The sequence below is a fragment of the Chryseobacterium sp. R2A-55 genome, assembly GCF_021401085.1.
Lineage (GTDB): Bacteria > Bacteroidota > Bacteroidia > Flavobacteriales > Weeksellaceae > Kaistella.
Genome location: NZ_JACBFP010000011.1, coordinates 54,141 through 99,198, shown reverse-complemented (window position 1 = coordinate 99,198; position 45,058 = coordinate 54,141). Strand labels below are relative to the sequence as shown.

The window sequence follows — 45,058 nt, the reverse complement described above, 5'->3', positions numbered from 1 at the left end:
TTGTCGGTTCCCGCCTTGTTTCTGAAACTAGAGAAAAAGCCAATGCAATTGGGAATAGCGAGGAATATCAAGAACTTTTTAAAACGATGATGGTTTACAACCGACCAGTCGAAAAAGAGTAATAAAAAAGGTTGTGCAGTGTGTTGCTGTAGTTCTTCGTCGGGTGTCAGTTTTTCGTACAACGACTACGATAACTGGAATACGAATTCGAATGTCAGTTCCTGATTGTCAAAAAATATTTAACACTGCAAACCCTGCCACTCGGCAAAAAATAAAAAAAAACTTGTAAAGGCGTTGGTACTTATGGGAAGACGACTTTTTAATGACAAGGCTAAAAATATGAAAAGATTAAACAATTTATTTGAAAAAATCATCAGTATTGAAAATCTAACCCTTGCTGATTTGAAAGCACAAAAGGGAAAGCGTGAAACTTACGGTGTGATTCAGCACAATAAGAATTCCGAAAACAATATTTTGAAACTTCACGATATGCTGATTAGCAAAACTTATAAAACGTCACAATACGATGTATTTAAAGTTTTTGAACCCAAAGAACGCGACGTTTACCGCCTTCCATACTTTCCAGACAGAATTTGCCATCATGCAGTAATGAACGTTTTAGAACCAATTTTCGTAGCAGTTTTTACAGCTGATTCTTACAGCTGCATCAAAGGCCGCGGAATTCACAAAGCTTCATTTAACTTGAGAAAAGCGTTAAAAAACACTGATGAAACCACCTATTGCCTGAAACTCGACATCAAAAAATTCTATCCAAATATTGATCATGATATACTTAAAGCGTTACTCCGGAAGAAATTTAAAGATGCTGATTTACTTTGGTTGCTTGATGAAATTATAGACAGCGCACCAGGTCTTCCGATTGGAAACTACTTAAGTCAATATTTAGCAAATTTCTACCTCACTTATTTTGATCACTGGATCAAGGAGCAGCTCAGAATAAAATATTACTTCAGGTATGCAGATGATGTCGTAATACTTCATAAAGACAAAGAGTATCTGCACGAAGTTTTAAAGCTCATTAAAACGTATTTTAATGTTAATTTAAAACTTGAAGTAAAAGAAAACTGGCAGGTTTTCCCGGTGGAGAAAAGAGGGATTAATTTCGTTGGCTATGTTCATTACCACACCCACGTTTTACTGCGAAAATCAATCAAGAAACGATTTGCCAAAATGTTGAAAAGAAAACCCCGCAAAGAATCGATTGCTTCTTATTGCGGATGGTTAAAACACTGTAATAGCAAACATTTAACTAAAAAACTTCTTGCTGATGTTCAACTTTAAGGATTTTAATATTACACCAAAAGAAAACAAGTTTATTGGAAAGAAAATGGACGTTGATGATGTGATAAATGTTGAGATTGCTGTGCTAAGTTTTGAAATCAAAGATTCCACAAAAAAGCAAGGTACAAAATACCTCACTTTACAAATTGAAATCAACGGAAACAAGCGGATCGTTTTCACTGGATCAAAAAACTTGATAGACTTAATAAGTCAAGTACCTGATAACGGATTTCCATTTAAAACTACAATTAAGAAAAACGATAAAAGATTAGAATTCACATGATATGACCGATGAAATCTTCATATTAATCCTGAAAGCCCGGCTGAAACAATATTACCAGGAAGGTAAATCAGTGGGTTTAGAGCTTCGTGCGCTCGTTGCGCAGTTCCGGCAGGAAATTGAAGATGACATTCTGAAATTTAAGTACAGAGAAAAAAATGAAAGTAACACTAAAAACAGATCCAGAAACGCTGTTTCTCATTCACAAGATCACCAATGATCAGTGCCAAATGATAGCGGCCAATATCGGCAGAAAAGCGGGTAAATCGATGCGGATGGAACTATTTTCCATACTTACGCAAAGATGTTTTTCATACACGCAAAATCCCAACGGTAAAAAACTGCAGCTCACGCTGAAATATCACTTAGCCGCCTTGCTTTATGAGTTGATAACCGACAATAATAAGTTTAACGGGATTTATGAAAGCAATAAAATTGAAATATTTAAAAACGAATTACATCAAAAACTTTTATGAGAACCTTCATAGCAAAACATCAGAAGACCGGTCTTAAAATCACTTTTAAATTTGGTTTAAACGGCGTTTTACAGATTGTGGAATTTGAAGGCGACTGGGAAGCCGAGAAAATTAGGAAAGTAGCGTCAAACATCACTGCTACTGTGGAAGATATGCATGCAAAGATGCGCGCGCACGATCTGAAATCCGGGTGGATCTTCGCAGAGCTGACCGACGTGAGCTTTGCCAACTTTTACAAACAGTACCCGCGCAAAGTGGGACTAAAAGAAGTAACCGAAAAAGCCTGGAACAAATTGGGGAATGTAGATAAGATGGAAGCCATCCTGTTTATCCCGGAACTCGTGAAATTAAAGTCGGACGGAACCGCGTTCCCTTATCCGGCATCATACCTTAACAAAAAATACTGGAAGTAAAATGAAAGAACTAATAATTACAGAGTCTATGGAAACTCAAAGTCGTTTCCGAATACCGAATAAAAATGCTAGATTTTGGTTTTGGAAAGATAATTTGGGAAACAAAGGATATTTACGTGCAATTACTGAAATGGAGGCTATCGATAGATTGGATGAGGCTTTTCCACAAAGAGGTGCATTAACTTGGATTTCACAGCAAGAATATAAAGCAATATGAACATTAAAGCCATCCAGCGCCGGGATTTTATTGACACGTTCCGGAAACCGCAAGATCCCAAAACCGTGGGAAAATTTATTAAAGAATTAAATAGAATACAAAAACTGAATAATGCAAATAAACGGCTTTGAATACAGCAAAGAAGAGGTCTTGGAAGCTTTGGAAAGGAAGGGTTACCGGATAGTGACAGCAACCTTTTACAACGAAGAGCATATCCACGGAAGCACTTTCATTAAGCACCACTACAGTACAGAATGTGCGCTATGCATTGGTGATCAAACGCCCAATGAAGCGAACGAATGGCATCTAATTGCTAAAAAAGAATTTGAAAAAAAACCCGGAAAACCGCCGCTGATTTAGTGTGCGGTTTTTTTTATAACTTTGATCAAAATTACAACAATGAAAAAACTATTACTCATTTTCCTGTTTATCTCCGGGTTCGGATTTGGACAGATCACGGAATATGCAATAAAACTAAACAACCTCTCATCTGCGGAACAGGCAAAGGAAGTTGCCGATGACATTATGAACGGATTCAGCAGTCCGAGAAAATTTGCGGAACAATATGTAAACTATGAAAAATATATTGTTTTCAAATATTACGATACGGCAATCCCAAATGAAGAAATTGAAAAAGACATGAAACTGACTTATTGCAAATTGTGTGATGAAGTCAAGTTTATGAGATTTTTCCGAGGAGCTGATAAGGATTTAGGAATTCAGGGAAATGAAACGTATTCATTAAAATATGTTAGTGGTAAATATTTGGATTTGTTTCCGTGGTGGGAAAAGCATTTTGCAAAAGGAATAGGAAAAGAAGACTTATTGGATAAAGAAAGCAATAAGAGATATATCGAAGACCGGCAGAAAAGAATCAACATCCGTTTTGTAAAAAACGGGGATGATTGGGAAATCAGAAATATACATTAAATAAAAAACCGCTAAAATAAGCGGTTTTTTTGTATAAACTATTGTAAATATGGAATATACTTCCATATCTTTGCGATAGGGATGAATTTTTATGGTTAAACCTTTACAGCGCAATACATTACTTCGATACAAAAATATTCGTGATATCTATCTGCAGCACAAGACGGAAGATATCCCGGACACCCGAATCCTGAAACGCTATATATACCCAAAATACCCTATTTCCCGCACTACACTGAATACCATTCTCAGCACACCGATCGACAAACTGCTGGCAGAGCTTAGCAGTTGTGAACCCCAATAGAATACATCACCCTGATTTCCTGCACACCATCATCCCGGCGCACTTGCGAAATTCCGGTTCTGATCAGTTTGCCCGTTCCGGGAATTGGATTCCATCCGTGTAATTGATTGTGAATTGCTTGTACAATATCCCATACTTCCCAGGACTGAAGTTTCTGTATCATTGGCGCTTTAAAACTACTGTTGGTAAGCTTCAGTTTTGCCACGGTAATTTCGATGTTTGCAGTCGCTTCCTGCCGGTTTACCGGTAACGCTTTCGGATCTGTTCCGATATTAGAGAACACTGCAGAACTCAGCGAGATTAAAGTGCACGGCCATTTCACCGGGATTTCGTTTCCATATAGATCCAGCTGTCCCCAGTTTTCATCAACATACTTTATTTCGGCGTTTTCAGCGATTTTGTTTTGAATTGCTTTCAGTAATGCATCCATGATTATGGTCTTAAATTGTTTAAAATAATGTTATTGAGTTCGGTAAGGTGGTTATCTACCACCCCGGAAATAATTTCTCTAATCCGTGGGTGTGGTCCTATCACACGCCGGGACGGAATCTTTATCTTTTTTCCGATCGGCATTAAAGCCAGTGCTTTGAACTGCGCAGCTTCGATGCTCAGCGCCGTGTTCTTTTTTGTTTTGGCTGCAGCTCTGGATTTCACATTGTAAACGATTCCGCCGGAAGCCTGGTAATACATCGCCCAGAAATAGCGTTTCATTTTCGCGGTTACCGTGATCTCACCGCCTTCATTATGTATGGAAGCATACGGCATCGAGTTGGTAAATGCAATCTTTTCGCCTTGGATCTTCGCTATATAACCACGTCTTAGCTTATTGGTTCTGGCCATCATGGATCCTTTGTTATTGATAAGTGAAACTTTCGGCCACGCCTGGTCAAAAAACGCCTTCCGCTCAAAGTTCCGGTCAAATTCATCCATCAGCTCGGTTTTGACGTCTTTGATGATATTTTGATGAAAAGTTTGTAAATCCATTGTCAATTTAAAATAAGTTGTAACTTTGTTATATGGAAAACGATAAAATAGCTTTAACGTTTGCTGAATCAAAAGGTTTTATTTCTGTTGATTTTCAAGAGAAATGGAACGGCTTTGATGTGTATATTGCTCAACCTGAAGACATGATTATTATTGGCTATCCAACTTTTATTCTAGTAAAGGATGGCGTTGCTCGTGAAAATAAAACTTCAGAAATATACAGTCTTATGCACTTTACCGAAGTATCTCCGGATACCACAGAAAGTTTAGGGTAATTTTTGAACAATACCATCTATTATATCTGTGTTTAACAGTAGATTATCTACTCTTAGCACATTTACGCCATGCAACAGAGATATTTGTTTACTTAATTCAGTCCATCTAACTATTTTACCATTCTGCGGATCATAAAACCTTACTTTTCCATCGCCTATTCGCTCTAATGTTATTATATGTCCGCCGTTAGATTTTTTCCATCCAAAATCAATATGATATCTACCGACGTCTTTTGTAAAATCATTTAATTCCTTTGACAACTGAACAATTGACTTAGATTTTGTTCGTCCTCTTCTATCAGTGCCATCATAACCGCCAACTTTTGTTTTTGCAGGCATTTCCCCTTTTTCATTTAGCCATGCCCAGTTTGTCTTATAAGATAGTTTAAATGGAATGTTATCCTTTTTTTTAGTATTTTCCAATGCTGTAACATCATAGCCTCTTCGACGTAATTCATTTGACACGACACAGGATTGGCAATTTATAGTGTATCCATGACCTTTTCCATAATTAACATTTCCTTTTAATTCGTTTGCTTCTTCAAAAGTCATTTCTTTTCCTTTTGTGATGCTTAATTTTTCTTCAATTATATTTTGATTTACTACAGCTTTCACCTCTTCCGAACCCTTCAATTTATTATACGGATGTTTCGGTGGGAATACCTTTTGTTCCATTCCGGGATTAAACCTGAAGATCTCGCTTCTGTTTTTTCCGTCCGGTCCTATTTTGGTGGTGGCACGGTCACCGGCTGCATTGGCTTTTTCAGAATCAGAAACTGTGTATTTTTCTTTAAGAACTTCCACGGCGGTACATCTGCAGCGCCAACCGTTCGGCGGATAATAGGACATCCAGAACGGATCATCTACCGGAAGTGTAGTATCTTGCAGCACGGCATGATCATCACGAACTCGGCTATCATTCGCCGTTCTATACTGTAAATTATATCTACCGTCCTGGTCAATTGCCGCCCAATTGGCAGCACTCTGTGAGCTCGATACCGCAAACTGCCATTCCGCTTCCAGATAGTTCTGATTGTACTTGGAATTAACTTTATTGAAATCATTGGCAAAAGCATCGAAACTGCGGATCTTCCCATCTTCCATGAGCATGGTTGATGCTTCCAGTAATTGAGCATGTGTTCTTAATCCGGAAAAAACAAAAGTATCATTCTGCAGCTTTGCCAGCATTTCTGGCGGGATGTCGTTATCGGTAACTGCCGAATTAAAAACTTTATTCGTTTCATCGATGAGTTTTTGATACGGTTTATCTTTGAGATCTTCCGGGCTGTACGATCCTTTTTCATGAAGATGTTTAAACGCGTTTTCAGCAGCTTTTAAAACTGATTTAAAAGTAGGTCCGTCTGAGTTCGCAGCAAGATTGAGTTTCTGACAGCTTTCGCAGCTGCAGTCATATAATGAACTTAACCGCAAATGCAGACCGTTAAAATACTGTTGCGGGCTGACAGGCCGATGTCCTTCAGCCCTTAGACGAAAAAACTTTCAGCGACGTTTAAGTTTGAGCCGGGTAATGGAACGGCGTTCTGTTTTATGCCAGTGACCTCGATTCCGAATTTGTCTTTGATCCATTCCGGGTCCACATCAAAGTGCGCGAGCGCCTGAACGGTTCTTTCCCACAAAGTTCCCAGATCTTCCGAAATTTCCCACTGAAAGATGAAATCAGCAGGAATAATGCCGATTCTTGCAAGTGCCGGCATTACCTTGGAATTCATGTACATTTCGACCATCGCCATATCAGCGAGGACCAGTTTGGATAACAGTTTTTGTGACGCCTGTTCTTTGCTGTTGGATCCATGTTTAGTATCCTGGCCAACTACCGCACCGGATATCAGCAGGGAATTCTGATTATCGCAGAAATTGAGCAAATTACCGTAAACGTCGCCATTGGTGTTCACGCCCTTTGCCCACTCGAAAGATTCTTCAGTATCGATGATGAACCAGGCGGCGGAACCCATGTCCTGCATCATCTTTTTTCCCCGTGCGACCGCCTGCGGATCTGAGGCGTCTGTTTTATAAACGCGTGGCGGAATGCCATAGATTTCACATAATTCGGACCAGCAGGATTGAGCGAATTTCTTGAATAAAACGTGAGGAATTGCCTTGTTTAAAAGTCCCATTTGTCCAGGCTTTCCAAATTCTAAAATCCATGTGCCATATTCCGGAACTTCACGGAACTTCACGCCTTTATCTTCATTATAATCGAAAAGCATCACGCCTTTTTTCGCTAAAACATTCTGCCGCGGAATAAGATCTATTTTCAATTGTGGCTCATTCAGCCCGTCTTGTTTCCAGTCGAATTCAATTAAAGAATGACCGTACAGTCTTGAATTGATGATCTGTGTTATAAGGTCGTTAAACAGTTCAGAATTTTGATAAGTTTCCGTAAGTTCAGGGTCAATGTCGCCGCCTTTTTTTCGAAGATTAAACGAGGTTCCTAAACTGTCTTGAATTCTGTTCTCAACTTGTGAAGTCAGCAATGCATCATCCATGATGACGTCGAGTAGATTGTAGAATAGATACGATGATGGACTGTCGGAATTATTGAATGCATTTCTGGCTGCAACCATTTTCGCAATATCCTGACGCGTCTGGGTAACTGTTTTTTCTACGAGTTGAGGAAACAGTTTGTTACCGCCACTTTTCACCTTAGTTTGTGCAGCGAGCTGGTTTCTGTTTTTTTGGGATCTATTATTGAATTTTCTGGTCATGGTTTAATTTTTTGAAAATGCTTTGAAATATTTTGAGTGAACGGCAAAAAGATCAGTCACCCGGTGTACGTGAAACTCCGGAAATCCCAATACATTCACACCGATTTGGAAGGCAATGATTTTAACTGCTTTTCTCATATTACTCATGGTTAAATTTTTCACGGGATCCGTACACAAAAGGTTCAGTTCCGGATGAATCCGGATCTAGTTCAGGCGTTTCGGGCAAAGTGCTTAATTTGATTTCACCACGCGCCAACTGTTTTAACCACGCGATGGCACGGTCGTACCTTTCTTTGGCGGTTTCGTAAATAACATCCGCATTGCATAGCTCAATTACATAGAATTTGGCGATTGTGGCAGTCATGCGGACCAGTAAGGCGTTGCGGTTGGTTCCGGTGGCTCCCAGGATCGCGGGAACATCCAAACGCGGCCGGCCGTCGCTCCATTCGATTGCGCTTAGATAGCTGCGGACTTCTTCCTCAGCTGAGGCCATTGCCTGAAGCAAAATATTTTCGTCACCCTCAGTGATTTGCTCTATTTGATAGCTGTAAATGGTGGTTCCTAAATCTTCTATTTTTAAAAACATAGTTTCGGTTTTTTTTAATATTTTCTACTTTCGACCTGTCCGGAAGCGTAACCCAAATCATCTTTAACCACGCGGGTATCGATCATTGTTTTTGCACCTTCAAAAGCGTCGGGTCCGTCCATTTCTTTGGAATCTTTCGAAACGCCTAACCATTCATCTTCCATCTGCACCATCATAGGGTTTTCCTTTTCTTTTTCGTTGAAAATGATGTTTCCGTCTTCGTTATCATCTGCCATATTTTCGAGCCTTTCAAACTTATCGGCTTTCTTGCGTTTGTCTTCCCGAACCGGAAGTTTTACGCCATGCTCTTTTCTGTACTTTTCAAGTAATGGCTTTACCACCTGCTGGTAATGCGGATCTTGAAGACTATTGTTTTCAATGAACATTTTTTTGGCATCGATCCCGTTTCTTTCGAGATAGTTATAAGCTTGACCAATCCAACCGACCATTTCGGAATTGGTTGCCTTACCCAGCCAAACTTTATAACCATAGTATTTCCCTTCATGCAAACCGACAATTACAACCGCTTTCGAGCTGCTATTTTTCTCTTTGTTGTTTGACGGTGATGGATCCACGTAAGTCACTACCTTTTCGCATTTCTTCAGCGGCGGACATTTGCCGTAAAGGAACTGCTTGAACGTATCACCTTCCGCAGATGGGTTGTTGTAATACTCTTTCTGTTCGGCTTTTTTAGATATCTTGCGTTTGCCTTTGGAATTATAAAACATCGCCCGGATCATGGCGGGCGTATTTTTAGACCACGTCGGTTTCCCGGATTTATCGGTAAGATTCACGATATCCCAACAGTCCGCCAACTCACCCATGATGGTGATGGTGCAATATTTATGGATGATGTTTCCGTTAATGATGACAAGCAACGGAACCGAAACCGAACGCGTGGGAATAACGGCTTCCTGGATCCAGTCGGTATCAGCTTTCACACGGTCTTTATTCCGGCATTTTTCGTCGGTGTCAAAATCATCTATAATAATTGCGTCCGGACGTGCTGCATCGTTTCGCGTTCCCCTTGGAGACTGACCGGCACCGAGCGCACGGAATGAGAAACCAAATTTTGTGGTGAATTCGTGATCTTCCCATTTACCGATTTGTTTCTGAACGCCATAGTCATTAATAATCCGGTTATTTGATTCCAGGATATTTTTATACGGCAAAAGCAAACGTTTGGCATTGTCCTCAGTATTACTGATCATTAACCAAACCTTTTTCTTTTTGGTGAAAGAAAGGTAAAGTGCTTCCATCATGGTGCGCGCGGATTTCGCGAGCTCACGGGACCAGGAACGTACTTCCAGCCATTCAGGATTTTCAACGACCCGTTTTGTGGCTTTTTTATGGAATGGTGCCGGTTCTGCGGTATAATATGATGGGAAATAATAAGCAAACCATTTTTCCGGATCCGCTTCTAAAGCTGCGATCCTTTTTTTCTTCTGGATCTCACTTTCGTTAAGATCTACCGGTGTGCTTTTCGCAATATTATTGCGAAAGATTTCCCAGGTTTCAAGATGTCTTTTATCCGACTGTTTTGCCATTATTTCAGTTGCTGACGGATGAACATATCAAAGAACTCACTTATCATTTGCGACTTTTCAAAATCAATATCGCGCACGTATTCGCAGAAAGCCATTCCGATCTGCACTGTTTCACCGATTGAAACTTCACCCTCCAATTTATGGATGGCGTTGGTTATTTTGGTGATTGAATCTGTCTCTTTGGAATTTGCGTAATTCGATAGAACGATGGGATCGTATTCCGGAGCTTTAAACAATGGCTTACCTTCCTTATCCAGTTTTATTGGCGAAAGCATCGATTTCCGAACGATCGGTCGGTTCTCAATTTCTTCGTTTAATCGCGCGAGCTGATCGTACAGTTTCGTAATCTGCTGCGCTTTGGTAGTCATCAAAGATTTCTTCAATTTCTTCCATTCACCATCGTTGGCATCAATCCACGTTTTGAGTGTTTTTTCGGTGACTCCTACTTTTTCGGCGATCTCCTTCTGAGTAATATTTTTTTCGGTATAAAGGAATTTGGCGTACTCCTTTTGTTCGGTCTTTTTCAGTCCCATGGTTATTAGTTTCACGGACAAAATTGCCATTATCGGGAGCGCTATAAAAAGAAGTGTACAGTTTCTGAGCAATGTTGTACAGCTTCTTTACAACGTTGCTCAGAAACTGTACAACTATTTTTAAAACCAAATTAAGCGGCGGATGTTTGTGCTTTAAATCGACAAAAAACGATGTCAAGACACAAATTTGTTCTGAATGATGAAACAAAAGTAAACCAGTTCGGGTTCCGGGTTTCCAATGCCGGATTAAACCTGGACCGCTTCCGTGCTAATCCAGTGATTCTGGATAATCATAGCATGTCCAATTACTCGGTTCTGGGACGTTGGGAAAATATACAGATCGAAGGAAATCTTTTAACGGCGGAAGCTGTTTTCGATGATGCAGATCCCAATGCCAAAGAAATCGCCCGCAAAGTAGCTGCCGGTTTTATAAAAGGTTCAAGTTTAGGCCTTAATCCTTATTCCATGAGCAATTTTGTGATTGCGCCGGATGACACTTATGATCTGGTAAAATCTGAAGTTCTGGAAGCTTCCATCGTTCCGATTCCCAATAATGCCAATGCCATTAAACTTTATGCGGCCACAGCGGACAGCATCAAAGAACTGCAGGAAACTGATATTTCTGAAATCCTGCTGATGGCTTCTGACCTGTCACAATTCAATATCAATAATTCCATGAAAAAAATCACCCTTACTTTATCCGCAGTGGCCGCACTTGGTCTGCCGGGTAACACTTTAGAGCATGATGAAGCTTTAGTGAACGAAAAGATCATCAATCTAAAATCTGATCTGGATGCTGCGAACCTTAAAATAAAAGGATTCCAGGATCTGGAAAACGACAAAAAAGCGAAACTTTCTGCAGATACGGTAAAAGCCGATATCGCTGCCGGAAAGATTGACGCAACCAAAGAAGCTGATTATATCAAGCTTCACGCTGAATTCCCGGATCTGTACAAATCAACAGTAACCGATGCTCCAGCCAGGAATAAGTTGGGCGCTCAGGTTACCGGTGTTCAGGTAGCCGACGTGAAAACGATGGATGATTTCCAAAAGCTTGATCTTAATGCTCAGTTGGAATTCAAAAACAGTAACCCCGACGCTTACAAAGCACTCTTTTCATAATTCATTTTTAAATTTTTCCCAGCCTTCTCGTGTAGGAGGCCGGGTTTTTAAAGTGAACAAAAAACTAATAACCATTTAAACTTATAAAATAATGCCAGCAAATTTTCCAGAAGTATGGAGCGCGAGAGTTATTCAATTATTGACCACCCAAAACGTGGCTCCGTGGTTGGACGGCATCGCTGAACTTGATACAGAAGTTATAGAGATGGGTTCCGGTACTGCCGGTGAAACCAACATCATCCATTTACCAGTTGAGACTTTTCAGCCGGAAGTTCTTATGAACAACAGCACTTACCCAATCGCAGTACAGGAATTCAGTGATACTGAAGTAATCGTGAAGCTTGATAAATATCAAACACTTGCCACTTCTTTGTCTGATGACCAGATTATGGGTGCATCCTATGCAAGAATTGATTCTGCAACAAAAGGTCACGTAACCCAGATTAATTCAACCAAGTACAGAAAAGCGATCCACGCACAGGCACCGGCGTCTGATTCTGCTAAAACGCCTGTATTGAAAATTACCTTTGCCGGAACTGAAACAGGTCCTGAAAAAGCAGCGATGTTGTATGACAAGATCGTGGAGCTGAAAGGTGAGTTCGACAAACAGGAGGTTCCTGTAGAGGGCAGACGTTTAGTTCTTTCAACAGATCACGAAAACATTCTGTTATTGGACAGAAACCGTTTCGGAAATCTTTTGGCCGATATCAACAGCGGTACTGTTGCCAAGAAAATCGCAGGGTTCGAGATCTTCTCTTATGTGGCTAACCCGAAATATTCCGCTGCAGGTGTGAAAAACGCATTTGGTGCAGTGGGTGTTCCTGCAACTGACCTGGTTGCATCTGTTGCCTTCCACAAGGATAACGTTGCGAAGAAAACAGGATTAACGAAGCAATACTTCAGTAAATCCGGTGATTCGCCAACCACCCAAACCAACCTGTTGAACTACCGCCATTACTTCATCGCAATGCCTGCGAAAAATGAAGCGATCGGCGCAATCATCTAATTCATTGTTGTGAATATAGAGGTAGTACTAACGGCTCTAGTAGGCATCATCACTTCAGTTGTTTCCTGGTTTGCGGCAAGACGGAAAAACCTCGCAGACGTTCAAAGCAATGAGCTGGACAATGTCGAAAAGGCCGTGAAGTTCTACCGGGAACAAATGGAGGATATAGCCAATCGGTGGAAGACCGCTACAGAAGAGGCTAACACCATGAATAAACTGTACAGACAGGCCATTCAAGATCTTCATTCGCTTGAAATTAAATTTAATCTTTTGGCCGATGAGAACCGCGCTCTGATCGAAGAGCTAAAGAAATACAAACAATTAAACGGAAAAATACTTACCAATGAGTAAAGACATTTTTAAAGATAGCCCGGATCTGCATGAATACTTTGAGACATCCGACGGTCAAAGATTCTACAAAGAAGATTTGGCGAAAAATCATGCACGATCCCTGGAAGATAAATCGGTTTCTACTGTTTACAGAGATCAAGAAATTGAAGCTACCAAAGAAACGACAAAAGAAATCATTGCAAAAATTCCTGAAATGGATTTGCAAACTGCAAAGGAATATTTGGAAGCCGAAAACAGTGACGAGCCGCGCAAATCGGTGGTTACAGCTTTGACCAAAAGAATCGCAGAACTTGAAACTCCTCGAGATTAATGAAACCAAAGTTATCAATATCATTTAATAATGGCGTCATCGGAGCGGTGACGCCATTAGATACAGGATGTTTCGGCATCGTAGCATCAGCTGTAGCTGTTGTAGATGGTTTTCAACTCGATACCGCTTACCAGGTTAAGTCCATGAAAGACGTGGCAGATCTGAAGCTTGTAGACAGCATCGATAACCACCGGTTATTCAAAGCCCTGGATGAATTTTACGCTGAAGCCGGCGCAGGTTCTGAAGTTTGGATATACGGAATTGCGAAAGCCAAAAAAGTTTCGGAATGGTTTACCCCGGTTGCAGGAATTGCACCCGTTGAAAACCTTCTGAACTCAGCTAATGGAAAAATCAGAGGACTGTTCACTGTGAACGATTCATCTGCAGAAATCACGGTAACTGCCGGAATGGATGACGACGTGCTGATCGCTGCTGGTAAAGCTCAGACTTTGTTTGAGAACTATACCGCCCAAAAGTACGCGCCTTATTTCACCATCTTGGAAGGTTATGCTTTCAGCGGCGTGAAAACAGCGCTTACCGATCTCGGCACATTAAGTCATAACGCTGTCGGAATCCTGATTGGAGATACCGAACCATTAACCGGAATCACATCCAGTAAAGGTGCAGCGGTTGGCGTTTTAGCGGGTCGCTTGGCGGCTTACCCGGCGAAAGTTAACGCGGGCAAAGTAATCAATGGTGCACTGAAAGCTCCGAAGCTTTTTATTAACGATACGCCGGTCGAAAATTACGACTGTGAAGCACTGTATGACAAAGGTTATATCACTTTCACCACTCACCAAAGCCGTGCAGGATATTTCGTGATGGATGACCCTTTGGCCTGTGATCCGGATGATGATTACCACTACCTGAGCAGACGCAGAACCATTAATGAAGCATTCCGCTTATGTTATGACGCGCTTCTTGATTTCCTACTGGATGAAGTTCCGACCAATGCCAATGGAAGCATTGTCGCGACTTATGCTAAAACCATGGAATCAGCTGTCGAACGGAAGATCTTTAACAATATGGGTAATGATCTCAGCCGTGACGAAAACTCCATCAATGATACCGGTGTGAAATGTTTTGTTGACCCAATGCAGAACATTGTGACCAGTTCACGAATTGAAGTTGTGGTGAAGATCAGACCTTTCGGTTATAATCGCTGGATTGATGTACTGCTTGGATTTGAACTTAATTCTTAATACTGAAATATGGCAATTATAAACGATAGAGAATACGAATGGGCAGATCTTACCCTTATTCTCGCAGGTAGAGACTTAGCCCGATTTCGAGGGTTAAAGTACTCGGAAAAGATCGAAAGAGAGGCGGTATATGCGAAGGGCAGAAACCCGGTAAGCATTCAATCCGGAAATCTTGCCTATGAGGGGGAGATTAAGATGCTACAATCTGAGTATGAAGCTTTGGTGCAAGCCGGAAACGGCTCGATACTTAGTTTGTCATTAGATGCGCTTTGCTGCTATGGTAATCCATTGGATGGAGATGCTATGCTAATCGATAGAATTGAATCTTTGCGCTTCACAGAAGCTCCTAAAGAATTAAACCAGGGCGACAAATTTGCGGAAATCACCTTACCGTTCATCGCTTTGCGAATCAGAAACCAAATTTAATTAAACAAACAGGCAATTCCGGTTGCCTGTTTTTCTAAAAACCAAAAAAAACAATCACAACAATGTCAAAAGAAATTACCCAGAAGCAAATTGATGCCTGGAAAGCAGAACATGGCGAAATCGCCAAAATCACGGTCGGCGGTAAAACGGGATACGTAAAAAAACCAACACGCCAGACACTCGGTTATGCCACTACAGCGGGAGCCAAAGATCCCCTGGCATTTAACGAGATAATTTTAAAACAGTCATGGCTCGGAGGAGATGAAGAAATATTGACCGACATCGGTTTATTTATGTCTGTGTCCTCGCAAATCACCCAACTGATCAACATTCAAGAGTCACAGCTGGTTTTTATCTAAAGCAGGCGGAAGTGGATCCAGACAAAGATTGGATACGTGTGATGAATGCGCAACTTAGGTATTACTTCCATATTCCAGATCCTGACCTGCTGAGTGACCACGAATGGGCAGCGAGAGTTGCCGAACTGAAATACATAAGAAAATTAGAGACCGGAATCTAAAACCATGACCAACGACTTACTATATAATATTATTGTGCAAATGCAGGGACAGAATAAAGTCCTTGCATCTGTCAATAATATTCAGAGGTCAACCACCAACATGGTGCAGTCGATTAATAGGCAACTGAATGCAATTAAGCTGAATGCTGTCATTGATAATATCAACCGGGTAGCGGATGGGATAAATTCCCTAAATGGTCCCGGAATGAATCTTTCCAGCTCCATGCACGATTTGTCCGCGATGACAGGTGTTGCCGGTGATAAATTGAAAGAGATTGAAGGATATGCGCGTGAAGCTGCAAAGACTTTTGGCGGTTCCGCCGCTGATGGTGCAGAATCTTATAAACTGGTCCTTGGCCAATTAAGTCCGGAAATCGCCAAAGTGCCGACCGCGCTGAAAAGCATGGGTGAAACCATCCAGTACACGTCCAAATTAATGGGTGGTGATACCACCGCCGCAGCTGACGTTTTAACCACGGCAATGAACCAGTACGGGATTTCCCTGGAAGATCCCACCGAAGCATCTAAAGTCATGGCAGCCATGATGAATGTGATGGCAGCTGCAGCGGGTGAAGGTGCCGCCGAACTTCCACAGATTAAAGAAGCACTGCAACAGTCCGGTATGGCTGCCAAAGCTGCTAATGTGGCATTTGAGGAAACCAACGCCGCAATTCAGGTTTTGGATAAAGCCGGTAAAAAAGGGAGTGAGGGCGGTGTCGCACTGCGAAACGTGCTTGCAACTTTGGGTCAAGGTAGATTCTTGCCGAAAAAAGTTCAGGAGGAGTTTAAAAAAATGGGTATCAACATCAATAAACTGAATGACCCATCTCTCACATTGACGCAGCGACTTAGCAATTTGAAACCATTGCTTAATGATTCTGCGCTTCTTTCAGCCATGTTTGGCAAAGAAAACGCGAATGCTGCAATGGCACTGATTGGGCAGACTGGAGAGATAGACCGTTTAACCTCTGCGGTAAAAGGCACTACCGAAGCTTATGACCAGGCGGCTATCATCATGGAAAGTCCTGCAGAGAAAAACGCCAGGCTGAAAGCATCAGTGGATGATTTAAAAATTTCCCTGTTTAACGCGTCAAACGGTTGGATGGGTTATGCTTCTGTTGTGGGTGATACCGCACGTGACATGGCCAACTTGGCACCGATATTCACTGCTGCCGGTTCGGCGATATCCTTCCTTACAGACACGCAGAAAGTGTCCGCCGTATGGACAAAAGTAGTCACCGCCGCGCAGTGGGTTTGGAATGAATCGGTTATGGCATTCCCTGTTTTATGGATTGTTGCCGGCATTGTTGCCTTAATTGCCGTGGTCGTTAAATGCTGGAATAAGTTTGAAGGATTCAGGAAAGTGGTTTTCAAAGGCTGGGAAGCGCTAAAGCTTTTCGGCACCGTGATCAAAGATTACGTGATTAACCGATTTAAGGAACTCCTTGCCGGCATCACCGGTATTGGCAGCGCATTGCTGTCATTTTTTAAAGGCGACTGGCAAGAAGCCTGGGACACAGGCAAGCAAGCGGTTTTTGATCTGACCGGTGCCGGATCTGCGAGTTCTGCAATTTCCCAAATAGGAAATGGTTGGAGCGGTGCGATGAATGCCGGACAATCTGCCAGCGACGCCTATACCAAATTGCACGGAAAAAAAGCTGCAGATGTAAATAGCGGTATTGTGGCACCGGTCACAATTCCGGGAACAGATCCTAACGCAAACGGCGGACCAGGTGGCGGAGGAAAAGACGCCAAAGAAAGCGGGAAAAAAACCTCTGAAAGCATCGCTACGGGCGGAACTAAACATAATTACGTGACCTTAAATATCAGAGAACTGATCGGGATTAAAGAATATGCAGGATCTGCAGGTACAGCGGTGAAGAAAGCCGGTGAAGAGATCCTGGACGAAATATTAAGAGCAACGGCGTCAGCCACAACAGCAGCGGGATAATGGCATTAACAGATCAAGACATATTGATTTCTTCCCTGATGGGAAGTAAAGTAGTTGAACAGATTCCACGGTTTGCCGCTGTAGAAAATGAAATCGTAAAGCATGTGCTTCCGCCGATCCGGTTCTTGCCAATAATGAACCAACCGGTAAATGTTGGAGAGGTCAATTATGATGAGGAACTAAATGAAGAACTTTTATGGAAAAATGATAAACAAATATCTGAAGATAATCAGTTTTTTCCTTTCAGTTTCAGTGCAGATGGCAATGATTGGTTTTTACTTCCGTGGGAGCCGATGATCAATATCGAAGGTGGTAATATCATTTCTAAACGAAGGATCGCAAAGGCCGGTAAAAACATGATCGGGAGCATTAAAGAAAGGTGGTCCACCGATGATTATAATATAACCATTACCGGTGCATTTTATGGGGATAAGCTCTTGGGAAAGCACGCGCAGACTTACCCACGCTATGAGATGGAGAAATTAAGGGATTTTTTATTGACTCCTTCAGCTCTTCACGTTTTGTGTGAGCCGCTGCAGATTTTGAATATCAATAAAATAGTGATTGAGTCAGTCAATTTTCCTTTTACAAAAGGTGAAAATGTTCAGGCTTACGAAATAAAGGCAGTGTCAGATTTCCCATATAATCTGATTTATAAGCGCAAAAAAGTAACCTTAGATGTAGGTGAAATCACATCTGAAATAGAAAGATAAATGTATCAACTCAACTGGAATATCAATTTTAAAAACAAGCAGGGAAACTGGAAGCTTGGAATTCTGGCGGAATGTATCATCGAAAAATCGGTTTCAAATCTCGCGGATACAGCAACCGTGGTTCTGCCAGAAGCGGACATGAATAAAGTGCTGAAAGTGCAGGATTCTATTGGCCGCGGTGATGAAATTACGATAGATCTTGGTTACGATGATAATCTGGTAACCGAATTTATCGGCTATGTTAAGGAGATCACCACGAACGACAGCGCTTTACAAATTCTTTGCGAAGATGCTTTGTTTCTTTTCCGCAAAGGAATTGCAGATCGTTTTTTCGGCGTCAAAAAAATGAAGAAAAAGAAATCAAAAGATGACGGCGATGAAGGCGAATCTACCGAAGAACCACCAGCGGTCGGAAAATTAACATCTGTGAAGGAGGTTGCGCAATATGTCATCAGCCAGATTGATAAGAGTTATAAACTCGATTGCAAATATGATATTCCTTACGAGCGATTCACTATATATCAGGCGACCGGTTACGATGTTCTCGCGAAGATCCAGGAGGAAACAGGTGCGGACATTTTCTTTGACATGAAAACGAAGACGCTGTGTATTTATCCGGCATACACCAGAAAAGGCGGGGAAGCTGATTACAGTATGCAGCATAACATCGAAACCAGTTCGCTGGAATACAAATCTGCTGAAGACCGAAAAGTGGAAGTAACTGTGGAAAGTGTTGGAGTTTCCGGTGAAGTAATAAGTAAGACCGTTGGTCAAGCCGGCGGCGAAAAGATCACCAAAAAAGTGGGAAGAATGTCAGCAGCTGCGGTTAAAATAATCGCGGACACTGAGTATAAAAATAAAATGGCACCAGGTTACGAAGGAACGTTCGACGCTTGGTTAATTCCATTCGTGGAGCCATCCTATACAATTGGAATTTACGATGACGATTATCCGTATAAGGATGGTAAATATTATACCGAAAGCGTTACTGTGAATTTCAGTGAAGCCGGTGGAAAACGAACGATTACGCCATCTATAAAATTGAGCAAGTAGTGAAAGATAAATATGCACAATTGAAAGATAATCTACGGAAGATTGTAGCGGCCAACCCTAACTTGCCTATTACGGGAAAGGTGACAGAGGTGGATGATGACACCTGTTCTGTTTTGCTTCCGGGTGGTTTAGAAATTCCCGGGGTTCTGCTGAAAGCGACGCAGGATGGTGAAGATAATTTGTTAATCATGCCGAAAATTGGCAGCACCGTTTTGATGCTGAGCACGGACGGAACCATCGGAAATATGACCGTGATCAAATGTGATGTTGCCGAAAAAATAATCTTCAATGAAAATGGCCTTCAGGTGGAAATCGACAGCACGGACGGTAAAGTGAAAATAGAAAATGAAGAAACGAGCCTTAAAGATCTATTTCAGCAGCTTACGGATATTCTTCAGCAACTGAAAGTTTATACACCAGCCGGACCGAGCGGAACTCCATTACCGGATTCCATCATTCGGATCAACAATTTTGAAAACGATTTTAAAACCATTTTAAAATGAGTTTAGCAAGTGAAAAAGCTGCAGCAAAAACCGCTGTAAAACAAATACTGGAAGACATGCTGACGCGTGAAGAAACTTCCACCGAAGAGTTTGCAAACCGCCTGATCGATGCGATGGAAGTTTGGCTGAAAAAGGCGACCATAAAATATACTAGCGGCTTAATGGCACCAAACGGCGCTGTAACCGGAACATTCACAGGAAACCTGGAATAATGAAAAGAAAAGACACAGGAATACAATTTATCGACAGCACTGATTTGTCGCGCTACGATCTGAAAATTAAGGTGGTAAAAGATGAATTTGGAATGATCGTAAGTGGTTTTGTGATCGGTAAAACTTTAGAACAAAATATGGCTTCAATTCTGATCGCAGAACCGGGCGATTTTAAAGGTGATCTAACTTTAGGGGTTGGTTTGCGTTCCGCTCTACTGGATGAAGATCTATTGAAATATCGGCACGCAATAAAGGAACACTTTGCAATGGATGGAATTAATGTAAAACATTTGGATTTGTATAACCTTCAAAAATTTTCAATCGATGCAGAGTATGAATAAAGTACAGCAGGGGCAAAATTTCATCGATATAGTTTGTCAGCAGACTGGAAGTTATGAAGAAGTGTTGGCAATGGCAATCCTGAACAATCGTAGCATTACCCAAAATGTAAATATCGGTGATGAAATTAAGAGCACGGTAATCCGCAACCAAAACGCGGTAACTGTTTTTGCAAAAAAACAACCGGCGACCGCTTTGGACCAAAACGAAAATGAACCTATTGAAAATTTAGAAGGAATAAGTATTTGGATTATTAACAAAACATTTATCGTACAATAATGGCAAGAACAGTACCTGAAATAAAAAAAAGCATTACCGATCGCTTCATGACTGAAGAAGTTCTTGTTTCAGTTTACGGGCTCGATAGCAGTAAGACGTTTGAAGAACAGTTTTCTATAGTTTCTTTTGAAAATATTCTAGTTAATATTTTCACCTTCATATTATGGACTCTCGAAAAATTATTTGATCAGCACAGATCTGAAGTTTCAGAAATTGTAAAAATTCTAAAACCACATGGTTTGCCGTGGTATAGACAGAAAGCATTGGATTTTCAATATGGATTTGATCTATATCCGGACACTGATGTTTTTAACAATGTTGGATATTCAGCTGAACAGATTCAGAATTCAAAAATTATCAAATATGCGGCAGTTACAGAAGCTGTTAATGAATCCAGACTTATTGTGAAAATTGCAACTGAAGATTCAAATTCAGAGCTATCGCCAATTTCAGAAGGACAAAAAGAAAGCTTTGACGAATATATTGAAGAAATCCGTGACGCGGGTGTAAAAGTGACGGTAATAAATTATTTGCCGGATATTTTGCGACTGCACATTAAGATCTATTACAATCCTTTGGTATTGACTTCTCATGGGGTTTCAATCCTTTCCGGAAAAAAACCTGTAGAAGATTCTTTGAAGGCATTCATGAAGGAACTCCCATTTAATGGACAGTTGATCTTAGCATCATTGGTTGATAAACTTCAAGCGACTGAAGGTGTTGACATACCGCATTTGGTTTCCGCTTCATCTTCATGGGTTTCTGAAAATGGTTACAGTGATTTTGAAAACATTGGAGTAAGGAAAATTCCTGTTTCAGGTTATTTTAAAATAGAAAATTTCGCAAATATCGAATATATACCGAATTAAGATGTGGTTTATTGTTAATTGGAGAATATTAGCTTTATCGCTTTTGCAGCCGTATTTACGGTCGCCGGTTATAAGTTCGTGGGTGTCAATTCTGACTGTTCCGGTAGATTATGTCCATTATCAATGGTTGCAGTACAGAAAAGACAACCTCTACCGACTCGCACACAACTCCCAAAAATGCTATCTGCGTGGAGCTTTAAACGATCGGTTTGATAATGTTCTTAGAAGAATCAGAATCGACGACGGTAACGGATTTAAGAGAAAATACATTTATACCGACGGCGAACTTTCGGGAACGATATTCAGTCCGCAAGTATTCGTAAAACCAACTTATTTAGGAACACTCTTCCTCTACGATGACAGCGACTACGAAGATACCGGCGTTGACTTTATCGTGGTAGTTCCGCAGGATTTGCAGTTTTCGATTTTCGAAATGAACGCCTTAATAGATTTTTACAAACTCGCTTCAAAGCGTTACAAAATAATTAGAGAATAATGAACAGACTCGATTACAACCAAACAGGCGGTTTTCCGCTTTCTACACAGATATTGGATGCAGCACAGGATGCATACAGAACCATGCAGCAATACGGCTATTTGGCAGGTAACAATTACGTGATCGTTTCCGGTTGCGAAGACGGTGCCGGTGGAACGGTGACCGACGGTTTTGTTTCCATCAATGGCGAATTGCTTCCATTCACTGGCAACGTGCAGACCGACAATGTTATTATTGTCGAAACAGCCGATTCACGCGGATTTGAGGATGGCTCTTTGAAGCCGGTAATTTACACGAGATACGCCACGTTTGGCGATGGAGCGGGTGCGGTTGCTTGGAATCTTTTCAGACGGCCGATGAATCTCTTTGCACTTGAAGACCGATTGCTTCAATTAGAAAAAGCCGTTCCAATTGGCCTCGTCGCTATTTGGGGACTTCCTGCAAATGCAATTCCTCCAGGTTGGGTAGAGCACACCGATCTAGCGGGAAAAGTTCCGGCAGGTCATGCACCGGGTGACAGTAATTTTGGTGCGCTTGATAATTCGATAGGTGCGGCACAGATTACATTGGATATATCACAAATTCCGGCACATACGCACAAGCAATATTGGACAATCGGAAGCGGAGGGGCATCCGGGACCGGCGGAACGTTGGTTGACGGACAAAGAGATACATCATCTACCGGTGGCGGTCAACCGCACAGCAACATTCAGCCGACGCGCATCGTGAAATTCATCCGTTTCGTGGGATTTAATTAAGAAAGATGGCAATAGATAAAAACGTACTTCGCGAATGGTTTTCTAACCTCAAAAAACCGCCACAAGAGCAATTTTGGGGATGGCAGGACGCATTTTGGCATAAGTTGGAACAAATACCTATTTCTGCGATTGAATTTCTGCAAAACATTCTCAACAAAAAAGCCGACCTGGTAAACGGCGTTGTACCGGAAGATCAGTTGCCGTTTACTGTTCAAACCAGCGAGGTTTTGGCGATTGGTGAAATTACGGCCACATCTGACCAGGTTACTTTGGCGGTTCATTCTTCCGGGAAAAATAAGGTAAGAATTAAAGGGAAGATATATGAACGGTCTTTTCCTAATACGTGGAGTTTTACATCGGTAATATCGCACACGAAGATATTGATTGTCTATGCGCTCGCTGATCCTGCTATTTTCTTTATGGCGGAAGGATTAGAGGCGGTAGAAGCTGTAGAACCGGAACTGCCGGAAAATGCTTTGGTGATCCGAAGGATTGTGGTTAATGTGGATGGATCCATTCAAGATGAAAACAGTGGCGGTTTCAAATTGGTGGGTGAAGATAACTGGCGTACTATTGAACTGAATTCCGCGGCGGTGAAGATTATCAGTATGGGAATTACTCCTGCGAGTTCGTTTGACTTGATTCCGAACGGTGAAGGTACTAAAATTGGCGGAATCGGTGCTAAGGTGGCTTTGTTCCTTTGGGATGGTAAAGAATTTTGGTTTAGAAATTCGACAAATCATGATGTTACCTGTGAACCGACGGAGATAGAAAACACCGTAAATTTTAAAGGTATTACCTTTTATGAAAGCTATGTATTAAAGTCCAAATCATGGGCGAAATTCAAGATTAAGAATGGCGTTTTGATTTTGGTGGAGTTTGGCGGATCTGCGAACTTTCCCGACGGCGCTGTAAATGGACAGGTATTGGAGGCTGATAATACAGCACCTGGAGGCGTGAAGTGGGGTAATAAGATTAAAGGTGTGGCTGATAAGATGCTTCATTATTGGGATGCTGCCGGAAACTGGGTTTCATCTGGTGTTGAGTTTATTGGGAACGCTTGGTTGCGATTAAAACTAATCCATTTTCAAGGTTACAACATAGCGCAAAAGAATGCAATTGCAAGTCCGAATGAGGGAATGTTGATTTACCAAAACGAATCACCAAAAGGCTTTCAAAAGTATGAAAACGGAGCATGGATAGCGATTGGAAGCAATATTTCTAATACTGATTTGAGTAATGTTTCTGCGCGAACATTTACCCAGGGAAATACTTTTACATGGAATACGGCGGGGTTTGCCTATGAACTTAAGAATTTATTGAATAAATCAACTGATTTAGGGAGTAATAAGTACTTAAGCTATAACCCTACTACTGGAGATGTTGGTTATAGGGAATTTGCAGCAGTTAGAACAGGAACTTTTAACCCACCCACTTTAGCACAATTAACAACTTTAGGAATTATATCTGGGGAATTTTATAAATGCACTACGACAGGGCAAATAAGTGTTTTCAATGGTGAACTACTTGACAATTGGTACTGCACAGTAGCCGAATGGAATTCATTGTCATTAGCGCAAAAAAACGCGGTGAAAAATTTTAATATTATATAATGTCAAGAATTTTAAAAAAATACATTGCAGATAAAAAAGTAATCAGAACGGTAAAGTCTGATGGATTAACTGATATTTTCGGTGAAAGGGATATGATATTCAGATGTGGTTTTAATACCGGATTAACACCCAGATGGGCAAAGTTTGATTTTAAAACGGTGCAAACCAGAGTTTTAATTAGGGTCGATTGGGGTGAAAATTCATATAAAATGTACGAATTTACAAACGTTACATCTGCTACGATTTCCATGATGCCAGGAATTGATGGTAATGGTGGTACCATTGGGATGACAAGTGCTAATTACATGGTTTACATTTACCTGTCAGAGCCTGAGAATATTACTAAATTTGAAACCACAACTAACTCAACTAATAATAGAATCGGATGGGAAACATATTGGATTAATCCGTCAACTTGTTATAATATTTCAGAATTAAAGGCATCCCAAATAGATTCCTGTGATCTTTCGGGTATAGTCGATTTACCATTAGTAAGATTAAACGTTCGATCAGACAATGGAGGAGCATTAACAACCGAGATAGGTAAAATGTCAACATTAAAATATTGTATCTTAAATAGACTTGTTGTTCCGAATTTATCAATATTTCATTCTAATTTGAGATTTTTATCACTCACAGATAATTCAACACCTTTAGATATTGCCAGTTTTTTTAATAGCCCGAATAGAATGGGATTTGAGATTGCTAGGCGGTCTATTGTAAGCGGCGTATTATCTTATGGTGGCGGATCTGTTTTCTCTCCAAATATAACAGAAGACGCCCCATCAGATATATCAGCAATTTTATCAATTAATACTCCAAATTATTGGACGGTAACGCTTACTCCTGATATGGTTTCCAGATTTTTAGTGGATTTTGCAAATCAGGTAAAATCAGTGAGCATAGTTAATAAGATAATAAAATTCAATGGTATGCCCGCGAACACATCTTACGAAGACTTCAGCCAACCGCTATATAAAAATTATACGGACGCTATTAATTATATTAGAAATACATTAGGAGTAACTGTTACATTTTAAAATTATGAAAATAAAAACACCTTTCAATACCGCACCATTCACGCCAAAATCTGACGATATTCAGTATTGCGGACAGATTTCAGATCATCCACTTTTTCCGGGTAAAATCGGAAGATTACTGGTAATTACAAAATATATGGCAGATGGCGATAACCACCGCCTTACCGTGTATGGCTATCTTATTCATGTAGATTTGGATACAGGAGAGAAAGTAACATCCTTTAAGGATTCCCTCGAAGACTGGGTGGTAACAGATGCATACAAAGTTGTGCTGAGAAATGCGAGCGGTTACATGATTGAAAACTCAGAATTTGTTCAGGAAGAGGACAGAATCGAAGGTGAGCAATATTCTGAATCGCAGCTCACACCATACAAGGTGCTGCCGGCTTATGTTCGTTTCGCACGAATGCTTAAAACTTATACCGTTCCCGCTCAGATGCTTTTTCAAAAGATTGTTGATATGGAGGATGAGTTTAATTCAATCTTCGATGTGTATGGTAATATCTACGAGTATATGATCAATAAGCCGGTGGAGTTTAAAAATCCTGAGAATCCGATTAACCGTGAAATACCTTCTAATCTTTAAATAAAACAATTTTAATGAAAAAACTAATAACCATTTTAATGTTGCTTTCATTGGTTGCAGCCTGCACCACACAAAAGCACAAAGCCAAAGAAAAAACGAAAACAGAAATCGATAAAAAGGAAATAAATTCCATTTCTTCCGAGGTTTCCAATGAAACCAAAGCGGTGGTTTCAATTATGGATTCAACCACCAAAAAAACGGATTATAATTCCAGTAAGTTATTTGGATCCATTGCGCAGAATTTAACGCTAAAAAACAACGGCAAATGTGCAGACGGCGGTGATATTCGGTTTCTGAAATTCACGGATGCGCAGGGTAACAAGACTGAGGTACCGGTAAATGATAATACGGAAGTCAATTTTAACACGGCTGCAGAATTGACAGCCGAGAACAAAAGCCTTAAAACGGCATTATTAAGTTTATCCACTGAAAAATCAGATATCGAAACAAAACTGAAGGCGGCACAAAACCAAATCCGGAAGTATCAGGAATCTGAGAAATCGGTATCAACAAACATTAAAACAGAAGTCGAAAGAAGCCAGTTAACGGCATTCATGTGGTGCATCGTGTTGACGATTGTTTTCTGGGAAGCCGGTAAGTTTTTAATTAAAAACCGATTCAAAATATGACATATCAATTAGGCCAGCGAAGCCTGGCGAACCTTCAGGGAGTTCATCCGGATCTGGTGAAGGTGATGAAGGCGGCAATTGTCAACAGTCCTGTAGATTTCACAATTACAGAAGGGTTACGGACTACTAAACGGCAGCAGGAACTGTTTGCACAGGGTAGAACCACACCAGGTGTAAAAGTGACTAACGCAGACGGCGTTAAAAACCTCAGTAATCATCAAGATGAAGCCGATGGGCGCAAAGATGGATTAGGACAAGCTGTGGATCTGTATCCGTTCTTTGAGGGCAAAGTACAGGTAAATCATAAAGATACTATTGCAAGGCTGAAGGATATTGCTGCACATATTAAAAAAACAGCAAAAGATCTGGGTATAAAAATAGTTTGGGGTGGTGATTGGAAATCACCTTATGACCCGCCACATTTTCAACTGGGATAAAACCAGTGGAGGATAAAACATCCTCCAGCTTTTAAAAAGTTACCACACCAATTAAAACGAGAGCCAACGGCTACTGGAGGACTTAAAAGTCTTCTGGAAGCTGTTGGCTTTTTTCGTTTGGTGTGGTTTTGCAAATATAGAACTAATATTAAAAATCATGAATAAGTATCACAAAACATTAGAAAAAATCCTTACAAAAGGTAAGGTGCAGGAAAACAAGAAGGGAAATATCACTTACCTACTTAATGAACATCTGACGTTAAAGCCGGGTGATTTATTGGAAATCTTTGAAGGGCACGGAATTGCCCGAAATAAGCTTAAAACAGAATTGGAGTTGTTCCAGTCCGGTGAACGACTTACTGAGCGTTATCGTGAAGCTGGGATTACCTGGTGGGATTATTGCGGACCTATTCTGGTGAATAGTTATCCAACTTACTTTGAACAACTTCCAGATCTGATTAAGAAAATCAATAAAGAAAAGCGAAACAGTAAGAATTACGTGTTGTTTCTGGGTAAGAATGACACTGAGAGTAATCAACAGCCGTGCTTGTCTTTGATTCAGTTCCAGATCGATCAATGTAAATTGGTTGTTTCTGCATACCAACGGAGCTCTGACGCTAATTTGGGACTGCCTGCCGACATTTATCACTTATATCTGATCAGCCGGCAGATTGATTTGCCACTAAAAAGTATTTCGCTATTCCTGGGCAACGTTCATGTGTATGAAAACAACCGGGAAAGCACATTGAAGCTATTGAATGGCGAGCTGGTTAAATTCGCTTTAAATGTGAATTAAAAGTTATTTAAAAAGCCTTTCGAGTGAAAGGCTTATATTTGTGACTGCAATTTGAATTTGTGTTTTTTCTTTACATTTTGTTTTGAAAAAGCTTACTTTTCGATTTGCCGATTATAAATGGCATTCAGTTTAGGAGTTTTCACTTTCGGATTTTCGCAGTCCGATTATTATAATGACTATCAAAGAAGCATCAATACCATTGATTGGACAGACGTGGTCAACTCTTTGTTTTTGTCTGCAAACCAGCAAAATCAATTAATGACGTTGAACAGTCAATACCCGAATTATGATTCCTGGACCAGGGTTTATGGAAATAATCCTGACCGATGGAGGACAGAGCGATACTCCAGAATGGAACAAATCATGGGTAAAGACAAGTATGTGAAATTCAAAAATAAATACTACAAAGGTCAGAACCCTGTTGCAGTGTATAACAGGAACAAAAACAACTACAAAAAGTACCAGAACTACAAGTATAAAAAATACAAAAACGAAAATGACCAAGGTGAGAATTCTTACAAAATGAAAGAGTACAAAAAAAGAAAGAAAGCTGCCGACGGAAGTCATCTTTGGATTAAGAAAAATAGACTAAAGCAAGAACGGGATTAACTTATCTCCAAGTAAAGGAAGACCAGAAATGATCTTCCTTTTTCGTTTTAAATAATCATTAACTTTCAGTGAATTGTTTTGTTGGCCGCATTTTAATCTTAGTTTTGTTTAATGAAGATTTTGTATTCCATTCAGGGAACCGGGAACGGTCACGTGAGCCGCGCTCGTGAAATCATTCCGCACCTTCAGAATTATGGCGAGCTGGATCTGCTCATCAGTGGCACTGCGGCAGAAGTGGGTTTAGAAGATGAGGTGAAATTCAGATTGAATGGTTTCGGCTTTGTATTTGGTAAAGATGGCGGAGTGGATTTACGGGAAACCTGGCGGAGATTTGATTTTGTTCAGTTTCTGAAGGATATCAAAAACCTTCCTGTGAAAGATTATGATTTGATTATCAATGATTTTGAGCCGGTTGCTGCATGGTCTTGTAAAATAAAGGGAAAAGAATCCGTAGCAATGAGTCATCAGGCGGCTTATCTTTCGCCAAAAACCCCGCAGATCAAAGGTTTTCATTGGGGTAAAATCATTATGGATAGTTATGCACCTGCAAAAAACCATATTGCGTTCCACTTTCAGAAATATGATGATTTCATCAATACTCCTGTAATCAGAAGTGAAATTCGAAATTTGGAGACGAGTAATCTTGGGCATTACACGGTTTACCTTCCGGCTTATTCCGACGAATTTATCTTAGACCGGGTAAAAAACATTCCTAATTCCAAATGGGAGGTTTTTTCAAAACATTCCAGAGAACCTTATGAAAAATTCAATGCTGAGATTTTCCCCGTCAATAATGAAAAATTTCAAAACTCATTGGCCAACTGTGCTGGTTTACTGACGGGAGGCGGTTTTGAAGGTCCCGCAGAAGCGCTCTTTCTGAAAAAGAAAGTGCTCGCTGTTCCCATGAAAAATCAGTATGAGCAGCAATGTAATGCATTGGCGCTAGAAAAATTGGGTGTTCCGGTCATCTGGAAAGAAAGTGAATTTGATGAGAAATTAAAAAGTTGGGTGGAAAACGAGGAAATTATCGCGGTCAACTTTCCGGATGAGACCGCCGAAATTGTAAGAAAAATGGTGAAAAATTACGGTTAATTCGTTTTTAACAAAAATTTATGAATAAACTGTTTAACCAATTGTTGTTTTAGCTATCAAAAAGCCAAATAACAATACTAACAAAATTATTACAAAATGAAAAAATTTGTTTTAACCGCAGCTTTCCTCACTTTAGGAACATTCGCAATGGCACAACAAAATGGTAAAATGATGCAGAAGGATCCAGCACAAATGGAGCAAAAAAGAATGGAAAACCTAAAAAAAATGCAAACAGACCTGAACCTTACTGATGCTCAGGTAAACCAGATTAAGGCTTTGCAGGAAAAAAGAATAGCGGAAAGAAAAGCACAAGCTCCGGAAATGCAGGCGCAGAGAAAGGCAAGAATGGAAGAATGGAAAGCTAAGAATGAGCAGCACATGGCTGAAATGAAGCAAATCCTTACGCCGGAACAGTACCAAAAGTGGGAAGCGCAGAAGAAGGAGCAAATGCAGAATAAGAGAATGAAAATGAAAGATATGCAGATGAATAGAATGAAAAATAACTAATCAAGTTCATAATTTTATTTTTAAGTGGGAGCGGGAATTTTTTCCCGCTTTTTTTATGGTTATTTCAGAAAAAACTGTAAATTTGAATTGCCGGCCAAATGCGCGGTCTTGCTTATAAAAACTCATGAATAAACTTTTCACGTTATTGGTTCTGCTCTTGCCTTTAGTTATTTTTTCTCAAGATTTAAATGTTGCAAATATTCCTGAAAACATAAAGGAAAATGCCAACGCAGTTATTCGGGAGAATCGTGAAGAATATATTTTCAAATCTGTAGATAACCTGACGATCAAAAATTCCAGAGCTACCACCATTATGAATGAAAGTGGTTCTGATTTTGCGTATGTCGTCATTCATTACAATCCTACCACAAGAGTAAGCGACATCAAGGTAGAACTCCTGGATTCCGATGGAAAATCGATAAAATCCTTCGGAAAGAGGGATTTCACCGACATCAGCAACGGCAGTAATTCCCCGCTCTATGTGGACGACCGTGTGCTTTATCTGAAGCCCATCTCCACCAAATATCCGTACACGGTGAAATACTCCTATGAAATCAGCACTTCGAACACGGTGTATATCAGCAGATTCGCGCCTTATAATTCCTTTGATGTGGCATTGCAAAAGAGCGAAATGACCTTAACCAATAATTCGGGAATAAAGATCAGGACAAAAATTTCCGAAACACCTTTGGCAAAGCTAAAGATTTCCGAGAATGGAAACACTTCAACTTATGCCTATGAAAATGTTCCTGCACTGAAAGCCGAAGAACTTGCACCTACTATTGATTATTTGGTTCCGAGGATAGAGTTTTCGCCGGAAAAATTCACGTTAGAAGGAAAGCAGGGTGATCTCAGCGATTGGAATTCCTTCGGGAAGTGGTATTACAACCAGTTGATCAATCCCGTTTCCAAGATAACACCAGAGATTTCAGCGGAAATTTCGGGATTGAATTTGCAGGGATCTACTGCGGATAAGGTAAAAACCATTTATCAGTACATGCAAGGCAAAACACGATATGTATTGATTTCCATGGGAATTGGCGGATGGCAACCAATGCCGGCTTCTGAGGTGAGCAAGAAAGGTTATGGAGACTGTAAAGCTCTGACCAACTACATGCGCACACTCCTCGTCGCGGCGGGGATTCCGTCTTATTATGCGGTGATTTATAGCGACGAATCGGTTCGGAATTTTGACCGGGATTTTCCAAAACTTTCAGGAAATCACGTGGTTTTGATGGTTCCAACCGAAGATGGGGAGATTTGGCTTGAAAACACTTCGCAAAAAATAGCATTTAATCACCTTTCTTATTCTTCATACAACAGAAATGTGCTCGGTGTGAATGAAAATGGAATCAAAATCATCGATACGCCGGTTTACCGCCCGGAACAAAGCAAAGAAAAACTGACTGCCAAAATTATATTGAAAGAAGATGGAGGTTTTGATTCCGAAGCCAAAATGGAATTTACAGGTGGACAATATGATCAAAATCTAAGACTTTTCAGCCTCAAAAACGATGAGGTGCAGGAAGCTATGAAAAACCGACATTATCACCTCAAATTTTCAAGCCTCAATATCAAAAACCTGAATAATGATAAAGACCACGGAAAAATCACCTATGATTTGAACATGGAGGTGAACGGATTTTCGAAAAAAATAGGCAATGACTTGTTTTTCCAAGCGATGCCTTTTTACCAAACCGCCATGTATTCGGGAACAGATGAGCGAAAGCTCCCATTAGAAATTTCATTTCCATTCCAAAATGATTACGAAATTGAATTTGAGATTCCTGCGGGCTATAGATTGTCGGAAGTACCTAAATCTTCTGACTTCAGCTCAGAATTCGGGTCTTACTCCATCAGTTTTGATTTAAAAGATAACAAATTGATGGTGCGCCGGATTTTGACGATAAAGAAGGGAAATTATCCCAAAGAAAAATATAAAGAGTATTTCGCTTTCCGAAAAAAAACTGCCGGAAATGACAATGTTAAAGTCTTAATAACAAAATTATGATCAAGAAATTTATCCTCGTTATTCCAATTCTTTTGAGTGGAATCCTTTTCTCCCAACACAAATTTGTGAATCCCCCGAAACTTTCAGATGCAGATTTAATGAGTGAGAAATCAGAAAAGTATCCGGATGCACCTGCAGAAGTGCTCTATCGCTCGATTCACTTTGTGATTGATTATAATGGATATTTAACGAAAAATGTGGTTGATCGGGTGAAAATCTATAACAAGAATAACGCTTCCAAATATCTGGATCAGAAGATAACGCTTTATGATAACGGGAAAGGACTTTATGAAACCCTGAGCAACCTGAAAGCGAACACCTACAATTTCGAGAATGGAAAAAAAGTGACCACCAAAGTGGAACGCAATGAAAAATACAATTCCACCGAGGATAAAAATTACAAGGTTACCAAATTTGCGTTTTCAGGCGTGAAAGACGGTTCGGTGGTGGAATGCAGTTATTCGGTTTACACTCCTTTTATGGGCTCCACACCGAGGGTTTTGATTGAGGACGAAATTCCGGTTAGATATGTGGAATTTGTTTTTGATACGCCGAAACCTTTTGGCTACACCATTAATTACAAAGGTGATATTAGTCCTCAGCACAGAGTGGTGGAGGAAGCCATCATGTATGGAAACCCATACTTTACCTATCGGTTTGGTTATGATGACGTTCCTGCATTTAAGGATGAAAAATACGTTCAAAACAATGATAATTACAAAACTGGGGTGAAAGCCGAAATCAATTCGGTGATGAACAATGGTGTGTTGAAGCCTTTGGCAATGAGCTGGAAAGACATTAGAAAACGACTTTATGACCATGATGATTTCGGTGGGCAATTAAGTAAAAATCACCTTGCTAAAGATCTTTTGCCTGCAACGGTGACTGATCTGCCATCGAATATGGAGAAAGCAAAGCAAGTCTTGAAATATGTGCAGCAAAACTACACCTGGAACAAGGAAGATGATGTGGTGACCGACAAAGGCATTCGGAATCTGATCACCACCAAAGTGGGAAATTCTGCAGAAATTAACCTGTTGCTTACAATGCTTCTGAGGAATGTCGGAATAAATGCAGATCCTGTAGTTCTTTCCACCATTAAGCGGGGAATGTTGCTTGCATACAATCCTTCGGTCAATCAGTTGAACTATGTTTTAAGCAGTTTTGAGGATAATGGCAAATTGTACCTTTTAGACGGAACCTTAAAGCAGTCTGAAATCAATTTGATTTCGCCGAAAGCACTCAACTATTATGGAATCATCATGACCAAAGATGATGCGAAACAGATCAATATCCTCTATCCGGAAGTAAGTCAGAATACCTATGAGGTAGACGCGAAAATGAATCCGGATGGGACTTTCGAAGGACGTTTCTCTGACCGGGACAACAAATTGTTTGCTCTGGTAGCCAACGAACGGTACCTGGAAGACAAGGAAAAATTTTCCAAAACCTATAGAGAAAACTATAAATTCCCATATTCCAATATCACACATCAACTGCAGGAAAATGGAGACTTTACAACAAGTTTTGATTTCTCAGGCGATACTTTTGCCGATGTTATTGGTAACAAAATAGTCTTTAATCCATTGCTCTTCCTTTATACCCAAAATCACGATTTTAACCAAACTGAACCAAGAAGGGCTCCACTTGAGTTTTATTCTGCCTTTGACCGGGTGAAAAAAGTGACCATCACGTTGCCTGAAAACTATGTTTTCGAAAATATTCCAAAATCCAAGAAATTCAGAACGGAAGACAGCGCTCTCCAGTACAGCTATGTGGTTACGCAAGAAGGAAATAAATTGACGGTGGAAACCACTGTGAAAGTGGATGACCCGGTTTTCCCTAAAGAATATTATCCCGCTTTCACCCAGATTTTTGACAATATCACCAAACAGGAAGCACAGGTAGTGACAGCGGTGAAAAGATAGAAATCAAAGCTTTTTACTTCTTTTTTAATCAACGTTTTTTGCTGACAAAAAATCGAAATCCGCGGTAAATAATTAACAAAACTTTAAGCAAATCAATTGCTTAGTGATTTGCTCAACGTTTAAAATTATTGTACATTTGCAGTCCTTTTGGCGCTAGTAATTGTTCTTAAATTAGTAAAATATTGAAAACCAACTCTTTCATGATGATGAAGGAGGTTTTGTGTTTGATGCTGATTTCGTCTTTTATGGATGTCAAACAGGAACCCAAAAAATATTTTGCACTACTCCGTGAAAAGATATACCGGCGTTGCAGTTAGAGAAGATTTTGAGATAAAAGAACAAGGAAAAAAGACAAAAACTCACTGTTTTCAAAACGTAAGCGCCAACTTAAGTAAGTCTATTCTCTTTTCTTTTTCCTCTATTGGTCTACTCTGATATTTTTGCCCATGTCCGCGAAGGCGGGAAAATATTTTTTAACCCCATTATTCTTAATCTTTTTTATGAGTAAATCTAAAGCAGTCGCAAAAATTCAGCCGAGCGAAAGAATCAATTTTTCCGCAGTGAAAGGAAAAATTGAAACCCCTGACTTTTTGGACATTCAGATCCAGTCATTCAAAGAGTTTTTCCAGTTGGACACCCTTCCGGAAAATAGAGTTAATGAAACACTCTACAAAACCTTTGAAGAAAATTTCCCAATCACCGACTCCAGAAACCAATTCGTTTTGGAATTCCTGGATTACCTGGTTGATTCACCGCGCTACTCGATTGACGAGTGTGTGGAAAGAGGACTGACTTATTCGGTTCCTTTGAAAGCCCGACTTAAATTATACTGTACCGATCCGGAACACGAAGATTTCCAAACCGTGGTGCAGGATGTTTATTTAGGTCCGGTTCCTTACATGACTCCTTCCGGATCATTCATTATTAATGGTGCTGAACGTGTAATCGTGACACAGCTACACCGTTCTCCGGGTGTATTCTTTGGTCAAACTTATCACGCCAATGGAACCAAACTGTATTATTCCAGAATCATCCCTTTCAAAGGATCCTGGATGGAATTTACTACCGACATCAACAACGTAATGTATGCTTACATCGATCGTAAGAAAAAATTACCGTTGACCACTTTGCTTAGAGCAATCGGATACGAATCCGATAAAGATATCCTTCAAATTTTCGACCTTGCTGAAGAAGTGAAAGTTTCTAAGGCAGCATTGAAAAAAGTGGAGGGAAGAACTTTGGCCGCGAGAGTTTTGAACACCTGGTTCGAAGATTTCGTGGATGAAGATACAGGTGAAGTAGTTTCCATTGAAAGAAACGAAATCATCTTGGATAGAGAAACTGTTCTGGAAAAAGAGCATTTGGATTTGATTTTGGAAGCGGGTGTGAAATCCATCCTGATCCACAAAGAAAATTCAAATGAGTTCTCCATCATCCAGAATACTTTGCAAAAAGACCCTACCAACTCTGAAAAAGAGGCCGTAGAATATATTTACCGTCAGTTGAGAAACGCTGATCCGCCAGATGAGGAAACAGCAAGAGGAATTATTGAAAAATTATTCTTCTCTGAGCAGAGATACTCATTAGGTGAAGTAGGACGTTACAGACTGAACAAAAAATTAGGGTTAAATATTCCTGAAAAAACGGAAGTTTTAACCAAGGAAGATATTATCTCCATTGTTCGTCACTTAATCGAATTGGTGAACTCCAAAGCAGAAGTTGACGATATCGACCACTTGTCCAACAGAAGAATCAAGACTGTTGGTGAGCAATTGGCGGGTCAGTTCGGTGTTGGTCTTTCCAGAATTGCCAGAACAATCCGTGAAAGAATGAACGTTAGAGATAACGAAATCTTTACGCCAATCGACTTGGTTAATGCCAAAACTTTGACATCGGTGATCAACTCTTTCTTCGGAACCAACCAGTTGTCACAGTTCATGGACCAAACCAACCCACTTTCGGAAATCACTCACAAGAGGAGACTTTCCGCTTTAGGACCTGGTGGACTTTCCAGAGAAAGAGCAGGTTTTGAGGTGCGTGACGTTCACCACACACACTACGGAAGAATTTGTCCGATTGAAACTCCGGAAGGACCAAACATCGGTTTGATTTCTTCATTGGGTATCTACGCGAAAATCAACAACTTAGGATTCATTGAAACTCCATACAGAAAAGTAAAAGATGGAAAAGTAGATCTAAAGAGCGCACCAATTTTCCTTAATGCCGAAGATGAAGAGGACAAGGTTATCGCTCAGGCAAACGTGGAAATGGAAGACGATGGAACCATCTCTACTGAAAGGGTTATTGCTCGTTTGGATGGGGATTATCCGGTTGTTGAACCCACTGAAGTGAACTTGATCGATGTGGCACCCAACCAGATTTCCGGTATTTCCGCTTCATTGATTACATTCCTTGAACATGACGATGCGAACCGTGCGTTGATGGGATCGAACATGATGCGTCAAGCGGTTCCATTATTGAAGCCACAAGCTCCGATTGTGGGAACAGGTCTTGAAAAACAGGTGGCAAGAGATTCCAGAGTGTTGATCAATGCGGAAGGAAACGGTGTGGTGGAGTATGTGGATGCAGATACCATCACCATTAAATATGAAAGAAGCGAAGATGATGATTTGGTATCATTCGAATCTGCTACGAAATCTTACAAATTGACCAAATTCAGAAAAACCAACCAATCTACCACGATTACTTTGAGACCAAACGTAAGAGTGGGTGACAAAGTGGTGAAAGGTCAGGTTCTATGTGACGGTTATGCAACCGAAAACGGAGAACTGGCTTTGGGTAGAAACTGTGTGGTTGCATTCATGCCTTGGAAAGGGTACAACTTTGAGGACGCCATCGTGATCAGCGAAAAAGTAGTTCGTGAGGACTGGTTTACTTCCATCCACGTGGATGAATATTCTTTGGAAGTCCGCGATACCAAATTGGGTATGGAAGAATTGACCTCAGATATTCCAAACGTTTCTGAAGAAGCTACCAAAGATCTGGACGAAAACGGAATGATCAGAATCGGTGCGGAAGTGAAACCTGGCGACATCATGATTGGTAAAATTACGCCAAAAGGGGAATCCGACCCAACTCCTGAAGAAAAACTGTTGAGAGCGATTTTCGGTGACAAAGCCGGTGATGTGAAAGATGCTTCCCTGAAAGCAGATTCATCATTGAGAGGTGTTGTGATCAACAAAAAATTGTTCTCCAGAAATATTAAAGATAAAAAGAAAAGAACCGAAGAGAAACTGAAACTTGAAGAAATCGAAAACACTTACAAAGCGAAATTCGACGATTTGAGAAACACGCTCCTTGAAAAACTGGGAACTCTGGTAAACGGTAAAACTTCTCAAGGGGTGAATAACGACCTTAACGAAGAAATCATCGGAAAAGGAGTGAAGTTTACAACTAAATTGCTTCAAAGCGTTGAAGATTACGTCAACGTAAGCGGTGCTGATTGGACGGTGGATGCTGATAAAAACGAATTAATCAAGCAATTAATCCACAACTACAAAATCAAGTACAATGACATCATGGGTGTGAAAAACCGTGAGAAATTCGCAATTTCAATCGGGGACGAACTTCCGGCAGGAATCATTAAATTGGCTAAGGTATATATCGCTAAAAAACGTAAACTGAACGTTGGTGATAAAATGGCGGGTCGTCACGGAAACAAAGGTATCGTATCAAGAATCGTTCGCGAGGAAGACATGCCGTTCCTGGAAGATGGGACTCCGGTTGACATTGTGTTGAATCCACTTGGTGTACCTTCACGTATGAACATCGGCCAGATTTATGAAACCGTTCTTGGTTGGGCAGGTCAGAAATTAGGATTGAAATTCGCAACGCCGATTTTTGATGGTGCCGAACTGGAAGAAATCAACGAATACACCGACAAAGCAGGACTTCCAAGATACGGAAGCACCTATCTTTACGATGGTGGAACCGGTGAAAGGTTTTCTCAGCCGGCGACTGTGGGCGTAATCTATATGCTGAAACTCGGTCACATGGTGGATGATAAAATGCACGCACGTTCCATCGGTCCTTATTCATTGATTACGCAGCAACCACTCGGTGGTAAAGCGCAATTCGGTGGACAGCGTTTCGGGGAGATGGAAGTTTGGGCGCTTGAAGCGTTCGGGGCATCAAATATTTTACGAGAAATCTTGACCGTGAAATCTGATGACGTGATTGGAAGAGCGAAAACTTACGAAGCAATTGCAAAAGGTGAAGCAATGCCTGAACCAGGTATTCCGGAATCCTTCAACGTATTGCTTCACGAGTTACAAGGTCTTGGATTAGACGTTCGCTTGGAAGAATAAATTTGTTAAAATGGCTTTAGAAAGTCTTTTGACAGTCTGAGTTTCTTAATTTTTTTAATGAAATATATCCTGTTCATAGTGTTTTTCCTTTTGTATTACTTCACAAGTTTTACAAAGGTTCCTTTTGGAGACTGCATCGGATTTGTCACTGCCTTTGAAAAAGGGGAGTGGGTCACTACCATTACAGCCATTTCGCATTTTCTCTACTACAATTTTGGAATATTGCTTAAAAAAATATTTCCATTTGTGACAAGTATAGAAATTGGAAGGTTCATTTCTGTTTTCACGGCTGCATTATGCATTTCATTAATGTATAATTTGCTTAAGGAAATAGGGGGTTCCAAGAAATGGTCAATTTGGATTACGGTTGCTTTCGGATTGAGTTTCACCTTTTGGAGAAACGCGACTAATCTGGAAATGTACACTTTCAATGCCGTATTTATCATGCTGTTTTACATTTATTTAATTAAAAGTATAAAAACAGGCTTGGTGAAATACTATTGGATTACGGGAATATTATTAGGAATAAGTTTTGGATCGCATATTCAAAATATTATGTTGCTGCCATGTTTAGGTGTATTTGCACTCCTGAAGTTTAAAGAAAACAAATGGGCTGCTTTCATACCGCTGCTTTCTTCATTTTCATTTTTTGTATTGATTTACATTGTTAATCATATACAGACAGTGGGGTCTAATCAGGTTCTTAGAACAGATTCGGTTTGGGTGAAAGATACTTTAAGTAAAAGCATTGCGCAGTATTTTAAAGATATTTTGAAGTCGATAGGATATTTAATATATAACTTTTGGTTTTTAACACCTTTCATCATTTTGGGTATAATCAGAATGTGGAAAGAGGAGCAAAAGTTGCTCATCGTATTAATGGCATCTGTCCTTTTTAATTTGGGGTTTGCCACATTTTACGCAGTAAGTGATAATTATGTATACTTTATCATTTCCTACGTCATTTTGTTCGTTTTCGTATATTATGGAATCATAAAAACTGAAAGCAAATTTAATTCGATGAGATTATTGAAACCATTAATTCTGTTGACGCCACTGTATTATTTCTTAAGTTACAACTTGGTATTTCAAACTGATGCGGGAAAAAGTTTCCATCATCAAAAAGAATACAAAGGCGGCTTAAATTATTACCTGTTACCGTGGATGAATAACAATGTGGGCATCCTAGAATTTGTCATCGAAGGTAAACTTGCGCCAGACAAAATGGATTGGATGACCGAATCTGCAAAGGAATATATTGAATTAGTAAAACATCAATACCTTATAGAGGATATTAAAAAACAATAGAAATTTTTAACTGTCAGAAACTTTAAATTTGAGCTGCATATTACAAGCTTTAAATCATCAACAACCTGAAAATTAATATTATGTCAAATAAAAATAAAACAAGTAATTTCAGTAAAATTACGATCGGTCTGGCTTCTCCCGAATCGATTCTTCAGGAATCAAGAGGTGAGGTGCTAAAACCGGAAACCATCAACTACAGAACGCACAAACCTGAGCGTGACGGTCTTTTCTGCGAAAAAATCTTCGGTCCGGTAAAGGATTACGAATGTGCATGCGGGAAATACAAAAGAATCCGCTACAAAGGGATTGTTTGCGACCGATGCGGGGTTGAAGTTACCGAAAAGAAAGTGCGTAGAGAAAGAATCGGACATATCAATTTGGTGGTCCCAATCGCGCATATCTGGTATTTCCGTTCTTTGCCGAACAAAATCGGTTATCTTCTTGGCCTGCCTTCCAAAAAATTGGATATGATTATCTATTACGAAAGATATGTCGTCATCCAACCCGGAATTGCAAAAAAAGCAGATGGCTCCGATTTCGATGATATGGAATTTTTAACGGAGGAAGAATATCTGGATATTCTCGATACCCTGCCTGTCGAAAACCAATATCTGGACGATTCCGACCCGAATAAATTCGTTGCCAAAATGGGAGCGGAAGCGGTGGAGGAATTATTGAAAAGAATCGACCTGGATGCTTTGTCTTTCGACCTTCGTCACAAAGCGCACAACGAATCTTCAAAACAAAGAAGAACAGAAGCCTTAAAGCGTCTTAATGTTGTTGAGGCATTAAGAGGAGCGAATACAAGAATGATCAACCGTCCCGAATGGATGATTATGAGAGTTCTTCCGGTAATTCCGCCAGAATTGAGACCACTCGTTCCATTGGATGGTGGTCGTTTCGCGACTTCGGATTTGAACGACCTTTACAGAAGGGTAATCATTAGAAACAACCGTTTGAAGAGACTTTTGGAAATCAAAGCTCCGGAAGTAATCTTGAGAAACGAAAAGAGAATGTTGCAGGAATCTGTAGATTCACTATTCGACAACACCAGAAAATCTTCCGCGGTAAAATCCGAATCCAACCGACCATTAAAATCGCTTTCTGATTCATTGAAAGGAAAACAAGGGCGTTTCCGTCAAAACCTATTAGGAAAAAGGGTGGATTATTCCGCACGTTCGGTAATCGTCGTGGGACCAAACCTTCAACTTCATGAATGTGGTATTCCTAAAGATATGGCGGCGGAACTTTACAAACCGTTCATCATCAGAAAACTGATTGAAAGAGGAATCGTTAAAACCGTAAAATCAGCAAAACGTATCATCGACAGGAAAGAACCTGTGGTTTACGATATTTTGGAAAACGTGATGAAAGGTCACCCGGTACTTTTGAACAGGGCACCTACACTTCACAGACTTGGTATTCAGGCGTTCCAGCCAAAAATGATCGAGGGTAAAGCGATCCAACTTCACCCATTGGTAACCACGGCGTTCAACGCTGACTTTGATGGTGACCAAATGGCGGTGCACTTACCTTTAGGGCCGGAAGCGATTCTGGAAGCACAACTCTTGATGCTTGGTTCCCAAAACATTTTGAACCCGGCAAACGGTTCTCCAATTACCGTTCCTTCTCAGGACATGGTTTTGGGGCTTTACTTCATGACCAAACAACTGGATTCTACGGAAACCAAGAAAGTTGTTGGTGAAGGTCTTGCTTTCTACTCTCCAGAAGAAGCGGAAATTGCTTATGCTGAAGGTAAAGCATCTTTAAATGCAAAAGTAAGATGTAAACTTCCGGTAAAAAATGAAGAAGGGGTCATGGAAACCAAACTGATCGAGACTACCGTGGGTAGAATTTTATTCAACCAAATTGTACCAAAAGAGGTTGGTTTCATCAATGAGCTTTTGACTAAAAAATCATTAAGAAACGTCATCGGTAGAATTTTGGCAGATACTGATTTCCCAACCACCGTGAAATTCTTGGATGATATGAAGAATCTTGGTTATTCCAATGCATTCAAAGGGGGACTTTCATTCTCATTAGGAGACATCGTGATTCCTGACGAGAAAAAGAAAATGATTGCCGCTGCGGTGGAAAGCGTAGATGAAATCAAAGCAAACTATAACATGGGTCTGATTACAGACACTGAAAGATACAACCAGGTGATCGACGTTTGGACCAACACCAACGCAGGTTTAACGGAGATGATCATGAGCAGAATGAAAACCGACCAAGGTGGATTCAACTCTGTTTATATGATGCTGGATTCCGGAGCGAGGGGTTCCAAAGAACAGATCCGTCAGTTATCCGGTATGAGAGGTTTGATGGCAAAACCACAAAAAGCTGGTTCCACCGGAGCAGAAATCATTGAAAACCCGATCGTGGCGAACTTTAAGGAGGGTCTTTCCATTTTGGAATACTTTATCTCCACTCACGGTGCCCGTAAAGGTCTTGCAGATACCGCCTTGAAAACGGCAGATGCCGGTTACCTGACCAGAAGATTGGTTGACGTGGCTCAAGACGTAATCATCACCGAAGATGATTGTGGAACTTTGAGAGGAACGGAAATCACTCCATTGAAGAAAAATGACGAAATCGTAGAGAAAATCTCCGAAAGAATTTTGGGTAGGGTTTCACTTCATGATATCTTCCATCCGGAAACCGATGAAATCATTCTCGAAGCAGACAACATCATTAATGAAGCGACTGCAAAACAGATTGAAGAAGCGGGAATCGAAGTGGTTGAAGTTCGTTCGCCATTAACTTGTGAAGCGAAGAAAGGGATCTGTGCAAAATGCTACGGAAGAAACTTGGCAACCGGAAAACCAATCCACATGGGAGAAGCTGTGGGAGTAATCGCTGCACAATCCATTGGTGAACCGGGAACTCAGTTGACGCTGAGAACCTTCCACCAAGGAGGTACCGCAGGAAACATCTCAGAAAATCCTTCCATCGTTGCAAGACGAGACGGTATCGTGGAAATGGATGAAGTAAGAACCGTGACTTCGGAAAACGAAGAAGGCAAAAAAGCTGAAATCGTGGTTTCACGTTCTACAGAATTCCGTTTGGTTGCAGACAATGCGGCTAGAACGCCTTTGATGGTGACCAACTTGCCTTATGGTTCCGAACTTTTGGTGAAATCTGGTGACAAGGTATCCAAAGGTCAAACGATCGCAAAATGGGATCCATACAATGCGGTAATCATCGCGGAAACTGCCGGTAAGGTAGAATACGAAGACATTATCCAGGGAACTTCTTTCCAGCTGGAAATCGACGAACAAACCGGTTTCGAGGAAAAAGTAATTTCTGAATCCAGAAATAAGAAAGCCGTTCCTACTTTGAAAGTGGTGGATTCAAAAGGTGTGGAGCAAAGAGCTTATAACCTACCTGTTGGAGCCCACTTGATGGTTAATGACGGTGAGAAAATCAAGTCTGGAAAAGTCTTGATCAAGATCCCGAGAAAATCTGCAAAAGCTGGGGATATCACAGGTGGTCTTCCGAGGGTTACTGAATTGTTCGAAGCAAGAAATCCATCGAATCCGGCTGTAGTAACCGAAATCGACGGGGTAGTTTCTTACGGGAAAATCAAGAGAGGTAATCGCGAATTGATCGTGGAAGCAAAAACAGGGGAAATCTCCAAATATTTGGTGAAACTTTCCAACCAGATTTTGGTTCAGGAGAACGACTTCGTGAGAGCTGGTTCGCCACTTTCCGACGGTTCCATCACGCCAGACGATATCCTTAAAATCAAAGGCCCAACCGCGGTTCAAGAATATCTGGTGAATGAAATCCAGGAAGTGTACCGACTTCAAGGGGTGAAAATCGACGACAAACATTTCGAAATCATCGTTCGTCAAATGATGACCAAAGTAGAGATCGTGGACGGAGGAGATACTCAATTCCTAGAAGGTGCGCTGGAACACAAATATGATTTCTTGGAAGAAAATAACAGAGTTTTCGGATTGAAAGTGGTAACCGAAGCCGGAGATTCCAAGGAGTTCAAACCGGGACAAATGATCACCGCAAGAGAACTCAGAGACGAAAATTCCAAACTGAAACGTGAAGATTTAGCTTTGGTGGAAGTTCGTGAAGCACTTCCGGCAACAGCAACTCCTGTACTTCAGGGTATCACCAGAGCCGCGTTGCAAACCAAATCCTTTATGTCTGCAGCATCCTTCCAGGAAACTACAAAAGTTCTGAACGAGGCAGCAGTTTCAGGAAAAGTTGATTATCTTGGCGGTCTGAAAGAAAACGTGATCGTGGGACACAGAATTCCTGCAGGAACGGGTCTTAAAGACTATCAAACAATCATCGTGGGTTCAAAGAAAGAATTTGAAGACATCAACTAAATAAATTTGTTTGAAGTTTCAGGTTTGAAGTTTAAAGTTAAATTTGCAAACCTGAAACCTTAAACTTTAAACTTTAAACAAAAAAATTAAAAATGGACAACAATCAAAACCAAGATCCAAACAACATCAACATTGAATTGAACGAAATGGTAGCAGCAGGAGTTTATGCGAACCTTGCTTTGGTCAACCATTCCCCATCAGAATTTGTAGTAGATTTCATCCAATTGATGCCGGGAGTTCAGCAGGCGAAAGTGAGATCAAGAGTAATCTTGGCTCCGCTTCACGCAAAAAGAGTTCTAGCAGCTTTGCAGCAGAACATCGCAAACTACGAGCAACAATTCGGCGAAATCAAAGAAGTTGAGCCATTTGTTTTAGGACAGAACAACGTTCAGGCGTAATAAAACTTCACCAAAGTTTCAAGCTTTGGCCAAGTTTTTAAAATAAAAATCCCGACTGCGAAGTTGGGATTTTTTTGTCGATACCCTTTCAGCGTTTTTGAACTTTTGCTAAAGTCTGGATGTTTTCAAAACGCTGAAAGGTTTTTCCTAGTCTAGATGGATTTTTCAACAAAAGATAAATTTTTTCGTTTTTAGATGAAAAATTCTAAATTTTGACAAAATAATCGTTTGTAATTGAAAGACTCGTTAAATAAGGTAAATTTTCGTTTATAAAAGAAAATTCCCCCTGACCAAAAATTCACATAATTTCCGTAGCTTGCTCTTCCAAGAAAACAAACCATGCAGAAAATACTTTTCCTACTATTCATTTTCCTGAGTAATACATTCATTCCAGGAACTTTTCAGACTTCGCAACAAAACAATGTTACCTTAAAACTAAAAATCATCGGCGTAAAAGATGGCGACACCGTGGAAGGACTATATTACCAATTCCCGATGAACATTCGCTTGGAACATATCGATGCGCCGGAAAAAAGGCAACCGTTTGGAACAAAATCCAAAGAGAAACTGTCTGATTTATGTTTCGGAAAAATGGTAACCATCATCAGCAGAGGAAAGAACGGGAATTTTGATTCCAGGGGAAGAATAATTGCAGAAATTTTCCTGGAAGACGGAACCAACGTGAACAAGGAAATGCTGAAATCCGGATTAGCGTGGCATTTTAAGAAATACTCTTCTGATGCC

General features: G+C 40.5%; 50 protein-coding genes (1 of these 50 running past the window's edge). 43 read left to right on the top strand and 7 right to left on the bottom strand.

Annotation, left to right across the window (positions count from 1 at the left end; all coding sequences use genetic code 11):
- The first annotated feature begins 339 nt into the window (after positions 1-339).
- From L0951_RS11960 to L0951_RS11925, 8 genes are all read left to right on the top strand, one after another.
- Positions 340-1,302 carry a reverse transcriptase/maturase family protein gene (locus L0951_RS11960; protein WP_234111491.1) on the top strand — a complete coding sequence of 321 codons (963 nt, stop codon included), beginning with the start codon at positions 340-342 and terminating at the stop codon, positions 1,300-1,302.
- Positions 1,289-1,585: a hypothetical protein gene (locus L0951_RS11955; RefSeq protein WP_234111490.1), complete on the top strand. Its 297-nt coding sequence runs from the start codon at positions 1,289-1,291 to the stop codon at positions 1,583-1,585. The genes L0951_RS11960 and L0951_RS11955 overlap by 14 nt, the downstream gene beginning before the upstream one ends.
- Position 1,586: 1 nt before the next feature.
- A complete protein-coding gene (locus tag L0951_RS11950; RefSeq protein WP_234111489.1) occupies positions 1,587-1,802 on the top strand; it encodes a hypothetical protein in 216 nt (71 codons plus the stop codon).
- The gene (locus tag L0951_RS11945) at positions 1,741-2,058 is read left to right on the top strand and encodes a hypothetical protein (protein ID WP_234111488.1); all 318 of its coding nucleotides are present in this window, start codon (positions 1,741-1,743) and stop codon (positions 2,056-2,058) included. The genes L0951_RS11950 and L0951_RS11945 overlap by 62 nt, the downstream gene beginning before the upstream one ends.
- The gene (locus L0951_RS11940) at positions 2,055-2,471 is read left to right on the top strand and encodes a hypothetical protein (RefSeq protein ID WP_234111487.1); all 417 of its coding nucleotides are present in this window, start codon (positions 2,055-2,057) and stop codon (positions 2,469-2,471) included. The genes L0951_RS11945 and L0951_RS11940 overlap by 4 nt, the downstream gene beginning before the upstream one ends.
- 1 nt (position 2,472) lies before the next feature.
- Positions 2,473-2,688, top strand: a complete 216-nt coding sequence (locus tag L0951_RS11935; RefSeq protein WP_048500541.1) for a hypothetical protein — start codon at positions 2,473-2,475, stop codon at positions 2,686-2,688.
- A gap of 111 nt (positions 2,689-2,799) precedes the next feature.
- Positions 2,800-3,048, top strand: coding sequence for a hypothetical protein (locus L0951_RS11930; protein ID WP_234111486.1), 249 nt, complete (start codon positions 2,800-2,802; stop codon positions 3,046-3,048).
- A gap of 39 nt (positions 3,049-3,087) precedes the next feature.
- Positions 3,088-3,618, top strand: coding sequence for a hypothetical protein (locus L0951_RS11925; protein WP_234111485.1), 531 nt, complete (start codon positions 3,088-3,090; stop codon positions 3,616-3,618).
- A 281-nt stretch (positions 3,619-3,899) separates the two neighbouring features.
- On the opposite strand, the gene L0951_RS11920 is transcribed toward L0951_RS11925, so the two are convergent.
- On the bottom strand, positions 3,900-4,352 hold the full coding sequence (locus tag L0951_RS11920; RefSeq protein ID WP_234111484.1) for a hypothetical protein: 453 nt from the start codon (positions 4,350-4,352) through the stop codon (positions 3,900-3,902).
- Between the two features lie 2 nt (positions 4,353-4,354).
- The gene (locus tag L0951_RS11915; protein WP_234111483.1) at positions 4,355-4,906 is read right to left on the bottom strand and encodes a phage virion morphogenesis protein; all 552 of its coding nucleotides are present in this window, start codon (positions 4,904-4,906) and stop codon (positions 4,355-4,357) included.
- A 32-nt stretch (positions 4,907-4,938) separates the two neighbouring features.
- On the opposite strand from L0951_RS11915, the gene L0951_RS11910 reads away from it, so the two are divergent.
- The gene (locus L0951_RS11910; RefSeq protein WP_234111482.1) at positions 4,939-5,181 is read left to right on the top strand and encodes a hypothetical protein; all 243 of its coding nucleotides are present in this window, start codon (positions 4,939-4,941) and stop codon (positions 5,179-5,181) included.
- On the opposite strand, the gene L0951_RS11905 is transcribed toward L0951_RS11910, so the two are convergent.
- The 5 genes from L0951_RS11905 to L0951_RS11885 all read right to left on the bottom strand — a co-directional run bounded on the left by L0951_RS11905 (position 5,173) and on the right by L0951_RS11885 (position 10,573).
- Entirely contained in the window at positions 5,173-6,369 is a 1,197-nt protein-coding gene (locus L0951_RS11905; RefSeq protein ID WP_234111481.1) for a phage minor head protein, read from the bottom strand. The genes L0951_RS11910 and L0951_RS11905 overlap by 9 nt on opposite strands.
- A 296-nt stretch (positions 6,370-6,665) precedes the next feature.
- Positions 6,666-7,907 carry a DUF935 family protein gene (locus tag L0951_RS11900; protein WP_234111480.1) on the bottom strand — a complete coding sequence of 414 codons (1,242 nt, stop codon included), beginning with the start codon at positions 7,905-7,907 and terminating at the stop codon, positions 6,666-6,668.
- A gap of 139 nt (positions 7,908-8,046) precedes the next feature.
- Complete coding sequence (locus L0951_RS11895; protein ID WP_234111479.1) at positions 8,047-8,493, bottom strand: phage protein Gp36 family protein; 447 nt, start codon at positions 8,491-8,493, stop codon at positions 8,047-8,049.
- Between the two features lie 14 nt (positions 8,494-8,507).
- Positions 8,508-10,040, bottom strand: coding sequence for a hypothetical protein (locus L0951_RS11890; protein WP_234111478.1), 1,533 nt, complete (start codon positions 10,038-10,040; stop codon positions 8,508-8,510).
- A complete protein-coding gene (locus L0951_RS11885) occupies positions 10,040-10,573 on the bottom strand; it encodes a hypothetical protein (protein ID WP_234111477.1) in 534 nt (177 codons plus the stop codon). The genes L0951_RS11890 and L0951_RS11885 overlap by 1 nt, the downstream gene beginning before the upstream one ends.
- A 171-nt stretch (positions 10,574-10,744) precedes the next feature.
- On the opposite strand from L0951_RS11885, the gene L0951_RS11880 reads away from it, so the two are divergent.
- From L0951_RS11880 to L0951_RS11715, 34 genes are all read left to right on the top strand, one after another.
- Entirely contained in the window at positions 10,745-11,695 is a 951-nt protein-coding gene (locus tag L0951_RS11880; RefSeq protein ID WP_234111476.1) for an HK97 family phage prohead protease, read from the top strand.
- A 91-nt stretch (positions 11,696-11,786) separates the two neighbouring features.
- The gene (locus L0951_RS11875) at positions 11,787-12,701 is read left to right on the top strand and encodes a hypothetical protein (protein WP_234111475.1); all 915 of its coding nucleotides are present in this window, start codon (positions 11,787-11,789) and stop codon (positions 12,699-12,701) included.
- Between the two features lie 9 nt (positions 12,702-12,710).
- Entirely contained in the window at positions 12,711-13,052 is a 342-nt protein-coding gene (locus L0951_RS11870; RefSeq protein ID WP_048500466.1) for a hypothetical protein, read from the top strand.
- A complete protein-coding gene (locus L0951_RS11865) occupies positions 13,045-13,362 on the top strand; it encodes a hypothetical protein (protein WP_234111474.1) in 318 nt (105 codons plus the stop codon). The genes L0951_RS11870 and L0951_RS11865 overlap by 8 nt, the downstream gene beginning before the upstream one ends.
- Positions 13,362-14,564 carry a DUF2586 family protein gene (locus L0951_RS11860; protein WP_234111473.1) on the top strand — a complete coding sequence of 401 codons (1,203 nt, stop codon included), beginning with the start codon at positions 13,362-13,364 and terminating at the stop codon, positions 14,562-14,564. Before L0951_RS11865 ends, L0951_RS11860 begins: the two co-directional genes overlap by 1 nt.
- A gap of 9 nt (positions 14,565-14,573) precedes the next feature.
- Entirely contained in the window at positions 14,574-14,990 is a 417-nt protein-coding gene (locus tag L0951_RS11855; RefSeq protein ID WP_048500463.1) for a hypothetical protein, read from the top strand.
- 62 nt (positions 14,991-15,052) lie between these two features.
- Entirely contained in the window at positions 15,053-15,349 is a 297-nt protein-coding gene (locus tag L0951_RS11850; protein WP_048500462.1) for a hypothetical protein, read from the top strand.
- Positions 15,350-15,360: 11 nt separating this feature from the next.
- Positions 15,361-15,510 (top strand): hypothetical protein, encoded by a 150-nt coding sequence (locus tag L0951_RS11845; protein ID WP_234111472.1) that lies wholly within the window; start codon positions 15,361-15,363, stop codon positions 15,508-15,510.
- Between the two features lie 4 nt (positions 15,511-15,514).
- A complete protein-coding gene (locus L0951_RS11840; protein WP_234111471.1) occupies positions 15,515-17,461 on the top strand; it encodes a phage tail tape measure protein in 1,947 nt (648 codons plus the stop codon).
- Positions 17,461-18,174, top strand: coding sequence for a DUF6046 domain-containing protein (locus L0951_RS11835; RefSeq protein WP_234111470.1), 714 nt, complete (start codon positions 17,461-17,463; stop codon positions 18,172-18,174). Before L0951_RS11840 ends, L0951_RS11835 begins: the two co-directional genes overlap by 1 nt.
- Positions 18,175-19,227, top strand: coding sequence for a hypothetical protein (locus L0951_RS11830; RefSeq protein WP_234111469.1), 1,053 nt, complete (start codon positions 18,175-18,177; stop codon positions 19,225-19,227).
- On the top strand, positions 19,227-19,730 hold the full coding sequence (locus L0951_RS11825) for a hypothetical protein (RefSeq protein WP_234111468.1): 504 nt from the start codon (positions 19,227-19,229) through the stop codon (positions 19,728-19,730). Before L0951_RS11830 ends, L0951_RS11825 begins: the two co-directional genes overlap by 1 nt.
- Entirely contained in the window at positions 19,727-19,942 is a 216-nt protein-coding gene (locus tag L0951_RS11820) for a hypothetical protein (RefSeq protein WP_234111467.1), read from the top strand. Before L0951_RS11825 ends, L0951_RS11820 begins: the two co-directional genes overlap by 4 nt.
- Entirely contained in the window at positions 19,942-20,283 is a 342-nt protein-coding gene (locus L0951_RS11815; RefSeq protein WP_234111466.1) for a hypothetical protein, read from the top strand. Before L0951_RS11820 ends, L0951_RS11815 begins: the two co-directional genes overlap by 1 nt.
- The gene (locus L0951_RS11810) at positions 20,276-20,560 is read left to right on the top strand and encodes a hypothetical protein (RefSeq protein WP_234111465.1); all 285 of its coding nucleotides are present in this window, start codon (positions 20,276-20,278) and stop codon (positions 20,558-20,560) included. The genes L0951_RS11815 and L0951_RS11810 overlap by 8 nt, the downstream gene beginning before the upstream one ends.
- Positions 20,560-21,429, top strand: coding sequence for a nucleotidyltransferase (locus L0951_RS11805; protein WP_234111464.1), 870 nt, complete (start codon positions 20,560-20,562; stop codon positions 21,427-21,429). The genes L0951_RS11810 and L0951_RS11805 overlap by 1 nt, the downstream gene beginning before the upstream one ends.
- An 82-nt stretch (positions 21,430-21,511) precedes the next feature.
- Positions 21,512-21,925, top strand: coding sequence for a hypothetical protein (locus L0951_RS11800; RefSeq protein WP_234111463.1), 414 nt, complete (start codon positions 21,512-21,514; stop codon positions 21,923-21,925).
- Positions 21,925-22,683 (top strand): hypothetical protein, encoded by a 759-nt coding sequence (locus L0951_RS11795; protein ID WP_234111462.1) that lies wholly within the window; start codon positions 21,925-21,927, stop codon positions 22,681-22,683. Before L0951_RS11800 ends, L0951_RS11795 begins: the two co-directional genes overlap by 1 nt.
- A 5-nt stretch (positions 22,684-22,688) precedes the next feature.
- Complete coding sequence (locus L0951_RS11790) at positions 22,689-24,296, top strand: hypothetical protein (protein ID WP_234111461.1); 1,608 nt, start codon at positions 22,689-22,691, stop codon at positions 24,294-24,296.
- Positions 24,296-25,336 (top strand): hypothetical protein, encoded by a 1,041-nt coding sequence (locus L0951_RS11785; protein WP_234111460.1) that lies wholly within the window; start codon positions 24,296-24,298, stop codon positions 25,334-25,336. The genes L0951_RS11790 and L0951_RS11785 overlap by 1 nt, the downstream gene beginning before the upstream one ends.
- 4 nt (positions 25,337-25,340) lie before the next feature.
- The gene (locus L0951_RS11780; protein WP_234111459.1) at positions 25,341-25,922 is read left to right on the top strand and encodes a hypothetical protein; all 582 of its coding nucleotides are present in this window, start codon (positions 25,341-25,343) and stop codon (positions 25,920-25,922) included.
- A gap of 14 nt (positions 25,923-25,936) precedes the next feature.
- Positions 25,937-26,551, top strand: coding sequence for a hypothetical protein (locus tag L0951_RS11775; RefSeq protein WP_234111458.1), 615 nt, complete (start codon positions 25,937-25,939; stop codon positions 26,549-26,551).
- Entirely contained in the window at positions 26,548-26,988 is a 441-nt protein-coding gene (locus tag L0951_RS11770) for a M15 family metallopeptidase (protein WP_234111457.1), read from the top strand. The genes L0951_RS11775 and L0951_RS11770 overlap by 4 nt, the downstream gene beginning before the upstream one ends.
- Before the next feature lie 157 nt (positions 26,989-27,145).
- A complete protein-coding gene (locus L0951_RS11765) occupies positions 27,146-27,784 on the top strand; it encodes a thymidylate synthase (RefSeq protein WP_234111456.1) in 639 nt (212 codons plus the stop codon).
- A 117-nt stretch (positions 27,785-27,901) separates the two neighbouring features.
- Positions 27,902-28,393, top strand: coding sequence for a hypothetical protein (locus tag L0951_RS11760; protein ID WP_234111455.1), 492 nt, complete (start codon positions 27,902-27,904; stop codon positions 28,391-28,393).
- Between the two features lie 111 nt (positions 28,394-28,504).
- On the top strand, positions 28,505-29,485 hold the full coding sequence (locus L0951_RS11755; RefSeq protein ID WP_234111454.1) for a glycosyltransferase family protein: 981 nt from the start codon (positions 28,505-28,507) through the stop codon (positions 29,483-29,485).
- A 96-nt stretch (positions 29,486-29,581) separates the two neighbouring features.
- Complete coding sequence (locus L0951_RS11750) at positions 29,582-29,992, top strand: hypothetical protein (protein ID WP_234111453.1); 411 nt, start codon at positions 29,582-29,584, stop codon at positions 29,990-29,992.
- Positions 29,993-30,116: 124 nt separating this feature from the next.
- Positions 30,117-32,003, top strand: a complete 1,887-nt coding sequence (locus tag L0951_RS11745; RefSeq protein WP_234111452.1) for a DUF3857 domain-containing protein — start codon at positions 30,117-30,119, stop codon at positions 32,001-32,003.
- Positions 32,000-33,931, top strand: a complete 1,932-nt coding sequence (locus L0951_RS11740) for a DUF3857 domain-containing protein (protein WP_234111451.1) — start codon at positions 32,000-32,002, stop codon at positions 33,929-33,931. The genes L0951_RS11745 and L0951_RS11740 overlap by 4 nt, the downstream gene beginning before the upstream one ends.
- Before the next feature lie 500 nt (positions 33,932-34,431).
- Positions 34,432-38,259 carry a DNA-directed RNA polymerase subunit beta gene (gene rpoB, locus L0951_RS11735; protein WP_234111450.1) on the top strand — a complete coding sequence of 1,276 codons (3,828 nt, stop codon included), beginning with the start codon at positions 34,432-34,434 and terminating at the stop codon, positions 38,257-38,259.
- A 57-nt stretch (positions 38,260-38,316) separates the two neighbouring features.
- Positions 38,317-39,567: a glycosyltransferase family 39 protein gene (locus L0951_RS11730; RefSeq protein WP_234111449.1), complete on the top strand. Its 1,251-nt coding sequence runs from the start codon at positions 38,317-38,319 to the stop codon at positions 39,565-39,567.
- A gap of 80 nt (positions 39,568-39,647) precedes the next feature.
- On the top strand, positions 39,648-43,916 hold the full coding sequence (gene rpoC, locus L0951_RS11725) for a DNA-directed RNA polymerase subunit beta' (protein ID WP_234111448.1): 4,269 nt from the start codon (positions 39,648-39,650) through the stop codon (positions 43,914-43,916).
- Positions 43,917-44,008: 92 nt separating this feature from the next.
- Positions 44,009-44,314, top strand: a complete 306-nt coding sequence (locus tag L0951_RS11720; RefSeq protein WP_048499106.1) for a DUF3467 domain-containing protein — start codon at positions 44,009-44,011, stop codon at positions 44,312-44,314.
- Between the two features lie 339 nt (positions 44,315-44,653).
- Positions 44,654-45,058: the 5' portion of a thermonuclease family protein gene (locus tag L0951_RS11715; RefSeq protein WP_234111447.1), read on the top strand. The gene runs 96 nt beyond the window's last position; the window shows 405 of its 501 coding nt (coding positions 1-405); it begins with the start codon at positions 44,654-44,656; its stop codon lies beyond the right edge, outside the window.

What these genes read in the sequence shown, in the direction of transcription:
- L0951_RS11960 (WP_234111491.1), top strand. Translation starts at nt 340, where the DNA reads ATGAAAAGATTAAACAATTTATTTGAAAAAATCATCAGTATTGAAAAT.
- L0951_RS11955 (WP_234111490.1), top strand. Translation starts at nt 1,289, where the DNA reads ATGTTCAACTTTAAGGATTTTAATATTACACCAAAAGAAAACAAGTTT.
- L0951_RS11950 (WP_234111489.1), top strand. Translation starts at nt 1,587, where the DNA reads ATGACCGATGAAATCTTCATATTAATCCTGAAAGCCCGGCTGAAACAA.
- L0951_RS11945 (WP_234111488.1), top strand. Translation starts at nt 1,741, where the DNA reads ATGAAAGTAACACTAAAAACAGATCCAGAAACGCTGTTTCTCATTCAC.
- L0951_RS11940 (WP_234111487.1), top strand. Translation starts at nt 2,055, where the DNA reads ATGAGAACCTTCATAGCAAAACATCAGAAGACCGGTCTTAAAATCACT.
- L0951_RS11935 (WP_048500541.1), top strand. Translation starts at nt 2,473, where the DNA reads ATGAAAGAACTAATAATTACAGAGTCTATGGAAACTCAAAGTCGTTTC.
- L0951_RS11930 (WP_234111486.1), top strand. Translation starts at nt 2,800, where the DNA reads ATGCAAATAAACGGCTTTGAATACAGCAAAGAAGAGGTCTTGGAAGCT.
- L0951_RS11925 (WP_234111485.1), top strand. Translation starts at nt 3,088, where the DNA reads ATGAAAAAACTATTACTCATTTTCCTGTTTATCTCCGGGTTCGGATTT.
- L0951_RS11920 (WP_234111484.1), bottom strand. Translation starts at nt 4,352, where the DNA reads ATGGATGCATTACTGAAAGCAATTCAAAACAAAATCGCTGAAAACGCC.
- L0951_RS11915 (WP_234111483.1), bottom strand. Translation starts at nt 4,906, where the DNA reads ATGGATTTACAAACTTTTCATCAAAATATCATCAAAGACGTCAAAACC.
- L0951_RS11910 (WP_234111482.1), top strand. Translation starts at nt 4,939, where the DNA reads ATGGAAAACGATAAAATAGCTTTAACGTTTGCTGAATCAAAAGGTTTT.
- L0951_RS11905 (WP_234111481.1), bottom strand. Translation starts at nt 6,369, where the DNA reads ATGCTGGCAAAGCTGCAGAATGATACTTTTGTTTTTTCCGGATTAAGA.
- L0951_RS11900 (WP_234111480.1), bottom strand. Translation starts at nt 7,907, where the DNA reads ATGACCAGAAAATTCAATAATAGATCCCAAAAAAACAGAAACCAGCTC.
- L0951_RS11895 (WP_234111479.1), bottom strand. Translation starts at nt 8,493, where the DNA reads ATGTTTTTAAAAATAGAAGATTTAGGAACCACCATTTACAGCTATCAA.
- L0951_RS11890 (WP_234111478.1), bottom strand. Translation starts at nt 10,040, where the DNA reads ATGGCAAAACAGTCGGATAAAAGACATCTTGAAACCTGGGAAATCTTT.
- L0951_RS11885 (WP_234111477.1), bottom strand. Translation starts at nt 10,573, where the DNA reads ATGGGACTGAAAAAGACCGAACAAAAGGAGTACGCCAAATTCCTTTAT.
- L0951_RS11880 (WP_234111476.1), top strand. Translation starts at nt 10,745, where the DNA reads ATGTCAAGACACAAATTTGTTCTGAATGATGAAACAAAAGTAAACCAG.
- L0951_RS11875 (WP_234111475.1), top strand. Translation starts at nt 11,787, where the DNA reads ATGCCAGCAAATTTTCCAGAAGTATGGAGCGCGAGAGTTATTCAATTA.
- L0951_RS11865 (WP_234111474.1), top strand. Translation starts at nt 13,045, where the DNA reads ATGAGTAAAGACATTTTTAAAGATAGCCCGGATCTGCATGAATACTTT.
- L0951_RS11860 (WP_234111473.1), top strand. Translation starts at nt 13,362, where the DNA reads ATGAAACCAAAGTTATCAATATCATTTAATAATGGCGTCATCGGAGCG.
- L0951_RS11855 (WP_048500463.1), top strand. Translation starts at nt 14,574, where the DNA reads ATGGCAATTATAAACGATAGAGAATACGAATGGGCAGATCTTACCCTT.
- L0951_RS11850 (WP_048500462.1), top strand. Translation starts at nt 15,053, where the DNA reads ATGTCAAAAGAAATTACCCAGAAGCAAATTGATGCCTGGAAAGCAGAA.
- L0951_RS11840 (WP_234111471.1), top strand. Translation starts at nt 15,515, where the DNA reads ATGACCAACGACTTACTATATAATATTATTGTGCAAATGCAGGGACAG.
- L0951_RS11835 (WP_234111470.1), top strand. Translation starts at nt 17,461, where the DNA reads ATGGCATTAACAGATCAAGACATATTGATTTCTTCCCTGATGGGAAGT.
- L0951_RS11830 (WP_234111469.1), top strand. Translation starts at nt 18,175, where the DNA reads ATGTATCAACTCAACTGGAATATCAATTTTAAAAACAAGCAGGGAAAC.
- L0951_RS11820 (WP_234111467.1), top strand. Translation starts at nt 19,727, where the DNA reads ATGAGTTTAGCAAGTGAAAAAGCTGCAGCAAAAACCGCTGTAAAACAA.
- L0951_RS11815 (WP_234111466.1), top strand. Translation starts at nt 19,942, where the DNA reads ATGAAAAGAAAAGACACAGGAATACAATTTATCGACAGCACTGATTTG.
- L0951_RS11810 (WP_234111465.1), top strand. Translation starts at nt 20,276, where the DNA reads ATGAATAAAGTACAGCAGGGGCAAAATTTCATCGATATAGTTTGTCAG.
- L0951_RS11805 (WP_234111464.1), top strand. Translation starts at nt 20,560, where the DNA reads ATGGCAAGAACAGTACCTGAAATAAAAAAAAGCATTACCGATCGCTTC.
- L0951_RS11795 (WP_234111462.1), top strand. Translation starts at nt 21,925, where the DNA reads ATGAACAGACTCGATTACAACCAAACAGGCGGTTTTCCGCTTTCTACA.
- L0951_RS11790 (WP_234111461.1), top strand. Translation starts at nt 22,689, where the DNA reads ATGGCAATAGATAAAAACGTACTTCGCGAATGGTTTTCTAACCTCAAA.
- L0951_RS11785 (WP_234111460.1), top strand. Translation starts at nt 24,296, where the DNA reads ATGTCAAGAATTTTAAAAAAATACATTGCAGATAAAAAAGTAATCAGA.
- L0951_RS11780 (WP_234111459.1), top strand. Translation starts at nt 25,341, where the DNA reads ATGAAAATAAAAACACCTTTCAATACCGCACCATTCACGCCAAAATCT.
- L0951_RS11775 (WP_234111458.1), top strand. Translation starts at nt 25,937, where the DNA reads ATGAAAAAACTAATAACCATTTTAATGTTGCTTTCATTGGTTGCAGCC.
- L0951_RS11770 (WP_234111457.1), top strand. Translation starts at nt 26,548, where the DNA reads ATGACATATCAATTAGGCCAGCGAAGCCTGGCGAACCTTCAGGGAGTT.
- L0951_RS11765 (WP_234111456.1), top strand. Translation starts at nt 27,146, where the DNA reads ATGAATAAGTATCACAAAACATTAGAAAAAATCCTTACAAAAGGTAAG.
- L0951_RS11760 (WP_234111455.1), top strand. Translation starts at nt 27,902, where the DNA reads ATGGCATTCAGTTTAGGAGTTTTCACTTTCGGATTTTCGCAGTCCGAT.
- L0951_RS11755 (WP_234111454.1), top strand. Translation starts at nt 28,505, where the DNA reads ATGAAGATTTTGTATTCCATTCAGGGAACCGGGAACGGTCACGTGAGC.
- L0951_RS11750 (WP_234111453.1), top strand. Translation starts at nt 29,582, where the DNA reads ATGAAAAAATTTGTTTTAACCGCAGCTTTCCTCACTTTAGGAACATTC.
- L0951_RS11745 (WP_234111452.1), top strand. Translation starts at nt 30,117, where the DNA reads ATGAATAAACTTTTCACGTTATTGGTTCTGCTCTTGCCTTTAGTTATT.
- L0951_RS11740 (WP_234111451.1), top strand. Translation starts at nt 32,000, where the DNA reads ATGATCAAGAAATTTATCCTCGTTATTCCAATTCTTTTGAGTGGAATC.
- rpoB (WP_234111450.1), top strand. Translation starts at nt 34,432, where the DNA reads ATGAGTAAATCTAAAGCAGTCGCAAAAATTCAGCCGAGCGAAAGAATC.
- L0951_RS11730 (WP_234111449.1), top strand. Translation starts at nt 38,317, where the DNA reads ATGAAATATATCCTGTTCATAGTGTTTTTCCTTTTGTATTACTTCACA.
- rpoC (WP_234111448.1), top strand. Translation starts at nt 39,648, where the DNA reads ATGTCAAATAAAAATAAAACAAGTAATTTCAGTAAAATTACGATCGGT.
- L0951_RS11720 (WP_048499106.1), top strand. Translation starts at nt 44,009, where the DNA reads ATGGACAACAATCAAAACCAAGATCCAAACAACATCAACATTGAATTG.